This window comes from Micromonospora sp. NPDC049903 (genome assembly GCF_044460945.1).
GTDB lineage: Bacteria > Actinomycetota > Actinomycetes > Mycobacteriales > Micromonosporaceae > Micromonospora.
On record NZ_JBITKL010000011.1, the window covers coordinates 123849 to 177830 of the forward strand.

Below are 53982 nucleotides of genomic sequence, written 5' to 3' on the forward strand. Positions count from 1 at the left end.
GATGGGGGTGGGGGGGGGGGGCCCCGGGGGGGGTGGGTGGCTGTCCGCGAACAGCCTTGGTGGCGCCACCACCCCGCGTCGTGGCCCGGGACGTGCCCCGCCCCGGGCCACCGGCGCCAGGGGCGCGGGCGTCCCGGACACGGAGGGCGGTGAGCCCTGCTCCCGCCTGCCGGCCGCCCGAGGTGCGGCAACGCACGCCGTGACAGCCTGCGTTTCCCCGTGCCGCTTCCACCACTGACGCTCGACACCCGACACGTCGATACCGATTCGACATCTGCCGGTGGCCGTGGATGCCTTTGGGTATCGGGCGGTGTCCGCTACGGTGTCACTGCCACAATAGTTGTCGGGTGCAGCTCAGTAGAGCACAGCGTCGCGACGTTCAGCAACTATCGTGGTCGACCCCTGTCGGGTCGCGACGATCGTCGCAGGTGGATCGGAAGGTGGTCATGGCCGACGTTGGTAGCGCCGACGGGCCGACCTCGTTCGCCGCCCGGTTGCGGCACCTGTTCGAGACGCGACTCAAGCCCGGCACCGACAAGGCGTTCTCGCCGGACGAGGTGGCCAAGGCGACCGGTCTGTCCACCAGCTACGTCAACTACCTGCTCCGGGGGGAGCGCGACAACCCGTCGCGTTCGGCCATCCAGCAACTGGCCAACTTCTTCCGGGTGGAGCCGAACTACTTCTTCGACCGGGTGGCCGACGCCGAGTCCGTCGGCGATCCGGATCTGGAGACGATCACCGTGCTCGCCCGCCGGATGCCACCCGGCGCGCCCCGGGCCAGCCTGCGGGCCATCGTCGAGCAGGTCGCCGCGCTGGAGGCGCAGAGCAAGGCACGCCGGGACCGCTCCGACCCGTAGCGCGTCCCGGGGTCACCGCAGGGCGAGGAACGCCGGCGCGGCGACCAGCACACCCACGACGGTGCCGACGATCACCTGGGCGACGGTGTGATCCCGCAGCCGGACGCGCGACCAGCCGACCAGCGCGACCACCGGCGCGGTGGCGAGGAATGCGGCACCGAACACGATCACGAGCACCGCGGCGGAACCGGCGGCCACCGCGGCGTGGATGCTGAGCTTCCAGACCAGGTTCACGGCGGTCACCGCCACCCCGAGCAGGAACATCACCACGACGATCGCGGTGACCGGACGCGGCGCACCGAGACCGATCATCAGCGACAGTCCCACGAGTACGGAGAGCAGGCCGTACAGCAGGGGCGTCCGGCGTTGTTCGCGCACCCGGATGTGGTGGTCGGTCAGTCGCCCACGACGGACGTCCCACCAGATCAGGGCGTTGGGGATCGCCGAGCAGAACAGCGCGCCGACCAGCGCCCACCCGAGGCCCTCGGCGAGGGGCGACACGCTCGTCACTCCGATCACGACGGGCATGGCCGCGGCCAGCAGTGCCGGTGCGAACACCTCGGTCACCACACGCGCGGACCGCAACGCCGGTCGACCGGCCCTGACCTCCCTGGTGTCGTGCACGTCCCGCATTCTGCCTCGTCCGGTCGCAGCATCCGGGCAGGGGCGCGCGCCGCGCGGGGATCCCACGATCGACGCCGGTTGGCTATGCTGCCCCCTTGCGCCGCCACTATTGTGGCGCAGCGCGAGGCTCGATGGACCGGACGTCGGATCAGGACGAGGACGGGCGACAGGCACGGGATCGTCTCGGTGGGGGCTCGCACGGGGGAGACGCAGCGACGATGTGGCGGCAGAGACGGCAGGTCCAGAAGCTGATCCGCCAACTGGTGGTCGATCTGCCGGCTCCGCTGACGCTCTCCGGGATGATCTCCGCCTTGGCCGACGCCCGCCGCCGGGACATCCAGGTCCTCGCCATGACGATGGGTGAGCAGGCCGGGCCGTGCGGGCTGTGGGTGGCGACCGCGGAGACGGATTACGTGCTCTACAGCCGAGACTCGTCCCCGGTCCTCCAGACCCAGACGATCCTGCACGAGTTGATGCACATCGCCCTGCGGCACCGCGGGAAGGTGGTGCTGCCGCACACCGTGCCGGAGCCGGCCGGTCCGGCGGACGTCCAGGCGCTGCTGGCCCGCTCGTCGTCGACGTTCCACGACCGTCAGGAGCACGACGCCGAGCTGCTGGCCACCTACCTCGGCGCACAGATGGCCGCCGTCGGCCGGGTCGGCGGCTTCGACGATCTCGCGGACGAGACGGCGGCGGTGATGTACCGCATCGCCGCCACGCTGACCGACTAGCCGGAGGTACGCATGCTGGTGGCGGCGGGCCACGTCGCGGCGCTGGTGGTCGCCGTCGCGGCGTTCGTCGTGAAGCTGGGCGCGCTCCGACGGGACCCGTCGAACCCGAGGGTCCTGGCCAGCCTGGGGATCTGCCTGGGCTGCGGCGTCGCCGTCACCGCCGGGTGGGCCCCGGTGCACAGCGGGATCGACGGACTGTCCGGGGTGCCGAACCTGGCCAAGCCCGTCGAGCACGGGGCGGCGCTGATCACCGCCACCGCGATCCAGTTCCTCTTCCTGCATCTGGGAGATCCGCAGCGGGCGCGTCGGTCCATGCGGCGGCGATGGCTCTTCTTCGCGGTGGTGGCCACCGTGATGGTCACGATGTTCTGGGCGGCGGACTTCCCCGAGTCCGAACCGATGCACTTCGCCGAGCGCTACGGCGACATGCCGCAGGTCATCGTCTACATGCTCGCGTTCCTCGCGTACCTGGGCGTCTCCGTGGTGGACATCCTGCGCATGTCGCTGGGCTACGCGCGCTTCGCCGGTACCCGGCTGAAGGTCGTGATGCGGCTGCTGAGCGCCGGAGCGTTCTTCGGCGCCGCCTTCGTGGCGCACAAGGCGTTGTTCCTCGCGTGGAAACTGGCCGGTACCACGCCTGCCTGGTCCGAACCGCTCGCATCACAGTCGCTTGTCACGCTGTCGGTCGTCCTGATCTGTTCGAGCTTCGTGCTGTCCACGGTCTGGAAGACCGTCGACGGCCTGCGCGCATGGCCCCGCAGGAGGGCGTTGTACCGCGACCTGCATCCGCTGTGGCACCTGCTCTATCGGGCCGTCCCGAGCGTCGCGCTGCATCCGCCCCGGCGTCCGGAGCGCGACCCCTGGTGGGTGTGGGGTGTCGGGCAACGGCTGTACCGGCGGTGCGTGGAGATCGGTGACGGCCTCCAGGCGGTCGGCCCGCCGGATCCGCGAGTGGTGGCGCGGGCCCGGCGGCGCGCGGCGGAGGCCGGTGGGGACGAGGCCCGGGTGACCGCCGTCGGGGAGGCCGCCGGGATCCTGGACGCCGTCCGGCGGTACGCCCAGGGACAGGTGGCCGGCAGCACGGTGGAGCCCGGCGTGGAACCGCCGTCGGGAGACATCGCGCACGCCGACGTGGAAGCCGACGCGCGGCGTCTCGCGCCGATCTCGACCGCGCTGAACGAGCGCCTGGCCCGCGACACCGCCCCGGACAGTCGCGGTACGCGTGCGATCTAGGACTGGCGTCGACCCGTGTGGTGATGAGAGCGTATGTGCCGCAACCAGATGACTTGTCCGGGCGGGCGCGTGCGCGGGAAGCGGCAGGAGACCACCATGTCCGAGAAGGGCACCAATCAGCCACGCCTGCGTATCGGTGGCTGGATCTCTCCGCCCGACGTGGACGCCGGCTCGACAGCGAGGGCCCGATCCGGTGACGGGCTGCACTACGGGCCCGGTGAACCGCCGCGACGCAGCGCTGCGTCCCCGGCCCTGCCCCGCATCGTGGTGTCCGCCCATGCCCGGCTGACCCGTACCTCTGCCGAGGGCGGCACCGGACCCGGTCCGGTGCGTAGCGGCGACGAGCGTGCCGCCGACCTGCTCCCGCCGTTCGGAGGCCCGCACCGCCGGGACCAGGCCGGGGCCGCCGACGTCCGGCGCAAGCTGCTGCTCTGTGGGGTCGCCGTGGTCGCCGTGAGCACCATCGTCGGCGCGACGGCACTGTACGACGGGTCCGCACCCGATCCGGTACGCGGCGAGTTCGCTGCGGCGGTGCCCCGGCCGGACCAGCCCGTCGACGGACCGCCGATCGGCACGACTGCCCCCGAGGTCGACGGGCCGTCGGGAGCCCCGCCCGCGTCGCCGGGCGCCACCCCGACCACCGACGGCGGCGGTGCCAGCGTGTCCCGCCGGGCCACTGCGGCCCCCACGTCCGCGCCTCCCGTTTCCGCCGTGCCGCCGCCGGTGGCGAGTGATCCCGCGCGTCCCTCGTCGACGCCGACGGCTCCGGCCGGCACCGCCCTGACTCCGGGAGCCCGCGTCGGCCTGGAGGTGGCCGCGCTGCCGGGCCGCCGGGTTCGGCACGCCGGTTTCCAGGCCCGCGTCGACGCCGTGGACGCGGGCAGCAGCGCCAGCACGAAGGCCGATGCCGCGTTCGTCGTCCGGACCGGCCTCGCCGGGGCCTGTCTCTCCTTCGAATCGGTCAACTTTCCCGGTCACTACCTGCGACACCACGAGTTCCGGGTGTTCCTGCACCGCGCCGACGGCAGCGACCTGTTCCGTGCCGATTCGACGTTCTGCCAGGTCACCGGCATCAGCGGTACGCAGACGTCGCTGCGCTCCTACAACTACCCGAACCGGTACCTGCGCCACGACGGTCAGCGGCAGATGCAGATGTCCCCGATCGACGGTGGTGCCTCCTCGTCGTCGGCCACGTTCGTCGTCCGCCCGGCCCTGTGACCTCCCGGGTGGACCCGGCTCCGCGCCGGTAGCAGCCGCCTCCGGCATCCCGACCGCCGACAGCGCCACCCTCGCGCCTTCCCGCTGACCAGGGTGGCGGAGGTCCGTCGTGCCCGGTCGACGGGACCGGCGGATCGGAGCGGCACCCCCCGGGCCGCCCCGATCCGCCGACCGGTGACCGGCCCGGGCCGTATGACCAGGACGGTCGGTGGCACGGTGGCCGGCCGGGTGGGGCCGGGCGAACGGTGCGGGAGGCATCACGGCCGTCTCGGGTGCCGTGGCCGCCCGCCCGCGTTCTGCCGATGAGCGTGCCCGTCCGGGCGTCCCAGGCGACAGGGGCCGATGTCCCGACGGCCGGGACATCGGCCCGATGTCCGCCGTCGACGCGCAGCCCGACCCGGTCCCTGGCGATCCACCCGTCGGCATTCGAGGAACGCGAACCCGGTCCTGCTACTGCTCGGCGACGATTTATTGCAAGATAGTGGCAACAGCAAGGATCTCGCAGAAAGACGTGGAGGATCTTCCTGATGGCGGTCTACACTCTGCCCGACATGCCCTACGACTACGGCGCGCTGGAGCCGGCAATGTCGGGGCAGATCCTGGAGTTGCACCACAGCAAGCACCACGCCGCGTACGTCAAGGGGGCCAACGACGGACTGGAGCAGCTCGCCGAGGCCCGTGCCAAGGGCGACTTCGGCACGCTGGTCGGCCTGGAGAAGACGTACGCGTTCAACCTGTCGGGACACGTCCTGCACACGATCTTCTGGGGCAACCTGTCGCCGGACGGCGGTGACCGCCCCGACGGTGAGCTGGCGGCGGCGATCGACGAGCACTTCGGCTCGTTCGAGGCGTTCGCCGGCCAGTTGTCAGCGGCGACCAAGAGTGTCCAGGGCTCCGGCTGGGGCGTACTGGCCTGGGAGCCGCTCGGGCAGCGGCTGATCGTGGAGCAGGTCTACGACCACCACGGCAACGTCGGACAGGGCACCACGCCACTGCTGGTCTTCGACGCCTGGGAGCACGCCTACTACCTGCAGTACCGCAACGTGCGGCCGGACTACGTGGACCGGCTGTGGAACCTGGTGAACTGGTCGGACGTGGTCGCCCGGTTCGACGCCGCCCGCGCCGCGACGCCGAAGATCTGAGCGGCGTGACCGGCCATACCCCGGCCGCGGCGGAACTGGTGCAACGCGCCGCCGGGGTGATCGCCGCCAAACACCGTGGTGACCTCGCCGGTGCCGAGGAACTACTCGCCGCCTTCGACTCCGAGCAGGCCAGGACGCTCGGCTTCTATCTGCTGGCCGACCTCGGTCTCGGACTGCTGCGGACGCAGAACGGCCAATCCCTCGACGACCTCGTCCGGGAACTGTCGCTGCTCGTCGCCGCTACCGCCGGACGGCCCGAGACCTGACCGGCGGAAACGCCACCGGCGGCCCTGTCCCACGGGTACGGGACAGGGCCGCCGGGGTGCTCACCACGGCGGGCCCACTGCGGGCCCGTCGGGTGCGTGGTGGTGGGTCAGCGTTGCAGGGTGAGCAGTCCGGGGCGGTAGGGCAGGAGGCCGTAGTCGCCGCCGGAGTTGGGGGAGCGGCCCTGGTAGAGGAACTGGAGGTTGCAGGCGTTCACGGTCATGGTCTGGTCGGCGTTGGTGCGGATGAGTTCGCCGTGGCTGATGTCGTTGGTCCAGGTGGCGCCGCTGTTGGCCTTACCGGCGAAGGGGTTGCTCTCGGTGGCCGCCTGGGGGGTCCAGGTGCCGCCGAGGCTGGTGGCGGTGAAGGAGCGGAAGTAGCGTCCCTGGGAGCCGATGGCCTCGACGAGCATGAGGTAGCGGTTCTCGCCTTCGAGCTTGTAGACCTGCACGCCTTCGAACAGGTTGTTGGTGGTGTCGGTCATGATCGTGGTGTAGTTGGAGCCGAAGCTGCCGGGGAAGTTCCCGATGGGCATGCTGGCCCGGTAGATGCGGCCGTTGTCGCCGGCGAAGAAGAGGTACATGTTCTGGCTGTCGCCGATGAGTGCCTGGTCGATCGGCCCGGTCCCGGAGTTGGAGATGGATCCGGTGAACAGGGTCTGCGCCGGTCCCCAGCTGTTCACGTTGGTGGGGTTGGTGGACGTGCGGTAGGAGAACGCGGGGCCGCCCCACTGGTAGGCCAGGACCCAGACGTTGCGGGGTGCGAAGTAGAACAGTGACGGGGCGACGGCGGAGAACGGCATGGCGTTCTGGCTGGCCGAGCCCATCTGGTTCCAGTTGGAGAACAGGCCGAAGTTCATCGACCCCCAACTGGTGCCGGTGTCGTGCGTGGTGGCGTAGACGAGCTGCTGACCGTTGTACGGGGCGTGGGTGAAGTCCTTCAACGACACCCACCCCGACCGCGGCTGCGCCAACGCACCGGTCGAGGACCACCGGTACGACGACGGCAGACCACACGTACCCGACGGTGGCGGCGTGGTGGGCGTGGTTCCGCCGTCGACGCGGACGAGCTGCCACTGCTGGTTGGCGCCGCCCCAGTCGTCGTACTGCACGATGTTGCCGCCGTCGGCGGTCGAGGCGCCCTGCACCTCCACCGCCTTGTTGCTGTTGCGGTTGATCAGACGGACGTGCCCGCCGTCGGAGTCGGCCAACCGGAACTGCTGGTTGGTGCCGTTGCCGTCGGTCCACTGCACGATGTTCCCGCCGTTGGCGGTGGAGAAGTTGTAGACGTCCAGCACCTTGCCCGAGTGCCGGGACTTCAACCGGTAGTAGCCGCCGCCGGAGTCGACGAACTGCCACTGCTGCTGGTTGCCGTTGTTCCGGGTCCACTGGGTGATCCGCGCACCGTCGCTCGTGGCCAGGTTGTACACGTCCAGGGCCTTGCCGCTGTTGCGGTTCACCAACACGTACCACGCGTTGGTGTCGACCGTGGCCGCAGCGGCGGGCGTCGCCAGCACCGCAGCAGCGGCACCACTGACCATCACCGCTGCCACGCCGGCAGCGATGACCCGCGGCAACCACCGACGCCGCCGCGACGGCGGTGCGATCGATGGAGATCTACCGAAGGCAGACATGATCCTCCTTCAATGACCAACAGATGAACGGTCCGCCCGGAGTCGGGCGCACCGTGACGCACAGGTCGAACGCGATCGCGGTATGGCAGCGCTAACATGATCGCCGCTGTCCCTGGGCGCGCCCGATCCCAGATCCGGCGTAGCGGGCTCGCCCGGTAAGCCGCAGGCGCCGTCCTTAGGCATCGACTGTGAGCGATAACATGCCGTTCGTCAAGTCGTAACGTTCCCGACCCGGAAACCCGCGCCGGAGCTGCCGTGCCGACGATCAGCGGTGGACGGGCGCGCCGCGCGGGTCGACGGGATGAGCCTCCGGCGTTCCCGTCATCACGATCTCGGAGAGTCGACCCGCCGTGTCAGCTGTCGAACCAGACGACGAGTCGTACGTGGTCGTCGCCGTGTCGTTCGGCGAGCCCCCGCATGCCGGCCAGCAGCGCGCGCAGCTGCGGGTTGCGGCGCAGCACGTCGCCGGTGCGCAGGCGTTCCACCCGCCAGACCCGGTCGGAGGTGCGCCACTGGGTGCCCTCGGGGTAGCTGCTGCCGCGCGGGTCGGCGTGTTCGCCGGCCACCGCGTGCCAGGCGCGCCCGTGATGGCTCGCCTTGCCGACCAGGACCTCTCCGGCGCTCGTCGGCCGGTACTCGTGAATCCGGTCGTCCACCCGGGGCGCACTCGCCGTCCAGTCGATCCGGGCCACCTCTGCCCACGTCACCCATGTGCAATCGTGGACCGGCTCGACGGTGCGGAGTCGACGCAACTCCGGGCTGGCGTCCTCCGGCAGGCCGCGGCCGGGTGCGACCGGCGTGAAGCCGGCGTAGTTGCGTACCCCGAACAGCAGGCCGAAGGCGTCGTAGTCACGAGGTAGGTCGTCGGTGAGCACATCGGCCAACGACCATGGCGAACCCGCGCCTCCCGGCCGGACCTCGACGCCGCCGTCGATGTCGGTGCCCACCGTCTGCTCGCCTCCTGCGCACACGCCCGCCTCGGTGGCGGACACCGCCGCGACGCGCAGTGGCCGGAGGTCGGCACAACGGTGGCTATCATAATGGCCCGGCGGCGAGCCGATGTGCCTCGCGTCGCCGACACGGCCGCGGGTGGGCCGCGAGGGTGCCACGCCGGCCCGAGGCCCGGACGAAGGGGAGTGGCGATGGCGATCAAATCGATTCCGGGCGCTGCCCGCAACACCAGGCAACGGGCCGAGGTCGTCGGGCTGCTCGACGAGTTGACCGAGTTCCGCAGCGCCCAGGGCTTGCACGCCCAGTTGCGGGACCAGAAGGCGTCGGTCGGCCTGACCACCGTCTATCGCACTCTCCAGGCGTTGGTGGACGCGGGCGAGGTCGACACGGTGCGCCTGCCCTCCGGTGAGCAGTTGTACCGCCGGTGCAGCCGGACCCACCACCACCACCTCGTCTGTCGCGAATGCGGTCGCACGGTGGAGGTCGTCGGCCCGGCGGTGGAGGAGTGGGCCGAAGGTGTGGCGGCCCAGCACGGGTTCACCGACCTCAACCACACGCTCGAGATCGTGGGTGTCTGCGCCGACTGCGCGGCCCGGTAGCGCGGATCCTCTCCGGGGGCTGACCGAGGTGGCTCGCCGGACTCCATGGTGGCTTTCCGTGTTCGGGCATTGACGGGCGGTCACCGGCATGGTGTGCTCACTCTAACGAAAGCGAAAACCGTGATCGTTAACTGAGGAGGAGCATGTCTCTCACCGTGCCGCCCGACCTGTTGCGGGCCGCCGAGTCCGGTCCCGTCGGAGACGAGGAGTTCGTGGCCTGCGTACGGGAGTCGTTGCCGTACGCCTGGCAGACCGTCAGCCGGGTGGCGGCGGACCTGGCCACCTCCGGCGAGGAGTTCGCCGACAACGTGCTCCCGCCGCCCAGCGAGGCGGAGCGGGGGCAGTTGCTGCGGGCGCTGGCCAGCGACGCCATCCGGTCCAGCCTGGAGCGTCACTTCGGCGTCAAGCTGGCCTTCCAGAACTGCCACCGGGTCGCGGCCTTCCGGCCGTCGGCGGTCGACTCGGACACCTACCGCCGGTTCGTCTCCACCCGGGGCCAGTTGCTCAACCAGTCGCCCGAGCTGCGTGACTGCTGAGTTCCTCCGCACCCGGCGAGCGGAACGGGGCGTACACGCGCACCTGTTCCTGCTCGCCGGGCAGCGGCCCGGTGACACCCATGCCGAGGCGCTCGCCGACGCCCACCGGTACGGCCGCGCGGCGGAGGCCACCGGCTTCGACGGAGTGTGGATGGCCGAGCACCACTTCATCCCCTACGGCGTCTGTCCCTCTGCGGTCGCCTTCGCCGCGCATCTGCTCGGCGCCACCCGGCGCATCGCGGTCGGCACCGCCGCCTGCGTGCTGTCCAACCGGCATCCGGTGGCGCTCGGGGAGGAGGCGGTGCTGCTGCACGAGCTCTCCGGCGGCCGGTTCCGGCTGGGGGTGGGCCGGGGCGGTCCCTGGGTCGACCTGGAGGTCTTCGGCACCGGCCTGGACCGGTTCCGGCACGGCTTCGGCGACTCGGTGGAGCTGCTGCTGCGGTGGCTGTCCGGGGAGCCGACCGTGGCCGGCAACGCGCGCTTCCCGTTCCGGCCCGTGCCGGTGGTGCCGCGACCTCGCAGCCCGGTGCCGCTCTGGGTGGCCGCGACCACCCCGGGCACGGTCGACCTCGCCGCCCGGTACGGCCTTCCGCTCCTGCTCGGCCTGCACGCCGACCTGGCCGAGAAGGCGGAACTGGTGGCCCGCCACGCGCGGGTGGCCACCGCGCACGGGCACGATCCCGCCGGCATCCACCACGCCAGCGCCCATCTCGCCCAGGTGGCGGCGACCGACGACGCGGCGGCGCGGGCCGTACGCGCCGGTCTCCCCGCGCTGCTGGCCGGCACCCGGGAGTACGTCCGCCTGGACGGTGCGGCGGGTGGGCGTCGTGACCCGGAGCGCTATGTGGACCATCTGATCGACATCCACCCGGTCGGCTCGCCCCGTCGCTGCCGGGAGATGGTGGCCCGGGCGGCAGCCCTGCCGGGCGTACGGCATCTGCTGTTCATGGTGGAGGCCGCCGGTGGCCGGGACGCCACGCTCGACACCATCCACCGGCTCGCCGTGGACGTCCTCGACCTGCCCGCCGCGCAGACCGAGCCGGAGGCGGCGTGAGCTGCCGGTGGTAGCGCCCCGTGACCGAGCCGGCCATTCGCTGACCTGTTTCTGACGCAATCAGCGGGTTATCCGCGGTGAGTGCCGCACCACCCGTTACCATCGCGCTCATGGAAACGGTTTCCGTTGGCATCAAGGGGTGGTCGCGGTGAAGGTAGCGTTCGTCGGCAAGGGCGGCAGTGGGAAGACGACGCTCACCGCGCTCTACGCCCGCCACCTCGCCGCCACCGGCCGGCCGGTGCTGGCGATCGACGCCGACATCAACCAGCACCTCGCGGTCGCCCTCGGCGGGCCGGAGCACGCCGCCACGCCGGTGCCGCTCGGTGCGCACCTGCCGGCGATCAAGGAGTACCTGCGGGGCGACAACCCCCGCATCGGCTCCGCCGCCGAGATGGTGAAGACCACCCCGCCGGGTCGAGGGTCGCGTCTGCTCCGGGTGGACGAGGAGAACCCGATCTACGCGACCTGCGTGACGCCCGTCGGCGCGGTGCGGCTGGCGGTGACCGGCGAGTTCACCGCCGAGGACCTGGGGGTGGCCTGCTACCACTCCAAGGTCGGTGCGGTGGAACTGCTGCTCAACCACATGCTCGACGGCCCCGGCGAGTACGTGGTGGTGGACATGACCGCCGGTGCCGACTCGTTCGCCTCGGGGCTGTTCACCCGCTTCGACCGCACCGTGCTGGTCTGTGAGCCGACCGTACGCGGGGTCGGTGTCTACCAGCAGTACGCCGGCTACGCGCGGGACTACGGGGTGGCCCTGTCCGTGATCGGCAACAAGGTCGAGGACGCAGCCGACGTGGAGTTCCTCCGCGAGCACGTCGGCGACGACCTGCTGACCTGGGTGGGACGCTCGGCGTACGTGCGCCGGGCCGAACGTGGCGTCCTCGGACCGCTGGACGAGGTGGAGGCGGAGAACCGGGCCGCGCTGGGCCGGCTGGCCGAGGTCGTCGACGCCACCGTCCAGGACCGGGCGACGTTCACCCGCTGGGCCCACGAGTTCCACCGGCGCAATGCGGTGGCCTGGGCCAACGACCGTACCGGCGTGGACCTCACCACGCAGATCGACCCGGACTTCCAGATGGGCCCCGCGACGGTCCCCGCCTGAGCGCGCGGCAGCGGACCCGGCCGGGCTCGACGGGTCCGGCCGTACCCGGGTCCGGACGCGGTCCGCGCGAGCACTGCCACCCGGGCAATGCTCGCGCGGACCGGTGACGGCCGGTCAGGCGTCGGTCATCGGGCGTGCCGGGCGTACTTGGCGCGGAACTTCTCCACCCGACCCTCGGTGTCGACCAGGCGCTGTCGGCCGGTCCAGAACGGGTGGCTGGCCGACGAGATCTGCACGTCCAGGACGGGGTAGGTGTTGCCGTCGGTCCACTCGACGGTCTGGTCGCTGGTGGCGGTGGACCGGGTGAGGAAGGCGAAGTCGGCGGCCCGGTCGCGGTAGACCACGGGCCGGTAGGCGGGGTGGATGTCGCGCTTCATGCGGGTTCTCCTCGGTACGGATCGGTGATCGGGAAACATCCGGCGAACGGGTCGGGGTAACCGCGCCAGACGTCCTCGCCGTCGGCGAGTTCGGCGTCGGTGAGCAGGCATTCGGTGAGGGTGTGCCGCAGCACGCTCGGGTCGAGGTCCAGACCGACGAAGACCAGGTGCTGATTGCGGTCGCCGTAGTAGGGATCCCAGTCGAGGGCGGCGGCGAGCCTGCGATGGTCGGAGACCTCGTCCCAGTGCGCGTCCGGCAGGCAGGTCAGCCAGCGCCCGAACGAGCCGAGGCCGAGTCCGCCGCCGGCGAAGTCCCAGGCGATGACCGTCTCGGGCTGGCTGGCCAGCCAGAGGTGCCCCCGGGAGCGGATCACGTCGGCGTTGACCTCCTCCAGCACCGCGTGCAGGCGCTCGGCGTGGAACGGCCGGCGGGCCCGGAACACGACCGAGACGATCCCCTGGTCGGGGTGGGGTTCGTGGACACCGAGCAGGTGCCCTTCCAGGCCACGGACCAGCACGCCAGGAGTCTCCGGTCGGTGCCGGTCGGTCCGGCGCAGCCGCCGGGCCAGGGCGTGCGCGTCGACCAGGTCGTCGTCGACGCGGATCTGGATCGCCCACGGCGCGATGCGTGCCAGCAGCGTCGCGAGGCGGTACGTGTCGTAGCCGCCGTCGGGAGAGTGTCCCCACAGGACGTGGGTGTCGGCGTACTCGATCTGCCGGACGACGACGTCGGCGAGTGCCCGGTCGTCGTCGGCGGCGGCGTGGATGTCCAGGGTCTTCAGGTCGTCGGTGCTGGCCAGGCCGTCGAGCAGGTGTTCGGCGTCGACGACGGTGACGTAGGAGTCGACGTGCAGCAGGTCGGTCAGCGGCGTGCCGTCGACGAGGCAGTGGGCGCAGGCGGCGGCGACCGCCTCCGGCTCGACCACCTCCGGCAGCATCAACACCAGGTCCCGGTGCGGATGGGTGCCGGCCAGCCGGGCGAGGGTGGGCAGGACATCGTCCCGCAGCGTGCAGGAGACGCAGCCGTGGGCCAGCGTGATCCGCTCGTCCTCCAGCATCCCCGAGCGGTCGCGGACCACCCGGTGCACGACACCGGCCCGTACGTCGCCCAGGTCGTGCCGGACCAGCAGTAGCGCCGGGTCCGCAGTGAGCAGGGTGCGGGCGACGGCGTAGGTCGCGGCCGGCCAGAAGCCACTGAGCACGGTCAGCGAGGGTGGTCCGGCTCGCTGGACGGCGGCCGGGCCGGTCGACGCGACGGATGACGTGGACATCACAGGCCTCTCGACGTAGTTGAAAACGGTTGTCATTATAGGCACGTGATCGTTCCCGAGACGAAGCCCGTCGCGCCGCCTTCTCGGCGTGGACCCCGGACGTGTCGGGGGCGGTCCTGTCGTTCCCATCTGTGAAGGAGCAGGCCATGTCGCGACGCTGCGACGTCACCGGGGCGGAGCCGAGCTTCGGCAACGCCGTGTCCCACTCCCATCGGCGGACCCGCCGCCGGTGGAACCCGAATCTGCAGAACCACCGATTCTGGCTGCCCTCGGAGCGCCGCTGGATCCGGCTGACGCTGACCGCCAGGGCGCTGCGGACCGTGGACCGCGACGGCATCGAGAACGTCGTCGCGCGACTGCGCGGCAAGGGGGTGACGGTCTGATGGCCCGGCAGACCGACGTCCGGCCGATCGTCCGGCTGCGCAGCACGGCCGGCACCGGCTACACCTACGTGACCAGGAAGAACCGCCGCAACGACCCCGACCGCCTGGTGCTGCGCAAGTACGACCCGATCGTGCGCCGGCACGTCGAGTTCCGCGAGGCACGCTGATGGCCCGCACCGCCCTGGTCGGTCGCCAGGAACGCCGGGTGGAACTCGTGGCCCGGTACGCCGGGCACCGCGCCGCCCTCAAACGGGCCATCGCACACCCGGGGGCCGACCCGGCCGACCGGGACGACGCGGTACGCCGACTCGCCCGGCTGCCCCGCGACTCCAGCCCGGTCCGGCTGCGCAACCGCGACATGATCGACGGTCGCCCCCGAGGTGTTCTCGCCCGGTTCGGGCTCTCCCGGGTCCGGTTCCGCGAGATGGCCCTGCGCGGCGAGTTGCCCGGCGTCCGCAAGGCGTCCCGCTGAGACGCGACACCGAGGGGCCCAGTGCCGCCACCGGCGGGTGAACCCCGATTGTCCCGCCCGGCGTTTGGTGCCGACGTCGGGCGGGCGCGGGTTGTCGGAGGGGCGTGTGACGATCCTCGCCGTGACCGAATGGATCTACAACGAGCGTCCGGCGGGCGTACGGTTCCTGACCGAGCGGATCGGGGCGCCGGGGCGCGACGAGATCGAGGCCGAGATCTGGGCCTGGATCGTGCGCGGTGACACCGACGCCGACGAGTTCGTGGACTTCTTCGACCAGGACGGGCAGCGTCACGGCACCACCGACGAGGAGTTACGCGCGGCGTACGAGACGGCGCTGGCGGCGCGGCGGGAGCAGCAACGCGGCTGGGGCGAGGTGAGCGGCAACCTCACCCGCGCCTTCGCCGAACTCAACCGGCGCGGAGTGGTGGCCAGGGAGAACTTCAGCTGCTGCGGCACCTGCGCGGCGGGCGAGATCCACGACGAGCGGGACGACTCCCGGCACTGGCACGGCTACCTCTGGTATCACCAGCAGGACACCGAGTCGCTTGTCGACAGCGAGGACGGCCAGGTCTGGCTTGGCTACGGCGCCTATCCGCCGGTGGACTTCGACGAGGCCGCCTACGCCGCCCTCTCCGAGGCCGAGCAGCAGGCCGGCTACCAGGCCGACCTGGAGCGCCTCCTGGACGACCTCGTCTTCCCGGTGCTGCGCGAGCATGGCCTGCGGGTGGAGTGGAACCGCAAGCAGTCCCAGCGGATCCGCGTCACCGGCGCCCAGTGGTACGCGTCGGTGCTCTGACCCGACACCTCCCGGCGGCCCCGGTGGGGCGCGCCGGGAGGCATTGGTCGATCTGCCGCCTGGCCCGCCTGCCGGAGTTCGCCGCCGGGGCCACGGTCTCAGGACGGCTCGGTCGCTGACGCGTCGCCTCCCGGAGAGGCCGCCCGGTCGAGGATGCGGCGCAGGTTGGCGCCGAAGACGCCCGCCCGCTCGGTGGGGGAGAGGTCGTCCAGCCCGACGGGCTCCAGCGTCTGCGCGAACGACACGTGGTCCAGGCTGGGCGGGAAGTCCGAGCCCCAGTACAGTCGCCGGCTGCCGAAACGCTCCAGGAGCAACTCGACGTGGGGCCGGGCCGCCGCGTGCGGCCAGGCGTGCGGCGGCTCGCTGACCGCGTACAGGCCGGAGACCTTCACCCCGACGTGCGGCAGCCGGGCGAGGTCGAGCAGCGGTGCGAGGGCCTCGGCGGTCTGTTGCGGGGTCGGCGGCACGGGTCGGCTGCCGGGCAGCCCGAGGTGGCTGAACAACACCGGGCACCCGTCGAGGGCGGCGAGCGCGGGGCCGAGTCGCAGGGTGGCGGCCGGGGTCGCGTTGAGGCTGAGCACCGCACCGGCCCTGGCGAGGTCGGTGGCACAGCCGGTCACCCAGTCGGCGAAGCGGTCGGCGGCCTCGGCGTCCGCCAGGTAGGCGGCCAATCCGACGAAGCCCGCCGCCCACCAGCGCGTCAACTGCCCGTCCGCCGGTCCACCTGGTGGAACGTAGGCGACCGGCGCGATCCAGGGATGCCGGGCGGCCAGCCCCGCCAGGTAGTCGTTGTTCCCGGCGAAGCGCGGCTCGCCCTCGTACCCGACCACGAGGGCCCGATCGATGCCGTGCACACGGCGGATGTCCTGATATACGGCGATCTCCTGGCCGCCCGCCGGGGAGCGTCCGTACCGGCCCGGGTAGCCGTCGGCGAACAGGTGCAGATGGGCGTCAGCGCGGTCCATGGTCACGGACGATAACCCAAATTCTGGCCGGTTATTGACGCGGCCACCCCCCTGACTTAAGTTCTTGTCTCAATTAGGTCCGGATTGCAGGTCGTGAGCGAGGGGTGGGCCGAGTGGCGCGGGGACACGACGGGGTTGATGAGCTGGTACGGCTGAGGCGTCAGCTCCATCGCCACCCCGAGCTGCGGTTTACTGAACACCGCACGGCCGGGACGTTGGCCGAGAAGCTTCAGCCGTTCGGGCGGTTGCGGACCGGTATCGCCGGTACCGGGCTGCTCCTCGAACTCGATGGTCACCTCCCGGGACCGTCGGTCCTTCTTCGGGCCGATATGGATGCCTATCCCGTGCAGGACGCCAAGACCGAGCCGTACGCGTCCACGACGGCCGGGGTCTGTCACGCCTGCGGACACGACGTGCACATGACCGTCGCCTACGGCACCGCCGCCCGGCTCGCCGCCGATCCGCCGGCCCGGGGCTCGGTGACCGTGCTGTTCCAACCGGCCGAGGAGATCCCGTTCGGCGAGACCTCCGGAGCCGCCGCCGTCCTCGTCGACGAGGCACTGCGCGGCCGGCGCTTCGACGCCGTACTCGGACTGCACTGCTGGCCCGACCTGCCGGTCGGCACACTCGGCGTGGACCGCACCACCGCCATGGCGGCCAAGGACGCGTTCCGCGTTGAGGTTCTCGGCCGGGCCGCGCACGCCGCCACCCCGGCGTTGGGCCGCGACGCCATCCTCGGGCTCAGCGGCATGGTGAACATGCTGCACGCCGCCGTGGCCCGGTCGCGCAACGCCGACGAACTGGTGGCCTTCAACATCGGCACCATCTCCGGCGGTGCCAGCCAGAGCCAGGTCGCCGGCTACGCGGAGGCCACCGGCACCCTGCGCACCCTCGACGAGGGCGTCCGCGACCGGCTCAAGACGGTCATCGAGCGGGTCGCCCGCCAGCAGGCCGCCGCGCTCGACCTCGGCGTCCGCTTCACCTGGGCCAACGAGATGCCGCCGGTGCGCAACGCGGCCGAACTCGTCGCGCTCGCCCACACCGAGCTGCCCGGCCTGATGCAGGTGACGGACCTCGCGGTGCCGCCGCTGACCACCGATGACTTCGCGCTGCTCGGCGCGCTCGGCCCCAGCCTGTACGTCAAACTCGGCGTCACCGGCGAGCGCGGGGGCGCGCCCCTGCACTCCGGCTCGTTCGACGTCGACGAGCGGTGCCTCGACGTCGGCGTGACCGCCTTCGAACGGCTCACCCGAGCGGTGCTGGACGGCCGACTCACCGCAGGCCCGAACGGCAGCGCCGCGGCGAGCGTACCGGCGCCCGCCGGGCCGGACGCGACCGTCGCGGCGGTGACGGCATGAACCGCGTCGTCAGGTGCGTTGCCCCGACGCCCGTCCAGGACACACCGCCTGGTGGAGGCGCGGCATGACCGCCGCGCCGGAGGTCGCCGTCGTCGGTGCGGGCGCGTTCGGGCTGCGGCACGTCGCCGCGTACCGGTCGCTCGGCGTACCGGTGACCGCGCTGGTCGACCCGGACCCCGAGGTGCGGGACCGGGCCGCCACCGCGTACCGCGTGGCCCGGACCTTCGGCACCGTCGATGACCTGCTCGCCGCCGGCGCCCCGCAGGCGGCCTCGGTCTGCGTGCCCGGACCCGCCCACCGGGCGGTCGCGGTCGCCCTGCTCGCCGCCGGGGTGCCGGTCCTGGTCGAGAAGCCGCTCGCGGCCACGGTCGCCGACGCCGCCGCGATCGTCGCGGCGGCCCGTACCCACCGGGTCCTCTGCCAGCCCGGACACATCCTGCGCCACAGCGCCCCGCACCGGGCGCTGTACGACGCGGTCCGCGCCGGCCGGCTCGGCCAGGTGCTGGCCGTCTCCTCCCGCCGGGACCGGCCGCGCGCGCTCAGCCGGCTCTTCCCCGACGAGCACCCGGCCCTGCTCACCGCCGTGCACGACGTCGACCTGGCCATCTGGTACGCCCAGTCGCCGGTGGTCGAGGTTCGTGCGACCGCCCGGACCCGACCAGGTCCGGCCTCGCCGGTCCTGGTGTGGGCGGAGCTTCGGCACGCCAACGACGTCGTGTCGTCGATCCGCAACAGCTACCTGCTGCCCGACACCACGCCCAACCACACCTCGGACCTGGTCGAGGTGTACGGCACCGACGGGGTCGCCCACGTCGACCTCGGCCACCCCACGCTGCTCGTCCAGGCCGAGCAGACCGAGGCGCCGGACTGGCTGCTCTCGCCGGTCGACGGCGGCGGTGCGCTCGCCGCCGAACTGCGCCACTTCGTCGGTCAGGTGACCGGCACCGAGTCGTCGGCGGTCGTCCCGCTCGCCGACGGACTGCACGTGGTGCAGGTCGCCACGGCCATGGCCGACAGCGCCGCCGCCGGTGGCGAACCCCGTCGGATCTCCCTCGAACCCCTCTCCTGACAGGAGCTTGCGCCGATGTTTCGTCGTAGATTGACCGGCGTCCTCGCCGCCGGTGTGGCCACCGCCGCGATGCTGGCCGGATGCGGGGGCGGTGGCGACGCCGCCGACGGCCCAGTCACCCTCAAGGTGCTCACCTGGGAGCCGGGCGGCTCCGAGTACTGGCAGCAGGTGAAGACCACCTTCGAGGCCAGCCACCAGAACATCAAGCTGGACCTGCAGTCGGTCCCGTTCGACAAGTACCCCGAGGTGCAGGGGCCGTACATCACCTCGCAGTCCGGGCCGGACGTGATGGCCAACAACGCCGGGCTGGAGCTGTTCGACCGGCGGGGCGCGTACGTGCCGCTGGGCGACCGGGCCGCCGAGATCAACAAGGACCTGGTCACCTACAGCGGCGCCTGCGAGGGCTTCGACACCAGCAAGGCCTGCTTCGGCGTGCCCTTCTCCTACCAGGGCAACGTCCTGTACTTCAACAAGGACGTGCTGCGCGGCGCCGGGCTGGACCCGGACAACCCGCCGGCCACCTGGGACGAGTTCGGCGCCGCCTGCGAGGCGATCAAGAACTCCGGCAAGACCTGCCTGGCCCTGGGTCTGTCCGGCACCTTCCCGGCGTACTGGGACTTCCCGGAGATCGCCCGCAACTACCTGACCGAGGACGACATCCGCGGCCTGCTCGCCGGCACGCTGTCCTGGAAGGACCCGAAGCTGGTCCAGGTCCTGGAGAAGCTCGCCGAGATCACCACCAAGGGCTGGACGAACAAGAACGCCCCGTCGATCACGATGCTGCCCGACGGTGCGGACATCTTCCAGCGCGGTGACGCCGCCTTCGCCGGCACCATCATCTCCGACGCGGTGAACTGGGAGGCGTTCGGCAAGGCCCTCGGCGACGACAAGCTCGGCGTCACCCGGTGGCCGGTGATCAACCCGTCCGCGCCGCTGGCCGGCAAGTTCTCCGGCATCGAGGGCGCCGTCTACGGCGTGACGCAGTGGAGCGAGAAGAAGGAAGCCGGCCTGGAGTTCATCACCTGGCTGGCCGGCAAGGAGAACGGCGAGCTGTGGGTGAAGCACGCCAAGGGTCAGCCGCTGAACAAGAACGTCGACCCGGCGTTGCTGCCCTCGTCGCCGGCCTTCAAGAAGATCCAGGAGTTCGTGGCCGAGCCGACCCTGCACGCCGGTGTCATGCTCTCCGGCCCGGAGGCCGACGCGCTGGCCCGAGGCTGGCAGCAGATCACCCTCGGTCAGCTCACCGTCGACAAGTGGGCCGACCAGATGCAGCAGGCGCTGGAGCGCAGCCCGACGAAGAAGCAGGGCAACTAGTCGCACCGGGTGGGGTGGCCGGGCGCCACCCCACCCGCCAGCCTCCGGGGAGGACAGCCCGATGAGCATCTCCACCGCGTCGGCCGCCGATTCGGCCGTCGCGAAGAACCCACCCCCGCCGGTACGCCGCAACCGGCGACCTCGGCACGCCCGGGAATGGTGGCTCGGCGCCCTGCTGGTGCTGCCGGGGATGGCCCTGGCGGTCACCTTCAAACTGGTGCCGCTGATCCGGGGCGTCATCACCAGCTTCGAATCCTCCAGCGGGTTCGGCGACAGCTCGTTCGCCGGCTGGGACAACTACACCCGGATGTTCGACGACCCGGTGGTGCTGGCCAGCTTCCGCAACGCCCTGCTGGTGGTGGCCACCCTGCCGGTCTGGATCGTGCTGCCGCTCGTACTCGCGGTGCTGATTCACCAACGGGCGCCGGGCTGGAAGTTCTTCCGGGCCGTCTACTTCGTCCCGTACACCATCGCGCCCATTGTGGTCGGCATCATGTTCCGGCAGATCCTCAGCCCGGACGGACCGATCAACGCCCTGCTGCGCGCCGTCGGGCTGGGACCGCTGGCCATCGAATGGCTCAACGGGCAGAACAGCGCGCTCTTCTCCCTGGTCGCGGTGGCGCTGTGGAGCTTCTTCGGCCTCGGCGTGATGACCTACCTGGCCGGACTCGCCACCATTCCCGAGGAGGTGCTGGAGGCCGCGTACCTCGACGGGGCCAACTTCTGGCGGCGACTCTTCTCGGTCGTGGTGCCGATGCTGCGTCCCACCGTGGCGTACTGGAGCGTGCTCTGCGCCTCCGGCGTGCTGATCTGGCTGTTCCCGCTGATCTACGCGTTGACCCAGGGCGGCCCCGGCAACGCCACCATGCTCCCCGAGTACCTGGTCTTCCTCACCACCTTCCAGTTCCTCGACCGGGGGTACGGCTCGGCCATCGGCATCGCCCTGTTCGTCTTCGTCGCCGTGTTGTCGATCTTCAGCGTGCGGCACATGTTCAAAGAGGGGACCCGGAAGCCGCGATGAACCGGCGACACTCCGCCCAGATCGGGCGCTACCTGTTGGTCTTTGCGTTGGTGGTGGTCGCGGTGGCGGCGCTCTACCCGCTGCTGTTCACCGTGGTCAGCTCGCTCAAGACGCAGACCGGGTTCGCCCGGGACCCGCTCGGGTTGCCGGCCGGGATCACCTTCGAGAACTACGTCGAGGCGTTCAAGCGGATGAACATGCCCCGACTGCTGCTCAACTCCATCATCACCACGGTCGGTGGCCTGGTGCTGTCGGTGCTGGCCGCGATGCTGATCGCGTACACGGTGACCAAGCTGCGTTTCCGGGGCGGCAAGCTGGTCTTCCTGTTCATCATCATCACCCTGACCATCCCCAGCCAGGCGATCATCTACCCGCTCTACCAGACCGTGCTGGACCTGGGCATGTCCGGGGAGTACCAGGGCCTGATCCTGGCGTACGCGGCCTTCGGTCTGCCGCTGGGCACCTACCAGCTCGCCGGCTACTTCCAGCAGGTGCCCGACGAGCTGATCGAGGCGGCCCGGGTCGACGGGGCCGGACACTTCACCATCCTGTTCCGGCTGCTCGCCCCGATCGCCACCCCCGCACTGGCGGCGCTGGCCATCTTCAACTTCGTCTGGATGTGGAACGACCTGCTGCTGCCGCTGGTCATCATGGGCGGCTCGGACTCCAAGACGCTGATGGTCGGCGTCTCCCTGCTCAGCGGCCAGTACGACGTGTCGGTGCCGCTGGTCAGCGCCGGCCTGATCGTGGCCCTGCTCCCGGTCCTCGTCATCTATCTGGTGTTCCAGCGCCAACTCGTCTCCGGTGCGCTCGCCGGCTCCGGCAAGTGAGCACGCCGACCGACCGACCCGACCCGGATACTCCTCAATGTCCGAGCGCGGGTCACCCCGGTCCCGTCCCCGATCCCGGCACCGGATCGGGGGCGGGACCGGCCCGTGGGCCGGGCGTGCAGGTGTGCCACCTGTACCGCCTGCGTCCCGGGGCGGAGGCCGAGTACGAGCGCCGGCACGTCGAGCTGTGGCCGGAGATGGCCGCCCTGCTCGACGAGGCGGGCGTGTACGACTACCACATCTATCGGCACGGTCTGCTGCTGATCTGCGTCCTGCGGACCCGGTGGGGCTTCGACCACGCCGGCCGGGTCACCGGCGCCTCCGAGGTGCAGGCGCGCTGGACGGCGTCGCTGGCACACCTGTTCGCCGAGATCGCCGACGCCGACGGCGAGCCCCTGTGGGCGTACCCCGTCTTCCAGCACCCCGGCCGTCGGATGTAAGGAGGGGTCCCCTGCTATGCACGAGGCGTTAGCAGGGGACCCCTCCTTACATCTAGACGGCGTACGCGATGGAGCCGTCGGCGCGGTGGGGGATGCGGGTGAGCGGGCGGCCGGTCAGGTCCAGCGGGGTCTCGTCGGTGAGGTCCAGGGTGACGCCGAGACCGGGCTCTTCGGGGATGGGCAGGAAGCCGCCCTCACGACGGACGCAGGCCCGCGCCGGACCGTCGGCGAGAGTGTCGTCGAGCGGGGAGTACTCCTGCGTCACGAAGTTCGGGATCGCCGTGTCCAGGTGCACCGAGGCCATGGTGAGCAGCGGCCCGAGGCAGTTGTGGCTGACCACCGCCGCGTGGTACGACTCGGCCAGCGCGGCGATCTTGCGGGCGTGGCTGATGCCGCCGGCCAGGCCGAGGTCGGGCCGGACGTACTGGGCCCCGCCCTGTGCCAGCAGCTCCTTGAACTCCCAGATGGTGTGCAGCCGCTCGCCGTTGGCCATCGGCACCCCGAGCGCGCGGCGGCTCAGCTCGGCCTGGCTGCTGACGCTGTCGATCTGGATCGGGTCCTCGACCATCAGCGGGTGCAGTCGGCCGATCGCCGGGACGACCGCCTCGGCCTGCAACGGGGTGAGCTTGCGGTGCAGCTCGATGAGCAGGTCGACGTCGGGGCCGACCGCGTCGCGGACGGCGGCGGTGGTGGCCTCGGTGTCGGTGACCAGTCGGGCCAGCGACAGGTCGCCGTAGTCCGCCGGCAGCGGGTCGAACTTCACCGCGGTGAACCCGTCGGCGACCGCCGCCGTGGCCTGTGCGGCGAGGTCCTGCGCGCCGGTGCCGGGCAGCAGCAGGTGCAGCCGGATCCGGTCCCGGACCCGACCGCCGAGCAACTGCCAGACCGGTACGCCGAGTCGCTTGCCGAGCAGGTCCCAGAGCGCCAGGTCGATGGCGGAGACGGCGGCGGTGAGCACCGATCCCCGGAACGGTCCCATCCGGTACAGGTGGTGCCAGTGGTGCTCGATCCGGCTCGGGTCGGCGCCGAGCAGGTGTGGGCGGAACGCCTCCACGACCGCGTGGACCGCTCCCGGATACCCCCAGCAGGCGGACTGTCCGACGCCGACCAGTCCGGTCGAGGTGTGCACCGCGACGAAGTGCGCGTCGCCCCGCACCACCGACTCGACTGCGGTGATCTCCATGCTGCCCCCAAATTAGAGCCCTATAACGGCCACAAACTTGCTCATGCACTCTTCCATAGCATGATGTCCCTGGTCTAGGCTCCAATCCGAACGAGCCGGAATAGGGCTCTAATTCATCTATGGGGGTGTGATGGGTCTGCCGGACGACTACCGGGCGATGGCCCGGATCCGCCGGTTCGAGGAGCGGCTGGCCGCCCTCAAGGACGACGGCGAGATCCCGGGCTCGATCCACCTGTGCAACGGTCAGGAGGCGATCCCGGTCGGTGCCGCCCGCGCGCTGCGCGACGGTGACCACGTGACCGCGACCTACCGAGGGCACGGCTGGGCGCTGGCCCGGGGCGTGGACATGACCGGGCTGTTCGCCGAGATGATGGGTCGTGACTCGGCGGTCAACGGCGGCCGGGCCGCCTCGCCGTACCTCTCCGACCCCGGACGCTGGTTCATGGGGGAGAACTCCATCGTCGGCGCCGGCGTACCGATCGCCACCGGTGCCGCGCTCACCGCGCAACGCACCGGCAGCGGCGCGGTCTCGGTGGTCAGCATCGGTGACGGCGCGATGAACCAGGGCAACGTGCACGAGGCGATCAACCTCGCCGCCGTACTCGACCTGCCGCTGGTCCTGGTGGTGGAGAACAACGTCTACTCGGAGATGTCCCGCATCGAGGACATGGTCCGCATCCGACAGCTCGCCGAGCGCGCCGCCGGGTACGGGATCCCCGGCCGGGTCGTCGACGGCAACGACCCGGACGCGGTCGCCGAGGCCGTCACCGAGGCGGTCACCCGCGCCCGGGAGGGCTCCGGCCCGTCCATCGTGGAGGCCATGACCGAGCGCCTGGTCGGCCACTACAGCGGCGACGTGCAGCACTACCGCCCGGCCGGCGAGATCGCCGCCGCCCGCGAACGCGAGCCGCTGGTCCGGATCCGGGCCGCCGCCGACGCCGAGCTGACCGCCCGGCTCGACGCCATCGACGCGGAGGTGGCCGCCGAGGTGGAGGCCGCCGTCGTCGCCGCCCGCGAGGTGCCGTTCCCCGACCCGGCGACCGTCAAGGAGTACGTCTATGTCTGAGTCGCTGCGGTACATCCAGGCCGTCAACGCGGCGCTGACCTGGGCGCTGGACAGCCGGTCCGACACCGTCTACTTCGGTGAGGACGTCGCCCTGCCCGGCGGCCCGTTCGGTGCCACCAAGGGACTGCACAAGCGGTTCGGCAGCGACCGGATCTTCGACACCCCGATCTCCGAGACCGGCTTCCTGGGCATGGCGCTCGGCGCGGCCATGACCGGCCTGCGCCCGATCGCCGAGATCATGTACGCCGACTTCTCCTTCGTGGCGATGGACCAGATCGTCAACCAGATCGCCACCATCCGCTACTCCAGCGCCGGCCGGTGGAAGGCCCCGCTGGTGATCCGGATGCAGCAGGGGTACTCACCCGGTGCCTGTGCTCAGCACTCGCACTCGGTGGAGGCGTACTTCGCGCACACCCCCGGCCTGCGGGTGGCACTGCCGTCCACTCCGGACGACGCGTACCAGATGCTGCGCACTGCGGTGGTCAGCGACGACCCGGTGGTGGTCGCGGAGGCCCGGATGCTCTACCCGACCCGGGGTCCGGTCCGCACCGACGCGCCGGTCGAGCCGATCGGCGGCGCCCGTGTGGTCCGCGACGGCCGGGACGCCACCGTGGTGGCCTGGTCCCGGATGGTCCCGGCGGCCCTCGCCGCCGCCGACCAGCTCGCCGCCGAGGGGATCGAGACCGAGGTGATCGATCTGCGGTGGCTCAACCCGCTGGACTTCGACACCGTCGGCGCGTCGGTCGCGCGCACCGGCCGTCTGGTCGTCGCCCACGAGGCGAACCTGACCGGCGGATTCGGTGCGGAGATCGCCGCCCGGGCCGCGTCCGAGTGCTTCGCCGACCTGAAGGCCCCGGTGGCCCGGGTGGCCGCCCCGGACGTGCCGATGCCGGCCGCCCCGGCGCTGCAGAAGGCCGTGGTGCCCGAGGCGGAACACGTCGCCGAGGCGGTTCGCGGAACGGTCCGCCGGTGACCGGCGTCGCCCCGGCGACCGGCCTGCTCACCGGCCGCCGGGTGGTCGTCGTCGGCGGTGCCTCCGGCATCGGGCTCGCCACGGTCCGGGCGGCCGCCACGGCCGGCGCGGCCGTCGCGGTGCTCGACGCCGACGCCGACGGCGCCGCCGGTGCCGCCGCGCAGGCCCGAGCCGCCGGGGCGACCGCCGTGGCGCATGTCGTGGACGTGACCCGGGAGGCGCAGGTCGCCTCGGTGTTCGACGCGGTCGCCGACGACCTCGGCGGCATCGACGCGGTGCTGCACGTCGCCGGGATCATGCGTGGGCAGGGCACCGACGTCACCGACCTGCCGCTGGAGCTGTGGCAGCGGGTGATCGAGGTCAACCTCACCGGGCCGTTCCTGGTCGCCAAGCACGCCGTGCGACACCTTGCCGACGACCACGGGGTGCTCGTCCTGGTCGGTTCCAAGGCGGGCGTGCTGACCGGATCCGGCTCGGTACCCTACGGCGCGAGCAAGGGAGGACTGCACGGCCTGGCACTGACGCTGGCCCGGCACCTCGGTCCACGCGGGATCCGGGTGCACACCCTCTGTCCCGGCGACATCGACACACCGCTGATGCGGCGGTCGCTGGACGAGGCACGGGCCAACGGCACGGACGGTGCCCAGGTCTCCCGGATCGAGGCGGCCCTGGGCCGTCCCGAGGACGTGGCGTCGGTGCTGACGCTGTTGGCGGCACCGGCCAGCGCCGGCATCGCCGGCACCGTCTACACCGGCTGAGCAGCCCGAGGCGACGGCGAGGCGACGACGTGGAGGCGGCAGCGTGATCGGGATCATCGGCCCGGAGGACTCGATCCGGCTCGTGCAGGAGGTGGCGGCCGGGGAGGGCCGCGCGGAGGAGGTGACCACCCGCGCGTACACCGACCCGGAGCAGGCACCTCACCTGGCCCGTGAGCTGGACGACCTCTGCCAGGTGCTGCTGTTCACCGGGCGCATCCCGTACGCCTTCGCCGCGGCGGCCGGTGGGCTGCGTGCCGAGATCGACTACATCCGGCACGCCGGGATCGACCTGTACCGCACGCTGTCCCGGATGCTGCTGGCCGGCGGCGGGCGACTGCCCCGGGTCAGTGTGGACACCATCGAGGCGGACACCGTCCGGGAGACGTACCACGACATCGAACTGACCCCGCCCACCGACATCCTGCCGATCGCCGACTCGTCGGGCCTGCTCTTCTCCGGGCTGGCCGAGATCACCGCCTACCACCGCGAGCGGTACGAGTCCGGCGCCGTCGAGGCGTGCCTGACCTGCCTCGGCGCGGTGCACCGGGAACTGCGCGAGCGCGGGGTGCCGGTCTGGCGCGTCGAGCACACCCGGGCCTCGGTCCGTGACGCGCTGCGCCGGGCCTGGCTCGCCGCCGAGGTACGCCAGTCCCGGGCCACCCAGATCGCGGTGATGATGATCGAGGTGGCCGAGTCGGCGAGCCGCCCGCAGGACCCGTACCAGGCGGAACGGCAGCGCCTGCGGCTGCGCGAGGCACTGCTGGAGCACGCCGAGCGGATGCGCGGGCGACTCAACACCATCGACGACCGGACGCTGGTCATCACCACCACCCGGGGCACCGTGGAGAGCGCCATCGCCCGGCACCGCGCCGGGCACGCCTCCCTGCTCAGCCTGCGCGGCGTCGACGGGGACCACACCGTCGGCTTCGGCGCCGGCACCACCATCGCCGCCGCCGAGGCCAACGCCCGCCAGGCTCTCGCCCTGGGGCGGGGTGGCGAGACGCACGTGGTCTTCCCGGACGGGGAGATCTATTCCACCCGGGAGAGCGCGGTCAAGCAGCGGCTGCGCGAGACCGCCCCCGGCGTGCTGCGGGTCTCCGAGCAGCTGCGCCTCGGGCCGCTGTCCACCCGGCGGCTGCTGGAGGCGCTGCACCAGATGGACCCCAACCAGGTGACCGCGCGGGGTCTGGCCGACGCGTACGGGGTGGAGACCCGCTCGGCCCGCCGGCTGCTCAAGTCACTGCGCGCGGCCGGCTTCGCCGAGGAGGTCGGCGTGCACGTCAGCACCGGAGCCGGCCGGCCGCAGAGCGTCTACCGGGTGGCCCTGCAACGCCTGGTCGGGGCGATCGGGGCGAACGAGTGATCTTCGAACCGACCTTCCTGGTCACCGCCGCCTTCGCCGCCGACGCGGTCCGCCGCCGCGAGCCGCACCGGGCGGCCCACCTGGCACACGTACGCGGACTGCTCGCCGACGGCACCGCCCTGCTCGCCGGGGCCCGCGCCGACCTGAGCGCCTCCGTCCTCGTGCTGCGGGCACCCGACGCGGCGGCTGCCCGCGCCCTCGTCGAACACGATCCGTACTGGCGGCACCGGGTGTGGACGGCTCTCGACGTCGTCGACTACCTGGCCGCCACTCCGCAGTCCCTCGGGAGGTCATGATGTCGTACCGCCAGATTCCCGGCGTCCGGGTGCACGGCGCCGAGCACGCGCCGTTCGCGGCCACCCTGCTGGCCGAGTCGCTGGGGGAGGGGCCGGAGCCGGTACGGTTCGTCCCCGACCCGACGCTGCCCGACGGCGGCTTCCGGGTCGAGGTGCCGGCCACCGGGGAGATCCGCGTCGTCGGCGATCCCTTCGCCGGCCTGGTCTACGCCGTCCGGGACCTGCTGGCCCGGGCCACCCCGGCCGGGCTGCCCGTCGGATCGCACCACAGCGCACCCGGGCTGCCGCTGCGGACGCTGTGGACCTGGGACCACTCCACTAACTGGGACCTGCGCCAGCTCGGCCAGCAGGAGATCGGCGCACTCAACCCGTACGCCAAGGGCGCCGACGCCTTCGGTGCCGACTACCGGCGGCTGGTGGACTTCTGCAGCGCCGAACGCATCGGCGGGATCGTGGTCTACGGGCTGCTGCGCGACGCCCACGGCGGCGTCGAGGCGGCCCGCGACCTGTGCGAGTACGCCAACGCCCGGGGCGTACGCATCATCGCCGGGGTGGGGATCAACGCCTACGGCGGCATCTACTTCGACGGCCGGCACCGGTACAACCTCGCCACCTGGCTGCGCCAGCGCCCCGATCTCGCGGCCGAACTGCCGAAGAAGGTCGGCTTCGACATCGACGAGTTCGGTGACCTGCACTTCCCGGCCAGCGAGTACATGATGGCCGCCTGCCCGTCGCAGCCGGAGAACCTGGCCTGGCACCGCGACGCCATCGACTGGTTGCTGGACACCCTGCCGGTCGGCGGGATCAACTTCGAGACCGGCGACTACGGCAGCTGCGCCTGCGCGCGGTGCGTCGACCGTACCGGTGGTGAGCGCACCTCCTGGTCGTACGAGGCGATGCGGTCGGTGTACCCGACCCTGCTGGACACCGCCCGCCGACCCGGTCCGGCCGGGGTGCCGTTGCGCCACCTGGTCGAGGTGTACTGGGACAACATCTTCGACCTCGACGCGCAAGGGCCGCTGGCCGACCTGCCCGACGACGTGGCGTACCAGTACTGCGTCAACCGGGGCTTCTGGTATGACAACCGGGACCGGCTGACCGCCGAGCACGTGGCGGCACTGCCGCACAGCACCAACGTGCTGCGCACGCACGCGGGGTCGCAGTGGAACCGGCAGCGGCACTCGTGGGTGCCGGAGATGTACACCGACATGGCCACCCGGACCGCCGCCGCCGGCATGCGCGGGTTGACCATCTTCGCCGAGGCGTCCGCGTACCACCCGACCAACGAGATCAGCTACCTGGCGTACGCCAGGTTCTCCTGGAATCCGACGCTGGCCTGGGACGACTTCTGGCGTGACGAGGTCACGCCCCGGTTCGGCGGGTCGGCCGAGGCGGAGGCGTTCCGCGACGGCGCGGCACTGCTGGACGACCCGGCGGCCGAGGCTGAGGCGTTGCGCAAGGTGGGCGGCGACGCCCTGTCGATGGTCGCCGCCACCAGCGGTGACGTGCAGCGCCGCTGGCTGTGGCTGGCCGAGCGGACCGCCCGGCACGCCCACTCGATCGGCTGAGCCCGACGGAGCGTGGCGGACTTGACAGGCAAGTCTCTGCTTGCCTATAACTGTGCGAGTGGACGCGGAACCGGATCTGTTCAAGGCCCTGGGTGACGCGACGCGACGCATCATCCTGGACGAGTTGGTCGACCGGGATGGCCAGACCCTGTTCGAGATCTGCGGCTGGCTGACCATGAAGCACGGTCTGACCTCGTCACGTCAGGCCATCTCGCAACACCTCGCGGTGCTCGAACAGGCCGGGCTGGTGCACGTCCGGCGACAGGGCCGGTACAAGTTCCACCACATCGACACCGGCCCGCTGCGCGCGATCGCCGAGCGGTGGCCCACCGACTGAGAGGAAGCAACCGTGCTTCGCATCAACATCACCAGCGTGGTGGTCGACGACCAGGCGAAGGCGCTCGCCTTCTACACCGAGAAGCTGGGCTTCGTGAAGAAGACCGACGTGCCGGCCGGTGCGGCGCGCTGGCTCACCGTGGTGTCCGCGGCCGACCCGGACGGCGTGGAGCTGCTGCTGGAGCCGGAGGGCCACCCGGCGGCCCGACCCTTCAAGGAGGCGCTGGTCGCCGACGGCATCCCGTACACCCAGTTCGCCGTCGAGGACGTCCACGCCGAGGTCGAACGCCTCAAGGGGCTGGGGGTGCGGTTCGTCCAGGAGGCGACCGACCTGGGCCCGGTGATCACCGCCGTGCTCGACGACACCTGCGGCAACCTGATCCAGATCGCCGCGATGAAGTAGCGCGAACGCGGCGGCTCCGGCCCGGGACAGGTCCCGAGCCGGAGCCGATGCCGCAGTGGGCGGTGTTACCGGATCAGCCGAAGTTCACGTCGCTGCACCACATGTACGCCTGGTCGAGGTGGGATGCCTGCCAGATGACGAACACGATGTGGTGTCCGGTGTATCCGGACGTCGAGACGTTGAAGCTGATGTTCTGAGCCGGGGCGTAGCGCCCGGTCTGCGTGATGAAGTCCAGGTTCCCCCAGCCGAGGGTCTGAGTGGCGGGGTTGAACCCGTTCTTGCTGACGTACACCCGGAAGTAGTCGGCGCCGTGGCTCGCCTGGTCGTACAGCTGGACCGTGAAGTTGTTGCTGACGTTGGTCCTCTTCCACGCCCCGGGCTGGTTCAGGCTGTTGTTCCGGGACAGACCGTTGCTGCACAGCTGCCCGTCGGGAGTGCGAGCCTGGAAGTTGCCGCCCAGCCCGTCCCGCAGCGCGCTCATCCAGTTCCACATGGTGTCCGGGTTGGATTGGAACGCCTGCCAGCACATGGGGTCCTGCTGCTGCATTGCCGGGTTCGTGTGGTTGCTGCCCCAGGTTTGCCAGCACTGGTACGCCCGGGACGCCGGGTTGATGATGGTGCCGTGGGCCTGCGCGGCACCGACCCAGGGGATCATCCCGGCCATCATGGCGAGCAGCAGTACGAGCGCCCGAAGCGGCTGGCGGGCAGCGGACCGGACTCGCGAGCCGGACTGGTCGGGCTTGTGTGAACGCACGTTACGTCCTCCGTTCGGCGATCGGATCGACATGGGAGCGCTTCCAAGGCCCAGCATTACACCGATGTTTCCGATTATCAACGATGGTCGATGAATGATCGATGTGGACGGACTGGATGCGGTTGGTCCGAGTCGCCCACAATCGCAGCTCAGCGGGGCTTTCGGGCGGGGCCCGTCGACGGCCCAAATTTCATTTCCGGAAGTCGATGCGTGTCCATTTCGTCCGGATTGGCCGGCCGTGACCGGCCAGCCTCACCCGGCGTACGCGGCGAGCAGCGACAGCCGCTCGGCGGCGGCACTGCCCGGGGCGGCGGTGTAGGCGATCAGGATCGGCCCCCTGCGCCCCGGCGGCGTGTAGGCGTCCCAGTCCAGGCGCAACTCGCCGACCTGGGGATGTGCGAAGACCTTGCTGCCGTGGACCGATTCGCGGACGTCGTGACGGGCCCAGAGCCGGCCGAACTCCTCGCTGCGGATGGTCAACGTGCCGACGATCTCCTGTGCGCGCGGGTGCTCCGGATCGGCGGCCACCGCCGCCCGCAGGAAGCCGAGGTAGTCCAGCACCGTCTCGCGCCACCCGGCGCACCGGTCTCGCGCCTCGGCGTGGGTGAACATGTCGATCAGCACGTTGCCCGGGCCGATCCCCGGATACAACGCGGTGGCCATCCTGTTCCAGGCGAGCAAGTCCAGGTGACGGCTGATCACCACGGCCGGGGTGTGCAGGCTGTGCAGCAGCCGATGGATGCTGTCCGGGACCGTCTCCCGGGTGCGCCGACGGGGCGTCGGCGGCCGCTGCGCCCGACGCGCGAGGGCGTGCAGGTGGCGGGTCTCCTCGGCGTTGAGAGCGAGCGCACGGGCGATGCCGGTCAACACGTCGTCGGAGGGGCGCACGTCCCGTCCCTGCTCCAGGCGCTGGTAGTAGTCGGTGCTCACCCCGGCGAGCAGAGCCAGCTCCTCGCGGCGCAGGCCCGTGACCCGGCGGCGCGGCCCGGGCGTCAGACCGAGGTCCTCCGGACGTAGCCGGGACCGGCGGTTGCGCAGGAAGTCCGCCAACTCGCGGGTGTAGGCCGTGGTGGTCACCACCCGAGTCTGCCGCGCCGGTGCGACCGCAGGGTAGGTCCCTCGGTCCCAGGTTGGCGAGGTCTCTCCGACGGGCCGCACCGCCTCCTAGCGTCGACGGACATGTCGAACTGGACCGAAGCACAGATTCCCGACCAGCAGGGACGCCGAGCGGTGGTGACCGGGGCGAACTCGGGTGTGGGGCGGGTCACCGCCCTGGAACTGGCCCGCCACGGAGCGTCGGTGGTGCTCGCGGTGCGCAACGTCGCGGCCGGTGAGCAGACCGCCGCCGACATCCGACGCCGGGTTCCGGGGGCCGACGTCGAGGTGCGGCGGTTGGACCTGGCCTCACTCGACTCCGTCCGCGCCTTCGCCACCGCCCTGACCGGCCCGCTCGACCTGCTGGTCAACAACGCCGGGGTGGCACTGACCGGACCACGCCCCGCCCTCACGGCGGACGGATTCGACATGCAGATGGGGACGAACGCGCTCGGCCCGTACGCGCTGACCGGCCTCCTGCTCGACCGGTTGACCGCCGGACGGCAGCCTCGGGTGGTCACCGTCTCGTCGATCGTGCACCGGCGGCGCGGCCTGGACCTGGCCGACCTGAACTCCGAGAAGTCCTACCACGGCCCGACGGCGTACTCGATGTCCAAGCTGGTCGCCACCATCCTCGGCCTGGAGCTGGACCGCCGTCTGCGGGCCGCCGGATCACCGGTGATCAGCGTGCTCGCCCACCCCGGGATGACCGCCACCAATCTCACCCCGCGCGCGCTGGCCGACCGCACCGTGTTCCTCCGCGCCGTCGGGCGGCTCAGCGCGCTGCTGATCAGCCGAGTCGAGGCCGGCGCCAGACCACAGCTCTACGCGGCCACCGCGATCGGCGTACGTGGTGGGCAGTTCTTCGGGCCGCGCGGTCTCCAGGAGATCCGGGGACCGGTCACCGAGGTACGGGCGAGCGCACCGGCACAGGACCCGGACAACGGGCGGCGGATGTGGGCGGAGGCCGCTGGGCTGACCGGCGTCCGATACCTGTGAGCCGGTCGCGAATGGAGGAAGGTCGCACTTTCGTCGTACCGCGCTGCTTCGCGGATCCGACGAAGCACTGACGATTCGGCGACCGATTCCCGCGAAGCTGGACCTCCCCATCACGACGGAGGAACTGTCATGCGAAAAGTCGGCCTCATCATCGCCGCCGTCATCGTCGTCCTGTGCGGTGGCATCGGGTGGACCGTCTACCAGGCGATCGCGCTGGGCAAGGAGGTGCTCGGGGCCGGCGTCACGCGGGAGCAGTTCGATGCACAGCAGGTGGGAACGGCCGAATCGGATGTCCGCGCCGCGCTGCCCGAGCCGCTGAGCGGGATGCGCGACAAGGACCTCTATCCCGACGACCCGGGACGGCAGGGCATTCCGGTCGACGCCTCGTGTGCCTATTTCACCGTGGCGCCGTTGGGCGATCCCGGCCCGGAGTTGTGGCGATTCTGCTTCGTCGACGGGGTGTTGAAGGAGAAGCGGGGCATCACCATTCCGGAATGAACGGGACACCGAGAGTAAGTCACCGCCCGGGTGTGCAGCACCCGGGCGGTTTCTCGTACCGGGTGCGGGTCAACGAAAGTGTGAGGTGTGTTTCCGTCGTCCGCCAGACGCCGACCCGGAGCGGCTGTCGCAACACTGTGGAGCATGACAGCGATCGTGGCTCTGTGCATCGGTGTGGTCGGCGTGGTGATGCTCGTCGTCGCACAGGTTCTGCGTCGGCGGGTGTCGAGGATGACCGATCGTGGCACGCCGGAACTCAGGGCGCTGCACGCGGAGGTTCGGGACACCCTCGATCGAGCCGGTTGGGTGGCGTCGGTCAGGATCTACCGCAGGCGGACCGGGGCCGGGCTGCTGGAGGCGTACCAGGCGGTCGACCGGATCGCCCACGACGAGAGCCGAGGGCGAGGTCCGACCCGATGAGCGTGGGCAGTCACACGTGGCGGTGGGTGGCCCGGTGGCGGGAGCGGGCCGGCCTGACCGGGGTGTGGCGGTGGGTCTACGAGATCAGCCTGGTGCTGCTGGTGACCGTGGCGGCGACGTTCCCGGCGGCCACCGCCGACTGGTACCCACTGATGCCGTGGCTGGTCGGGGTGACCACGCCGATCCTGATGGTGCTGCGGTTGACCAACCCGCTGCCGGCCTACGTCGCCGCGGCCCTGGTCGGTCTGGGCACCGGTGGGCAGAGCAGCCTGCTGCTGGTGGTGCTGAGCGCGTCGCTCGGCTACCGGGTCGCCCGGTGGTGGCAGGTCGCGGCCGGGCTGTCCCTGGCCTGGGCCTGCTACGTGGGATCCGTCGGTTGGACGGATCCGCTGGACGTGGAACTGGTGGTGGCCTACTCGGCGTTGTTCGTGCTGTGGGCGGCGCTGCCGGCGGGGGGCGCGCGGTTGGTCCGTCGACGGCGGGTGCTGCTGGCCGCCATGCACCACCGCAACGTGCAACTGCACAGCCAGCAGAGCGAGGTGGCCCGCCAGGCGCAGACGCGGGAACGGGCCCGCATCGCGCGGGACCTGCACGATTCGCTGGGACACAAGCTCACGCTGATCTCGCTGTACGCCGGGATGCTGCGCGCCGCCGACGACGACGGGCGATCCGAGGCCGCCGACCTGGTCCGCCAGACGTCCTCGGCGGCGATGACCGAGCTGCGACAGATCCTGGGCATCCTGGGACAGGACGACAGCCAGTCCGCGGTACGTCCGCTGACCGGCCTGGACGAGCTGGCCACGCAGGCACGTGCCTCCGGTGCCGAGGTGGAGATCGTCCGCGAGGGGGAGCCGCGACCGCTGGCGGCGCTGACCGAGCACGCCGCGTACCGGGTGATCCAGGAGGGGCTGACCAACGCGCTGCGCCACGCCCAGGGCGGCGCGATCGTGCTGTCGCTGCGGTACGAGCCGGACGCGCTGGTGGCCGGTGTGACCAACACCGTGGGGCAGCGGGTGGTGCGGGCCACCTCCGGGCAGGGGCTGCTCGGACTGACCGAACGCGTCCGGGTCGCGGGCGGCATGCTCTATCACGGGGCGACCCCGGACGGCGGGTTCCGGTTGGCGGCCACGTTGCCGTACCCGGGCGACGAACGCCCCGCTCCCACCGTCGAGCACCGGCCGCCGCCCGCCGCCGAACCGGAGGCGGACTTCGCGGCGCTGATGGACCGCGACCGCCGCCGTTCCCGGCTCGTCCTCGCCGCGACCGCGCTGTCTGTCGCCGGTTGCCTGGTGCTCTGCGCGGCCGGGATCTGGGTGATGATGGCGCTCGTCATCGTCGACCGCGACACCTACGACGCGGTCCGGGTCGGCCAGCCGGAGACCGAGGTACGCGAACGGCTGCCGGATCCCGACGCGGCGGTGACCGGAGCGGTCGGCGGTCGGGACGTACCCGGGGCCGTCTGCCTCGACTACCAGGCGTCTATCCTGGACCGGCACGATACCGACGCCGAACTCGGCCAGACCCTGTACCGGTTCTGCTTCCGCGACGGGGTGCTCGTCGACAAGCAGACCTTCCAGGAGCAGCCGTCATGACCCCACGACGACGGCGGAGGTCGAAGCGATGACCGTCTCCCTGCGGGTCCTGCTGGCCGACGACGACTCGCTGATCCGTACCGCGATCCAGACCATCCTGCATCCGGCCGCCGACATCGACTTGGTCGCACAGGTCGGTGACGGGCGGGCCGCCGTCGAACAGGCCGTGCGGCAGCGGCCGGACGTGGCGCTGCTGGACATCCAGATGCCGGTCCTCGACGGCCTGGCCGCGCTCCGGGAGATCCGGCACTTGGCGCCGGCCGTCCAGGTGGTGATGCTGACGACCTTCGGTCAGGACGAGTACGTGGCGCAGGCGCTGGCCGCCGGGGCGGCCGGTTTCCTGCTCAAGGAGTCGGCCGCCGAGGAACTCGCGTACGCGATCCACGCCGCCGCGACCGGCAACGCCTACCTGTCCCCGAAGATCACCCGTCAGGTGCTCGACCGGCTGCCCGCCGCGACCGTCCGGCCCGAGGAGGACCTGGTCAAGGTGGGCATGCTCAGCAGCCGGGAACGGGAGGTCCTGGTCCTGCTGGCTCAGGGGCTGTCGAACGCCGAGATCAGCCAGCGACTGTTCGTCTCCGAGGGCACCGTCAAGACGCACGTCTACCGGGTGTTCGCCAAGCTCGGCTGTGACAACCGGGTGCAGGCGGCGATGCTGGCACAACGCGCCGGGCTGTTGGAGCCGCAGGCGGACTCGACACGCTGACCGGAACCCGGTCCGCTGCCTCCGTGCGGGCGTGGAGTCGACGCTCCGGGGTGGGTCACTGCGCCCAGGGCAGCGGCACCTTGTCGTCGCTGTCCGGCAGCATGGCCTTGCCGCCCACCTTCATGGCGACCAGCGCCTGGGCCGGGCCACCGACGGTCTTGAGCTGACGCATGACACCGCCCGGAAGGACGAGCGCCTGGCCGGCCTTGACGAGCTTGGTCTCGTCGCCCACGGTGACCTCGAAGGTGCCGGAGATCGGCATCCACACCTGCTCGGCGTCGATGCCGTGCACCGGCGTGGCCGCGTCCTCGCCGACCTCGACCCGCCAGGTGCTCACCTCCGCGCTGCCCTGGCTCGGGCCGGCGAGGCCGAACATCCGGCCGGCGGGGGTGGTGGTCGTACGGGCTTCCGTCTCACTGACGACGTTCATCGGCGGCCTCCGAGTAAATTAGCTTTACTTGAGTAGCGTCAGTAAAGTCCTGCCTGCGGTCTGTGTCAAGCTTCTTTGCATGGCTGACCCCGACCCGCTCGAGCGAACTCCGCTGACCTTCCTGTTGGGCATGGCGTTCCAACTCGTCCTCACCGAGTTCGTCACCACGCTCGACGCGATCGGCTACGACGACCTTCGTCCCATCCACGGATTCGTCTTCCAGTTGTTGCAGGGGTCGGGTGCCACGAGCACGGAGCTGGCCGGGCAACTCGGTGTGACCAAGCAGGCGGCCGGGCAGATCGTCGACTACCTCGAAGGTGCCGGTTACGTCGAGCGCCGCCCGTACCCGCTCGGTGGTCGTCGCAAGCTCGTCGTCCTCACCGACAAGGGCCGCGAGCACATGCGTACCGCGGGGCGCACCCTGACCGAGATCGAGTCCCGGCTGGCCGTCAGCCTGGACGATGAGGGGCTGACCGCGTTGCGTCAGGAACTCGCCCGGGTGATCCGCAGCATCGCCGGTGACGACCTCCCGCCGCTGCGGCCCGTCTGGTAGCCGTCGGCGGCCGATTCGTAGTCACCCGGATGAATCGCCGGGCGCGTGCCCCCACAACCTTCCGACCGGGCGGTAGGATGACGGGACATTGACGGGGTACCGAAGGCGGAGGCCACAGATGGCTCGTGCGACGTCCAGCCGGCCGGCGACGACCCGACGTCGGCAGCGTTGGCCCGACGGCTACGACCCGGAGAACACCCGTCGATCCCTGATCACGAGCGCCCTCGAACTCTTCGAGCGCCGGGGCTTCGACCGCACGTCGGTGCAGGAGATCGCCGACCAGGCGCGGCTCACCAAGGGCGCCTTCTATCACCACTTCGAGAGCAAGGACGACCTGCTGCGGCACATCCAGGAGGAGTACCTGGAGGCGCAGCTCGCCGCGATCGAGCGGATCGAGAGCGGCAGCGACGACCCGAAGGTGCGGGTCGCGGAGCTGATCCGGCTCAGCCTGACCAGCGTGGCCGAGTACCGCGCCCACGTCACCATCTTCTATCAGGAGCGGCGCTACCTCACCGGTGACCTGTTCGCCGAGGTGACCCGCAAGCGCGACCGGTTGGAGTCGGCGTTCGCCGGCATGATCCAGGACGGCGTCGCACGCGGTGTGTTCCGGGCCGACGTCGACTCCCGGATCGTCACCTTCGGGCTCGTCGGGATGTGCGCCTGGGCCTACCAGTGGCTCAACGTCGGCGGCAAGCTCAGTGTCGACGACGTGGCGCGCCAGTTCAGCGCCATGGTGCTGGAGGGGCTGGTCTGAGTCGGCCCGGCCCGGAGCCGCCGAGCGGCTACCGGGCCGTCACGATTCAGCCGTTGAGCAGTTGGCGGGCCATCACGATGCGCTGGACCTGGTTGGTGCCCTCGTAGATCTGGGTGATCTTGGCGTCGCGCATCATCCGCTCGACCGGGTAGTCCCGGGTGTAGCCGTACCCGCCGAGCAACTGCACCGCGTCGGTGGTGATCTCCATGGCGGCGTCCGAGGCGAAGCACTTCGCCGCCGCACCGAAGTACGTCAGGTCGGCGTCACCGCGCTCGGACCTGCCGGCCGCGGCGTACGTGAGCTGCCGGGCCGCCTCCAGCTTCATGCCCATGTCGGCGAGCATGAACTGCACACCCTGGAACTCGGCGATGGCCTTGCCGAACTGCTTGCGCTCGGCCACGTACCCCTTGGCGTAGTCCAGCGCGCCCTGCGCGATGCCGAGCGCCTGCGCCGCGATGGTGACCCGGGTGTGGTCCAACGTCTTCATCGCGGTGGCGAAGCCGGTGCCCGGCGCGCCGATGATGCGGTCGGCGGGGATGCGGACGTTGTCCAGGTAGACCTCGCGGGTCGGCGATCCCTTGATGCCCAGTTTCTTCTCCGGCGCACCGAAGCTGACCCCGGGGTCGGAGCGTTCCACCAGGAACGCGGAGATGCCCCGCGAGCGGGCGTCCGGGTCGGTCACCGCGAAGACGGTGTAGTACTCGCTCAGGCCGGCGTTGGTGATCCAGCGCTTCACGCCGTTGAGGACCCAGGTGTCGTCGTCGCGCTCGGCGCGGGTGCGCATCCCGGCCGCGTCGCTGCCGGCCTCCGGCTCGGACAGGCAGTACGAGAACATCGCCTCACCGGCGGCGACCGGGGGCAGGTAGCGGCGCTTGAGATCGTCGTCGGCGGCGAGCAGCAACGGCATGGTGCCGAGCTTGTTGCCGGCCGGGATCAGCGACGAGGTGGCGCAGGCCCGGGCGACCTCCTCGATCACGATCGCGGTGGCCAGCGCGTCGGCACCGGCGCCGCCGTACTCGACGGGGATGTGCGGGGCGTGGAAGTCGGCCGCGCGCAGGGCGTCGTAGGAGGCCTGCGGGAACTCGGCGTTCTCGTCGGCGGCGGCGGCGTGCGGGGCGACCCGGTGGTCGCAGACCGCCCGGACGGCCTCGCGAACGGCCTCGTGCTCCTCGGGCAGTTGGTACGCGGAAAACGCCACGGAGAACCTCCTCGTCCTGAACCCTGGCGGGAGCATACCATCCGGTCGGTATGCTTCATCTCCCGTCGTCCCACGAATGGAGCCGCCCGATGCGTACCGCCTCCCGCACCATCGCGCCCACCCCGGCCGACCTGCTCGACCTCGTCGGCCGGGAGCTGGGTGCCAGTGAGCCGCAGGTGGTCACCCAGGACGAGGTCGACCGCTTCGCCGACGTGACGAAGGACCACCAGTGGATCCACGTCGACGTGGAGCGGGCCCGCTCCGGTCCGTTCGGCACGACGATCGTGCACGGGTTCCTCACCCTGGCCCTCGTCCCGCGTCTGCTCGCGGACATCCTGGAGGTCAAGACGTTCTCGATGGGCGTCAACTACGGGCTGGACCGGGTCCGGTTCGTCAAGCCGCTGCCGCCGGGCGTGCCGATCCAGGGCACCGCGACGCTGCTCGCCGCCGAGCCGATCGCCGGGGTGCAGGGCGGCGTCCAGGCCAAGGCGTCGGTGGTGGTGGAGTTCGCCGAGGACTCCACCACCTGCTGCGTGGCGGAGATCCTCTTCCGCTACCTGCCGTGACGGCGGTGACCGCCGGGCAGACCGGCGGTCACGTCCCCGGCGTCTCGGCGGGTCACTGCCCCGGCGTGCTCGACGGTGCGACGAACCGTCCCCGGTAGAACGACAGCGCCGGGACGCTCGTCGGCTTCAGGTGTACGTGGTCCACGTCGAGCAGGATGATCACGTGGTCGCCGCTGGTGATCGCCGTGTCGCGACGCCCGGCCAGGACCGCCGGCGTGCCCGGCAGGAGCGGTACCCCGTCCGGCCCGGGCACCCAGGACACGCCGTCGAGCTTGTCCGCCCCGGACAGCCCGGAGGTGGCGAACCGGCGGGCCACGTCCTCCTGGTCCTGGCTGAGGATGTGGATCGCGATCCGGGCCGAGTCCATCAGCACCGGGAAGCTCGACGAGGAGCTGGTGACGCAGAACAGCACCTTGGGAGGCCGCAGCGAGACCGAGGTGAAGGAGTTCACGGTCAGTGCGGCGACGGTGCCGTCACCGGTCACCGCGGTCACCGCCGTGACGCCGGTGGGGAAGTGTCCGCACACCTGGCGGAACTCGGCGGAGTCGAACAGGGGCTCGGCCGTCATCGGGTCACCGCCGGGTCGGAGGAGGGATGGTGTGGGCGTAGTCCGCCTTCGAGCTGGATCAGGCAGAGGGTGTGTCCGCCGGGATCCTTCACCAGGTGCAGGCGTCCGTGCGGGCTGTCGACCGGGCCCACGGTGGGCGTGCCGCCCAGCCCGACGACCTGGCGCAGCGCCTCGTCCAGGGAGGCGACCGCGAAGTAGGTGATCCACTTCGACGGGATCAGGTTCGGCCAGTCGTTGTCGAGGGCGAGCACGCCGGCGACCGGCACGTCGTCGAGCATCAGCAGGCTGTACGGGCGGGCGGTGGGGGAGTCGCCGTGCCGTTGGGTGGTGTAGCCGAACAGCGACCGGTAGTAGGCCACCGCGCGGTCCGGCTCCCCGGTGTCCAGCTCGTTCCAGCAGAGCGCGCCGACCGAGTTCAGCATCTGCACACCGGCCCGGGACTCGCCCTGATAGAGGCCGAACGCGGCGCCGAACGGGTCGATGACGGCGGCACCGGTCCCGGCGGCGGGCAGGTAGCGCGGCGGGGTCACCAACTCGCCGCCGAGCTCGACCGCCTGCGCTGCGGACCGGTGGATGTCGTGGACCGCGAAGTAGGCGATCCAGCCCCGGGGCCGGCCGCCGTGCAGGGCGGTGGCGTCGGAGATGCCGGCCACGTCGCGGCCGTCCAGGCTGCACATCCGGTACGTGGTGGTGCCCAGCCGCTCGGTCCGCACGGTCCAGCCGAACAGCGTGCGGTAGAACTCCTCGGCCTGCTCCGGGTGCGGGGTGCACAGCTCCACCCAGACGGCCTCGCCGGGCCGGAACGGTTGACTCATCCGGATGCCTCCCGGGTGCTCAGCCCCGCCACGATGGTGCCGGCGGAGATCTCGTAGGCCCGGTCTGGTCTGCCGGTCTCCAGGCTCGACTCGACGACCTGGACGACCGCGCGCACCGTCCGGGCCGGCACGGTGCGCAGCGCGTCGACGAGGGCGTCCACCGCACGGTCGACGTCGTCGTCGGGTACCACCTGCGCGACCAGGCCCCAGGTGAGCAGGTCCCGGGCGGTGGCCGTCGCGGCGCCGGTCAGCAGGTGGTAGGCGTGCGGCCGGGGCACGGACCGGGCGATGGTGTGGCCGACTCCGGCGGGGGCGAAGCCGAACCGGGCCTCCGGGAGGGAGAGCCGGACGCCCTCGCCGGCGACCGGCAGGTGGATCGCGCTGAGCAGGCCGGCACCGAATCCGACGACCTGCCCCCGGACGGCGGCGACCACGGGCACAGGGAGTCGCCGGACGCGGTGCAGGGCGGCGTCGCTGTCCCGCAGGCCGTCCGCGACCGTCGCGGCGGTCGCGTCGCGGAGTCGTCCGAACGCCGAGGTGTCCCAGCCGCCGCAGAAGTGCCGGCCGGCCATGTCGAGGTGGATGACGGCGCACGCCTCGTCGGCCGCCGCGGTCTCCAGGGTGTCCACGAGATCGCGGAGCGTCGTGTCGTCGAGACAGTTGCCCCGGGCGCTGTTGTCGAACCGCACCCGGGCGACGTGGCCGTCGCGGTCGTGGGTGAGTGTGGGAGTCACCCTCGGCATAATACGTACCGGTCGGTATGAAGGCAATGTCCGGGCCTGACCTGCCCATGTGACGTGATTGTCATGAACGAGATACCGGCTCGACCCGTTGACTTGATACCGGCTGGTCGGTACTTTGTGGCGAACGTCACCGCCGCGTCACGCGGGGGTACGACGGGTCCATCCCCTGTGAAGGACAGCCATGATGATCATGAAATCCTCGCACTCACGGCGCACAGTGGCGCTCGCTACGGCACTGACGCTCGCCGGCATCGGCCTGACCGCCTGCGGCGACTCCGACTCGTCGGACTCCGGCGCGTCGGACTCGACGCCCATCCGGGCGCTGCTCGCGGCCCAACCGGCCACCCTCGATCCCATCGTCGGCGCACGGTCCGGTCAGATCGTCTGGGCCACCATGCTCGAGACGCTGATCGGCACCGACGACAACCTCGGCCCGGCCGACACCAGCCTGCTCACCAGCTGGACCCGCACCGACGCGACCACCTGGACCTTCACCGTCCGGCCCGACGTCAGCTTCAGCAACGGCGAGAAGGCCGACGCGGCGGCGGTCGCGAACACCATCACCCTCACCCGGGACAGCGAGGCGTCACAGCTGAAGTCCTACTTCGGCAACGTCACCTCGATCGAGGCCCCGGACGCCGGCACGGTCGTGCTGAAGACCAAGGCCCCGCAGTACAACATCCCGGACCTGCTCACCACGGTCTACCTCGTGCCCCCGAAGTACTACGAGGAGAAGGGCTCGGACGGCTTCGCCGCCGCCCCGGTCGGCACCGGCCCGTACGTGTGGGCGGGCGGCAACGCCGGGCGTGACATGTCGGTGACGCCCAACCCCGAGTACTGGGGAACGGCGCCCAGCAACCAGGGCATCACCTTCACCTGGGCCAACGAGGCCGCCCAGCGGCTCGCCCTGATCCAGAGCAAGAGCGTCGACATCGCCTTCGACCTCCCGCCGGCCCAGGCGTCCGCCGCCAAGGCGGCCAACGTCGAGGTGGTCAGCACCGAGACCGCCATGAAGATCATCGCCTTCCTGGACTCGACCAAGGCCCCGTTCGACAAGCCCGAGCTGCGGGAGGCGGCGGCGCTGTCCATCGACCGCGACGCGATCGTGCGCGGCATCTTCGACGGCCAGGCGGTCGCCGACGCCGGACTGCTCAACGTCCGGCCCGGCGAGCAGCCGGCGCAGAGCGTCACCCCGAACCTGGACCGGGCCAAGCAACTGGTCGGCTCCGGCGGCCCGACCGTGCAGATCACCTACCCGGCCGCGCAGTACACCAACATCGAGGAGGTCGCGCAGGCCGTGGGCGGCAGCCTGGAGCAGGCCGGCTTCAAGGTCAACTACGAACCGCTCGACTACGGCACGCTCGTCAAGCGCGTCATCGGCCGCCAGGTGCCCGGCATCGCGATCTTCGCCGGGGTGCCGAACGTGGCCGTGCCGGACTTCTTCGCCAGCGGCTTCATGAAGACCCAGTCGATCACCGGCAACTGCCCCGACCCGCGCTTCGACGAGATGGCCCAGGACGCGCTGGAGCAGGACGACGCCGACCAGGCGGCCCCGATCTACGAGCAGCTCAACACCATGGGCGTCGTGGAGAAGCACTGCTACGTGCCGCTGTACCGGCAGGTGTTCAACTACGCGACCGCTCCCGGCGTCACCGGCGTCGAGTTCGGTCCCCTGAACACCGTGGACTTCACGAAGACGACCCGCTGACGATGTCGGAGGCAGTGGAGACGGGGATGCCGGGCGACACCCGGCATCCCCGCACCCCGGAGGCGGACGTGCCCGTACTGGCGGTCGACGACCTGGTCGTCGAGCACCGCAACCGCAGTACGGGGGAGGTGTTCCGCGCGGTGGACCAGGTGTCGTTGCGCATCGCGGCCGGAGAGAGCGTCGCCGTCGTCGGCGAGTCCGGCTCCGGCAAGACGACGCTGGCGATGGCCGCGACCGGGCTCGGGCCACGCGGCTCGGGCGACATCCGGCTGCTCGGCCACTCGCTCGCCTCGATCGGGCGCGGGCAGCTGCGCCGGCTGCGCCCCGAGGTGCAGGTGGTCTTCCAGGACCCGCACGGCTCCCTCGACCCCCGCCAGTCCGTCCGCTCCGGGCTGCGGGAACTGCGTACCCTGCAACCCCGCCGCACGTCCTGGATCACCGACGCCGACCTGCTCGGCCGGGTCCGGCTCGCGCCGGAGATCCTCGACCGGTTCCCGCACCAGCTCTCCGGCGGCCAGGCCCAGCGGGTCTGCATCGCCCGCGCGCTGCTGATGCGTCCCCGGCTCATCGTCGCCGACGAACCGACCTCCGGGCTCGACGTCTCCGTCCAGGCCGACGTGCTGGCCCTGCTCCGGGAGATCCGGACGACCACCGGTGCCGCGCTGCTGATGATCAGCCACGACCTGGCCGTGGTCCGCGCCGTCTGCGACACCGTGCACGTCATGTTCCGTGGTCAGGTGGTCGAGGCGGGACCCTGCGAGACGGTCTTCGTGACACCGCGACACGACTACACGCGCGAACTGCTCGCCGCGATGCCCGGCGCGCGATGGAGGAACCGCCGATGAAGGCCAGCACCGTACGCCGGATCGGCGTCCGCCTCGCGTCGCTGTTCGCGTCGCTGCTCATCGCGCTCAGCCTGGCGTTCGCCCTCGGTCGGCTCTCCGGCGACCCGACCACGATGATCCTCGGGCCGATGGCGCCGCCCGAGCAACGCGAGGCGCTGCGCGCCGAACTCGGGCTCGACCAACCGCTCGTGGTGCAGTACCTCAACTACCTCAAGGGCGTCTTCACCGGCGACCTCGGGCAGTCGCTGCAGTTCTACCAGGCCAACACCGCCATGATCGCCGATCGGCTGCCGTACACCCTGCAACTGGTCGCCGCCGGCATGGCCCTCGCCATGCTCGTCGGCATCCCGCTGGGCGTGCTCGCGGCCACCCGGGAAGGCACCTGGTGGGACCGGGCCGCCTCCACGCTGGCCCTGCTCGGCCAGTCCGTGCCGGTCTTCTGGTTCGGCATGATGCTGGTGGTGCTCTTCGCGGTGAACCTCGGCTGGCTACCCGCCGGGCAGTCCGGCAGCCTCCGGCACCTGGTGCTGCCCGCCCTCACCATGTCGGTCTACCCGATGGCACACATCGCCCGGCTGACCCGGGCCTCGATGAGCGAGGCGCTGGCCGAGCCGTACGTCGATGCCGCGCGGGCCCGGGGCATCGCCGGGCACCGGGTGGTCTGGCGGCACGCGTTCAAGAACGCCATGATGCCGATCCTGACCATCGTCGTCCTGCAGACCGGCATCCTGCTCTCCGGCGCGGTCGCCGTCGAGTACGTCTACTCCTGGCCCGGCCTCGGGCAACTCGCGTTGCAGGCCATCCAGTTCCGTGACTTCCCGCTGGTGCAGGCGATCGTGGTGTTCGGCGCCCTGGTCTTCGTCCTGCTCAACCTGCTCGTCGACGTCCTCCACTCGATCGTCGACCCGAGGGTGAGGTGAGTGCCGTGAGCCAACTCGAACTCGACCCGGTCACCGCGCCGGTGCCGCCGGCACGCACCGCCCGACGCGCGCGTACCTCGGTGTTCTGGCTGTCCCTGCCGCTGGCCGTGGTCGCCGTCCTGGTGTTCGTCCTGCCGCTGACCGGGCTGCTGCCCGAACGCGGGCAGAACCTGGACGCGACCCGCCAGCCGCCCGGCTTCCTCGACGGCGGGAGCTGGGCACACCCGCTCGGCACCGACAAGCTCGGCCAGGACCTGCTGACCCAGTTCGTCTCCGCCGGCCAGCTCACCATCATGATCGGCCTGGTCGGCGCGCTGGTCGCCATCGGCCCCGGCACGCTGCTGGGCGTGCTGGCCGGCTACTTCCGGGGCTGGGTCGACCGGGTCATCTCGATCCTCATCGACGCCCAGCTCGCCCTGCCGTTCATCCTGGTGGCCCTCGCGATCATCTCGAATCGGGGCAGCTCGCTGCCGGTGCTGTTCCTGGTGCTGGCGCTCACCGGCTGGGCGGTCTGCGCCCGGGTCACCCGATCGGCCACCCTGGCCGTACGGGAACGCCAGTTCGTGATCGGGCTGCGCGCCGCCGGTGCCTCGGAGGCCCGGATCGTCTTCCGGCACGTCCTGCCCAACCTCGCCGGGACCGTCGTCGCGCTCGCCACGCTCCAGGTCGGCACCGCGATCCTGATCGAGAGCGCGTTGAGCTTCCTCGGCCTGGGGGTCGGACCCGCGCGGGCGAGCTGGGGCTCGATGCTCGCCTCCGGTCAGGACGAGCTGAGCCAGGCCTGGTGGCTCGCGTTCTTCCCCGGCCTCGCCATCACCCTGCTGGTGTTGCTGGTCAACCTGCTCGGCGACGCGCTGCTCACCCACCACGACCCACGGAAGAGGCGCCGATGACCGACCTGCTGACCATCAGCGGTCTCTCCGTCACCGCCCGGCTCGCCACCGACGACCTGCGGCTGCTCGACGCCGTCGACCTCGAGGTCCGGGGCGGCCAGATCGTCGGTGTGGTCGGTGAGTCCGGCAGCGGCAAGACCACCCTGGCCCGCTGCGTCGTCGGGCTGCTGGAACGCAACGTCCGGGTCGAGCAGGGCTCCGTCACGCTCGCCGGTGACGTGGTGGTGGCCCCCGGGGTGGACCGCACCGGACGGGTCCGGGGCAGCGCCGTGGGCATGGTGTTCCAGGACGCGTCGCGCTCGCTGAACCCGCTGATGAAGGTCCGTGTCCACCTCGCCGAGGTGCTGCGTCGACACGTTCCCGGCATCACCCGGGCCGAGATCGAACGCCGCTCGGTGCAGGTGCTGGAACAGATGCGGATCACCGACCCCACCCGGGTGCTGGACAGCTATCCCCACCAGCTCTCCGGCGGGTTGAAGCAGCGCGTCGCCATCGGCCTCGCCGTGGTCACCCGCCCCTCGCTGGTGATCGCCGACGAGTGCACCACCGCCCTCGACGTCACCACCCAGACCAAGGTCGTCGAGCTGTTCCGCACCCTGGTCGACGAACTCGGCATCGGCCTGCTGTTCGTCACCCACGACCTGATGCTCGCCAGCGACCTGTGCGACCGCATCGCGGTGATGAGCGGGGGACGGGTCGTCGAGCAGGGAGACGCCGAACGCGTACTGGACCGGCCGGAGCAGGACTACACACGGCGACTGCTCGCCGCCATCCCCTCGTGGAGCTGAAGGAGAACCCGGCACCCATGCACGAGCAGCACGGCATCGACGCGTACGCGGCATACGTTCCGGCGTACGCGCTCGACGACAACAGGATCGACGCGACCGGGCCGCCCCGCACCGGCGGGCCGGTACGCGGCGTCGCCGCCTTCGACGAGGACAGCATCACCATGGCCGTCGAGGCGCTGCGGCACATCGCCGCCGGCGCCCCGACCGACCGGCACCTGCTGCTGGCCACCACCAGCGCGCCCTACCAGGGGAAGACCTCCGCCACCGTGGTGCACGAGGCGGTCGGCCTGGACCCCGGGATCAGCGCGGTGGACCTGCACGGGCACCGGTCCGGCGCGGTCGCGCTCGACACGGTCCTGCGGACCGGCGCGGTGGCCGCCCTCGCCGACGTACGGACCACCCGCCCGGGCGCGCCCGACGAACTGGCCCAGGGCGACGCCGCCGCCGCGTACGTCGGCGGCGGCACCCGCGCCGCCGTCCTGCTCGCCCGCGCCGGCCGCACCGTGGAGCTGCTGGAACGGTGGCGGCTGCCGGGGGAGCGCCACGACCGGGTCTGGGACGAGCGGTTCACCGCGGAGATCCTCGCCGAGGCGGGACTCGACGTGGCCCGACGGGCCCTGGCCGAGGCGGGCCGCGACGGCGTCGACCACGTGGTCGTGTCGTCGTCCAACGCCCGGTGCGCGGCGGTGCTGCGGCGCGCGCTCGGCGGCGCGGGTCAGGACGCGGCGGTCGAGCGGCTCACCGGCTTCACCGGCGCCGCCCACCCGGGCCTGCTGCTCGCCGCGACCCTGGACGAGGCGGAACCCGGCCAGCACATCCTGCTGCTGTCGGTCACCGAGGGCGCCGACGCGTTCGTCCTGCGGGTGGGCGACCAGGTCCGCGCGGCGCGCGGCGGGCAGTCCGTCCGGGCCCAGCTCGACGCGCGGCACCGCCTCGGCTACGGCCGCTACCTGCGCTGGCGGGGACTGCTGGACGTGCAGGGCCCGGCCCGGCCGGCGGCACCGGCACCGGCGGCCCCGCCGATGCACCGCCGCGCCGGCTGGAAGTACCGGTTGGAGGGCAGCCGCTGCACCGCCTGCGACACGGTCACCACACCGCCCAGCCGCGTCTGCGCCCGCTGCGGCGTCGTCGCCGCCTCGGCGGAGCCCACCACCACGGTCTCCCTGCGCGACCGCACCGCCCAGGTCGTCTCGTCGACCCGCGACCACCTGACGACCATGCCGGAACCGGAGGTGGCGATCGTCGTGGCCGACGTGGCCGGCGGTGGTCGGCTCAGCGCGTACGCGACCGACGTCGACCCTGCCGACGTGGTCGTCGGGATGTCGATGACGCCCACCTTCCGGCGACTGTGGACCACCGACGCGATCCACAACTACTTCTGGAAACTCCGCCCGAGGAAGGACACCCTCGATGGCCAGTAGGCGATTGGCCCACGACGTCGCGATCGTCGCGATGGGCTGCACCCCGTTCCGGGACCACTGGCACTCCTCCGCCGACGACCTGCTGGTCGACGCGGTCCGCGAGTGCGTGGCGTCCCAGCCCCGCCTGACCCTCGACGACGTCGACGCGTTCTGGGTCGGCACCCAGGGCTCCGGCATGTCCGGGCAGACGCTGGCCCGCCCGTTGCGGCTGGTCGGCAAGCCCGTCACCCGAGTGGAGAACTACTGCGCCACCGGCTCGGAGGCGTTGCGCAACGCCGCGTTCGCGGTGGCCTCCGGCGCGTACGACATGGTGATGGCGACCGGTGTGGAGAAGCTGAAGGACTCGTCGTACTCCGGCCTGTCGGCGGTCTTCCCACCGGCCGACGGCACCGACGTGGACTGGACCGCGCCGGCCGGGTTCTCCCTGCTCGCGCCCGCCTACCAGCGCGCGTACGGGGTCGACGCCCGGGACATGCGCAGCGCCCTGACGAAGGTCGCGACGAAGAACCACGCCAACGGCGCGTTGAACGAGCGCGCCCAGTTCCGCAAGGCGGTCTCCGCCGAGGCCGTGGAGCGTTCGCCCCGGATCGCCGGGGACCTCGGCGTGCTGGACTGCTCCGGCGTCTCCGACGGCGCGGCGGCGGCCGTGCTGGTGCGCGCCGAGGACGCCTACCGGTACACCGACAAGCCGATCTTCCTGCGCGGGATGGGGTTCGTCGCCGGCTCCGGTGCCGGGCTGGCCGCCGACGGCTACGACTTCACCACCTTCCCCGAGGTGGTCGAGGCGGCGCGGCAGGCGTACGAGCAGGCGGGGATCACCGACCCGGCAACCGAGATCTCGCTGGCCGAGGTGCACGACTGTTTCACGCCCACGGAGGTGGTGTTGATGGAGGACCTGGGATTCTCGGCGCGGGGCAAGGGCTGGCGGGACATCCTCGACGGCCGGTACGACCTCGGCGGCGCGCTGCCGGTCAACACCGACGGCGGGCTGAAGTCGTTCGGCCACCCGATCGGCGCCACCGGGCTGCGGATGGTCTTCGAGTGCTTCACCCAACTACGCGGTGAGGCCGGTGCGCGGCAGGTGCCCGACGCCCGGGTGGCGGTCGCCCAGAACCTCGGCGGCCAGCCGGGTTCCTGCGTGGCGTTCGTCGCGGTCCTGGGGAGCGAGCGATGAGCCGGGTCAGCCTGGACGGCCGGGTGGTCATCGTCACCGGCGCGGGCAACGGCATCGGTCGGGCGCACGCCCACACGCTCGCCGCACGCGGCGCCCGGGTGGTCGTCAACGACCTCGGCGGCGCGGTCGACGGCTCGGGCTCCTCCGGTGCCGCGCAGGCGGTCGTCGACGAGATCCAGGCGGCCGGTGGCACCGCCGTCGCGTCCACCGACTCGGTGGCCACCGCGGCCGGCGGCGCCGACCTGGTCGGCCGCGCCATCGACGCGTACGGGCGGGTGGACGCCGTCATCCACAACGCCGGCATCCTGCGTGACCGGACCCTGGCCAAGATGGCCGAGGAGGACGTCAGCGCCGTCCTGGACGTGCACCTGGCCGGCGCGTTCCATGTGCTGCGGTCCGCCTGGCCGCACCTGATCGGGCAGGGCTACGGCCGGATCGTGCTGACCAGCTCGTCGTCCGGGCTGTTCGGCAACTTCGGGCAGGCCAACTACGGCGCGGCCAAGGCGGGTCTGATCGGCCTGATGAACGTCCTCGCGTTGGAGGGCGCCCGCCGGGGCGTCCTGGTCAACGCCATCGCCCCCACCGCCGCGACCCGGATGACCGAGAACCTGCTCGGCGACCTGACCGACCGGTTCGACCCGCAGCACGTCGCGGCGGTGGCCACCTTCCTCGCCTCCGAACAGTGCCAGCTCAACCGGCACATCCTCACCGTCGGCGGCGGCCGGGTCGGGCGGATCTTCCTGGGCGTCACGCCCGGCTGGTACGGCGGCGTCGCACCGGCCTCGCCCGACGACATCCTCGACTCGATCGACGACATCTGCCGGCTGGACGACTTCATCGTGCCGGACAGCGGCGCCGACGAGGTCGCCCTGATCCAGCAGGCCCTGTCCGGCCCGTCGGACCGTACGGAAGGCGAGTGACATGCCGGTCAGCGAAGTGCACCACGTGGCGGTGACGGTCTCCGACGTCGACCGGGCCGCCGACTTCTACGAGCAGGCGCTCGGTTACCGCCGGACGCTGCGTACCGACGTCGGCGGGCCGGGCATCGAGGTGTCGCTGGGGCTGCCCGCCGGCACCACCGGTCGGGTGCAGTACCTCCAGGGGCCGAGCCAGATCGGTCAGCTCGAACTCATCGAGTGGAACGGCACCCCGACCCGGACCGCGACCGGCGGGCACCTGGAACTGGGCCCCTTCCTGCTCAGCTTCGCGGTGCCGGTGGACGAGATGGAGGAGCTGCACGCCCGGCTCGTCGCGCTCGGCGCCGAGTGTCTGACCCCGCCGAACCGGGTGCTGCTGGAGAACTACGGGTACATCACCGCGTTCGCGGCCCGCGACCTCGACGGCAACCTGTTGGAGTTCGTGTCGCTGCCGTCGCGGGAGGAGATCCTCGCCCGGCGGCGGGAGGCGGACGGCTGATGGCCGGCAGCAACTTCTCGCTGACGCTGCGCCGGCAGGCCCTGCGCCGGGCCGACCGGGAGGCCCTGGTCGACGGCGCGGCCCGCTGGACGTACGCCGAACTGGACGCCGACGTCGACCGGCACGCGGCGGCGTTGCTCGCGGCCGGGCTGCGCCCCGGTGAACTGGTCGGCGTGCTGGGGCGCAACACCGCCACGTACGTCCTCGAACTGCTCGCGTTGAGCCGGATCGGCGCGGTCTCAGTGCCGCTGAACTGGCGGCTGCACCCGAACGAGCAGGCGTACGTCATCGACCAGGCCGGCATCACCGCGCTGCTCTACGACGACGACTTCGCCGACGACGCGGGTCGGCTGCTGGCCGGTACCGGCCTGCGGACCGCCGTGGCCAACGGCGACCGGGTGGTCGGCGACGCCCGTCGGCTGGCCGCGCTGTTGGCCGGGCAACCGGCGGGCGTCCGGGTCCCGGACGCGGCCAAGGAGCCCGGCGACGTGCACCGCCTGCTCTACACCTCGGGCACCACGGCCCGCCCCAAGGGCGTCATCCACACCTACGGCAACCTGACCGCCAACCACCTCGCCCAACTGCTCGAACTGGAACTCACCCCGCAGGACCGGATCCTGGTCTCCGCGCCGCTGTTCCACGTCAGCGGTCTGGAGGCACCCGGCCTGGCCACCTTCGTGGCGGGCGCGACGATGGTGTTGACGCCGACGTTCAAGGCGGCCGACATCGCCCGCGTCGCCGCCGAGGAACGCGTCACCGGCATGGTCCTCGCCGCCCAGATCCTCTTCGGCATGCTCGACCTTCCCGAGCCGCCGGACCTGCGGTCCCTGCGCTACCTGCTGTTCGCCGGGGTGGCGCCGAGCGTGCGGCAGGAGGTGAAACGGCGTCTGCCGCACGTGCGGCTGGTCGACACGTTCGGCATGACCGAGCTGTGCAACGGCGCCTGCTACCTCGACGCCGCCCACGAGCAGAGCAAGCTCGGCGCGCTCGGCGCACCGTTTCCGGGCGTCCGGATCGAGATCGTCGACGAGCGGTTCCAGCCGGTGCCCCCGGGGGTGGAGGGGGAGATCGTGGTCCGGGGCGAGAAGGTCTCGCCCGGCTACTGGAACGACGACGAGGCCAACCGGCGGACCCGCCGCGACGGCTGGTTCCTCACCGGCGACGTGGGCCGGATCGACGCCGACGGCTACCTGTGGTTCGTCGACCGGCGCGCCGATCTGATCAAGTCCGGTGGGGAGAACATCGCCAGCGCCGAGATCGAGCGGGTCTTGGCGCAGCATCCGGACGTCGCCGAGGTCGCCGTCATCGGCGTACCGGACCCGACGTGGGACGAGGTGCCGAAGGCGTTCGTCATCCTGCGCGACGGCGCCATCGTCTCCGGCGAGGACCTGCGCGAGCACTGCCGGGCCGAGCTGGCCCGGTACAAGGTCCCCAAGTACGTGGACGTCGTCACCACGCTGCCGCGCAACGACTCCGGCAAGGTGCTCAAGAAGGGGCTGCGCGAGATCGAGGCGGCCCGGTGAGCACCGCCAACCTGGCCGCCATGCTGGGCCGCAACGCGCGGCGCTTCGGCGACGACGACGCGCTGGTCTTCGAGGGGCGACGGTGGACCCACCGGCAGCTCGACCAGGACGTCAACGCCCTCGCGGCCGGTCTCGCCGCCGAGGGGCTGGGCCGGGACGACCGGATCGGGATCGTGGCGAACAACGTGCCCGAGTTCCTCATCCTGTCGCTGGCGGCGGCGAAGCTCGGCGCGGTCTTCGTGCCGCTGAACTACCGGCTGACCCCCGGCGAGATCGAACGGCTGCTCGGGCACGCCAACGTGTGCGCGGTCGCGACCGTCCCCGAGTTCGCCGGGCTGACCGACCTGGCCACCGCCCGCCTGCCGGAGGTGCGCCGGTTCGCGCTGGAACCGATCGGCGACGGCTGGACCGACCTGCGGGTGTTGATCGAGGCCCACCGTGGTGCCCGGGTGCCCGACGCCGACCTCGATCCGGACGCCCTGCAACGGATCGTCTACACCTCCGGCACCACCAGCCTGCCCAAGGGCGTGCTGCTCACCCACGGCAACGTGAACATGAACATGCACGCCCAGATCGTCGAACTCGGGCTGCGGGCGGGCGACCGGATCCTCAACTTCGCGCCGCTCTACCACGTCGGCGGCACCGACCTGCCCGGGTACGGCATCTGGCACGTCGGCGGCTGCATGGTCCTCCAGCGACGTTTCGCCCCGGCGGCCGTGTTGGAGGCGATCGGCACCGAGCGGATCACCGGGATGGTGATGGCCGCGACGATGCTCGACATGCTCCGGCGCGAGAGCGAGAACGCGGCGGACGCCGACCTGTCCTCGGTGCGGTGGGTGATCTACTCCCAGGTGAGCGCGGCCCTGTACGCGGTGGCGCGCACCCTGTTCCCGAACGCGCGGCTGATCGAGGGGTACGGGCTCACCGAGACGTGCAGCGGGTTGACCTATCTGGACGCCGCCCACGCGCAGAGCAAGCAGGGCTCGGTCGGCATCCCCGCGCCGTGGGTCCAGGTGCGGGTGGTCGACGCGAACGGCGACGACGTGCCGGTGGGGGAGAACGGCGAGGTGATCGCGCGCGGGCCGAAGGTGAGCCCCGGCTATCTCGACGACCCGGAGGCGACCCGCGCCGCCTTCCGCGACGGCTGGTTCCACACCGGCGACGTCGGCTGCTTCGACGCCGACGGCTACCTCTACATCCGGGACCGCCTCAAGGACATGATCCGCAGCGGCGGGGAGAACATGTCCAGCGCCGAGATCGAGAACGTCCTGGCCGGCCATCCGCTGGTCCTGGCCGTCTCGGTGGTGGCGGCACCGCACCCGGTGTGGATGGAGGTGCCGGTGGCCTTCGTGGTGGGTCGTCCGGGGCTGGACGCCGAGGAGTTGATCGCGTACGCCCGGGAGCGGCTCGGCGG

62 protein-coding genes (1 of these 62 cut by a window edge) are annotated in these 53982 nt (G+C 71.5%); 47 read left to right on the top strand and 15 right to left on the bottom strand.

The window, feature by feature from the left end; genetic code table 11:
- Window positions 1–446: 446 nt before the first annotated feature.
- Window positions 447–857: a helix-turn-helix domain-containing protein gene (locus tag ACIBO1_RS18775; protein ID WP_396748087.1), complete on the top strand. Its 411-nt coding sequence runs from the start codon at window positions 447–449 to the stop codon at window positions 855–857.
- Window positions 858–869: 12 nt separating this feature from the next.
- Here ACIBO1_RS18775 and ACIBO1_RS18780 read toward each other — a convergent pair whose 3' ends face one another.
- Window positions 870–1385, bottom strand: a complete 516-nt coding sequence (locus ACIBO1_RS18780) for a phosphoesterase PA-phosphatase (RefSeq protein WP_396748246.1) — start codon at window positions 1383–1385, stop codon at window positions 870–872.
- A gap of 314 nt (window positions 1386–1699) precedes the next feature.
- On the opposite strand from ACIBO1_RS18780, the gene ACIBO1_RS18785 reads away from it, so the two are divergent.
- The 5 genes from ACIBO1_RS18785 (at window position 1700) to ACIBO1_RS18805 (ending at window position 6071) form a co-directional block, all read left to right on the top strand.
- Entirely contained in the window at window positions 1700–2212 is a 513-nt protein-coding gene (locus tag ACIBO1_RS18785) for an ImmA/IrrE family metallo-endopeptidase (RefSeq protein WP_396748089.1), read from the top strand.
- A gap of 12 nt (window positions 2213–2224) precedes the next feature.
- Window positions 2225–3445: an MAB_1171c family putative transporter gene (locus ACIBO1_RS18790; RefSeq protein WP_396748091.1), complete on the top strand. Its 1221-nt coding sequence runs from the start codon at window positions 2225–2227 to the stop codon at window positions 3443–3445.
- Window positions 3446–3541: 96 nt separating this feature from the next.
- Complete coding sequence (locus ACIBO1_RS18795; RefSeq protein WP_396748093.1) at window positions 3542–4663, top strand: AbfB domain-containing protein; 1122 nt, start codon at window positions 3542–3544, stop codon at window positions 4661–4663.
- Between the two features lie 527 nt (window positions 4664–5190).
- Window positions 5191–5805: a superoxide dismutase gene (locus ACIBO1_RS18800; protein WP_396748094.1), complete on the top strand. Its 615-nt coding sequence runs from the start codon at window positions 5191–5193 to the stop codon at window positions 5803–5805.
- A gap of 5 nt (window positions 5806–5810) precedes the next feature.
- The gene (locus ACIBO1_RS18805) at window positions 5811–6071 is read left to right on the top strand and encodes a superoxide dismutase (protein ID WP_396748096.1); all 261 of its coding nucleotides are present in this window, start codon (window positions 5811–5813) and stop codon (window positions 6069–6071) included.
- A 107-nt stretch (window positions 6072–6178) separates the two neighbouring features.
- On the opposite strand, the gene ACIBO1_RS18810 is transcribed toward ACIBO1_RS18805, so the two are convergent.
- The gene (locus ACIBO1_RS18810; RefSeq protein WP_396748098.1) at window positions 6179–7702 is read right to left on the bottom strand and encodes a non-reducing end alpha-L-arabinofuranosidase family hydrolase; all 1524 of its coding nucleotides are present in this window, start codon (window positions 7700–7702) and stop codon (window positions 6179–6181) included.
- 353 nt (window positions 7703–8055) lie between these two features.
- Window positions 8056–8649: a hypothetical protein gene (locus tag ACIBO1_RS18815; RefSeq protein WP_396748099.1), complete on the bottom strand. Its 594-nt coding sequence runs from the start codon at window positions 8647–8649 to the stop codon at window positions 8056–8058.
- Between the two features lie 195 nt (window positions 8650–8844).
- Between ACIBO1_RS18815 and ACIBO1_RS18820 the strand changes: the two genes are divergently transcribed.
- From ACIBO1_RS18820 to ACIBO1_RS18835, 4 genes are all read left to right on the top strand, one after another.
- Window positions 8845–9252 carry a transcriptional repressor gene (locus tag ACIBO1_RS18820; RefSeq protein WP_350699876.1) on the top strand — a complete coding sequence of 136 codons (408 nt, stop codon included), beginning with the start codon at window positions 8845–8847 and terminating at the stop codon, window positions 9250–9252.
- A gap of 143 nt (window positions 9253–9395) precedes the next feature.
- Window positions 9396–9788, top strand: coding sequence for an SCO5389 family protein (locus ACIBO1_RS18825; protein ID WP_350699877.1), 393 nt, complete (start codon window positions 9396–9398; stop codon window positions 9786–9788).
- Window positions 9778–10842 (top strand): LLM class flavin-dependent oxidoreductase, encoded by a 1065-nt coding sequence (locus ACIBO1_RS18830; RefSeq protein ID WP_396748101.1) that lies wholly within the window; start codon window positions 9778–9780, stop codon window positions 10840–10842. Before ACIBO1_RS18825 ends, ACIBO1_RS18830 begins: the two co-directional genes overlap by 11 nt.
- Window positions 10843–10990: 148 nt before the next feature.
- Entirely contained in the window at window positions 10991–11947 is a 957-nt protein-coding gene (locus ACIBO1_RS18835; protein ID WP_396748103.1) for an ATP-binding protein, read from the top strand.
- 125 nt (window positions 11948–12072) lie between these two features.
- On the opposite strand, the gene ACIBO1_RS18840 is transcribed toward ACIBO1_RS18835, so the two are convergent.
- Both ACIBO1_RS18840 and ACIBO1_RS18845 read right to left on the bottom strand, forming a co-directional pair.
- Window positions 12073–12324, bottom strand: coding sequence for a type B 50S ribosomal protein L31 (locus ACIBO1_RS18840; protein ID WP_396748105.1), 252 nt, complete (start codon window positions 12322–12324; stop codon window positions 12073–12075).
- A complete protein-coding gene (locus ACIBO1_RS18845; RefSeq protein ID WP_396748107.1) occupies window positions 12321–13595 on the bottom strand; it encodes a CobW family GTP-binding protein in 1275 nt (424 codons plus the stop codon). The genes ACIBO1_RS18840 and ACIBO1_RS18845 overlap by 4 nt, the downstream gene beginning before the upstream one ends.
- A 146-nt stretch (window positions 13596–13741) precedes the next feature.
- Here ACIBO1_RS18845 and rpmB point away from each other — a divergent pair, with 146 nt between their 5' ends.
- The 4 genes from rpmB to ACIBO1_RS18865 all read left to right on the top strand — a co-directional run bounded on the left by rpmB (window position 13742) and on the right by ACIBO1_RS18865 (window position 15246).
- Window positions 13742–13978, top strand: a complete 237-nt coding sequence (rpmB, locus tag ACIBO1_RS18850; protein ID WP_396748109.1) for a 50S ribosomal protein L28 — start codon at window positions 13742–13744, stop codon at window positions 13976–13978.
- Window positions 13978–14145 carry a 50S ribosomal protein L33 gene (gene rpmG / locus ACIBO1_RS18855; protein WP_095565727.1) on the top strand — a complete coding sequence of 56 codons (168 nt, stop codon included), beginning with the start codon at window positions 13978–13980 and terminating at the stop codon, window positions 14143–14145. Before rpmB ends, rpmG begins: the two co-directional genes overlap by 1 nt.
- A complete protein-coding gene (rpsN, locus tag ACIBO1_RS18860) occupies window positions 14145–14450 on the top strand; it encodes a 30S ribosomal protein S14 (protein WP_396748111.1) in 306 nt (101 codons plus the stop codon). The genes rpmG and rpsN overlap by 1 nt, the downstream gene beginning before the upstream one ends.
- Before the next feature lie 121 nt (window positions 14451–14571).
- A complete protein-coding gene (locus ACIBO1_RS18865) occupies window positions 14572–15246 on the top strand; it encodes a DUF6891 domain-containing protein (RefSeq protein WP_396748113.1) in 675 nt (224 codons plus the stop codon).
- Window positions 15247–15344: 98 nt separating this feature from the next.
- Here ACIBO1_RS18865 and ACIBO1_RS18870 read toward each other — a convergent pair whose 3' ends face one another.
- Entirely contained in the window at window positions 15345–16211 is an 867-nt protein-coding gene (locus tag ACIBO1_RS18870; RefSeq protein WP_396748115.1) for an amidohydrolase family protein, read from the bottom strand.
- 56 nt (window positions 16212–16267) lie between these two features.
- Window positions 16268–16507 carry a hypothetical protein gene (locus tag ACIBO1_RS18875; protein WP_396748250.1) on the bottom strand — a complete coding sequence of 80 codons (240 nt, stop codon included), beginning with the start codon at window positions 16505–16507 and terminating at the stop codon, window positions 16268–16270.
- Between ACIBO1_RS18875 and ACIBO1_RS18880 the strand changes: the two genes are divergently transcribed.
- From ACIBO1_RS18880 to ACIBO1_RS18905, 6 genes are all read left to right on the top strand, one after another.
- A complete protein-coding gene (locus ACIBO1_RS18880; protein WP_396748248.1) occupies window positions 16394–17569 on the top strand; it encodes a M20 family metallopeptidase in 1176 nt (391 codons plus the stop codon). The two genes, ACIBO1_RS18875 and ACIBO1_RS18880, sit on opposite strands and share 114 nt — an antisense overlap.
- Window positions 17570–17633: 64 nt before the next feature.
- Window positions 17634–18638, top strand: a complete 1005-nt coding sequence (locus tag ACIBO1_RS18885) for a Gfo/Idh/MocA family protein (RefSeq protein ID WP_396748117.1) — start codon at window positions 17634–17636, stop codon at window positions 18636–18638.
- A 15-nt stretch (window positions 18639–18653) separates the two neighbouring features.
- The gene (locus ACIBO1_RS18890; protein ID WP_396748119.1) at window positions 18654–19952 is read left to right on the top strand and encodes an ABC transporter substrate-binding protein; all 1299 of its coding nucleotides are present in this window, start codon (window positions 18654–18656) and stop codon (window positions 19950–19952) included.
- A gap of 61 nt (window positions 19953–20013) precedes the next feature.
- Window positions 20014–20973, top strand: coding sequence for a carbohydrate ABC transporter permease (locus ACIBO1_RS18895; protein ID WP_396748121.1), 960 nt, complete (start codon window positions 20014–20016; stop codon window positions 20971–20973).
- Window positions 20970–21803, top strand: coding sequence for a carbohydrate ABC transporter permease (locus ACIBO1_RS18900; RefSeq protein WP_396748123.1), 834 nt, complete (start codon window positions 20970–20972; stop codon window positions 21801–21803). The genes ACIBO1_RS18895 and ACIBO1_RS18900 overlap by 4 nt, the downstream gene beginning before the upstream one ends.
- Before the next feature lie 122 nt (window positions 21804–21925).
- Window positions 21926–22243, top strand: a complete 318-nt coding sequence (locus ACIBO1_RS18905) for an L-rhamnose mutarotase (RefSeq protein ID WP_350699894.1) — start codon at window positions 21926–21928, stop codon at window positions 22241–22243.
- A gap of 52 nt (window positions 22244–22295) precedes the next feature.
- On the opposite strand, the gene ACIBO1_RS18910 is transcribed toward ACIBO1_RS18905, so the two are convergent.
- Window positions 22296–23426, bottom strand: a complete 1131-nt coding sequence (locus tag ACIBO1_RS18910) for a mandelate racemase/muconate lactonizing enzyme family protein (RefSeq protein ID WP_396748125.1) — start codon at window positions 23424–23426, stop codon at window positions 22296–22298.
- A 130-nt stretch (window positions 23427–23556) separates the two neighbouring features.
- Here ACIBO1_RS18910 and ACIBO1_RS18915 point away from each other — a divergent pair, with 130 nt between their 5' ends.
- From ACIBO1_RS18915 to ACIBO1_RS18950, 8 genes are read left to right on the top strand one after another with little or no spacing between them, the layout of a single operon-like run.
- Window positions 23557–24492, top strand: a complete 936-nt coding sequence (locus ACIBO1_RS18915; protein ID WP_396748127.1) for a thiamine pyrophosphate-dependent dehydrogenase E1 component subunit alpha — start codon at window positions 23557–23559, stop codon at window positions 24490–24492.
- Window positions 24485–25465 carry an alpha-ketoacid dehydrogenase subunit beta gene (locus tag ACIBO1_RS18920; RefSeq protein WP_396748129.1) on the top strand — a complete coding sequence of 327 codons (981 nt, stop codon included), beginning with the start codon at window positions 24485–24487 and terminating at the stop codon, window positions 25463–25465. The genes ACIBO1_RS18915 and ACIBO1_RS18920 overlap by 8 nt, the downstream gene beginning before the upstream one ends.
- Window positions 25462–26223: an SDR family NAD(P)-dependent oxidoreductase gene (locus tag ACIBO1_RS18925; protein ID WP_396748131.1), complete on the top strand. Its 762-nt coding sequence runs from the start codon at window positions 25462–25464 to the stop codon at window positions 26221–26223. Before ACIBO1_RS18920 ends, ACIBO1_RS18925 begins: the two co-directional genes overlap by 4 nt.
- Before the next feature lie 43 nt (window positions 26224–26266).
- A complete protein-coding gene (locus tag ACIBO1_RS18930) occupies window positions 26267–27586 on the top strand; it encodes a hypothetical protein (protein WP_396748133.1) in 1320 nt (439 codons plus the stop codon).
- Window positions 27583–27882, top strand: a complete 300-nt coding sequence (locus ACIBO1_RS18935; RefSeq protein WP_396748135.1) for a YciI family protein — start codon at window positions 27583–27585, stop codon at window positions 27880–27882. The genes ACIBO1_RS18930 and ACIBO1_RS18935 overlap by 4 nt, the downstream gene beginning before the upstream one ends.
- Window positions 27879–29450 (top strand): hypothetical protein, encoded by a 1572-nt coding sequence (locus ACIBO1_RS18940; RefSeq protein WP_396748137.1) that lies wholly within the window; start codon window positions 27879–27881, stop codon window positions 29448–29450. Before ACIBO1_RS18935 ends, ACIBO1_RS18940 begins: the two co-directional genes overlap by 4 nt.
- Window positions 29451–29508: 58 nt before the next feature.
- Complete coding sequence (locus ACIBO1_RS18945) at window positions 29509–29787, top strand: ArsR/SmtB family transcription factor (RefSeq protein ID WP_396748139.1); 279 nt, start codon at window positions 29509–29511, stop codon at window positions 29785–29787.
- A 12-nt stretch (window positions 29788–29799) separates the two neighbouring features.
- A complete protein-coding gene (locus ACIBO1_RS18950) occupies window positions 29800–30189 on the top strand; it encodes a VOC family protein (RefSeq protein WP_396748141.1) in 390 nt (129 codons plus the stop codon).
- Between the two features lie 73 nt (window positions 30190–30262).
- On the opposite strand, the gene ACIBO1_RS18955 is transcribed toward ACIBO1_RS18950, so the two are convergent.
- Window positions 30263–30943, bottom strand: a complete 681-nt coding sequence (locus tag ACIBO1_RS18955; RefSeq protein ID WP_396748143.1) for a lytic polysaccharide monooxygenase — start codon at window positions 30941–30943, stop codon at window positions 30263–30265.
- Window positions 30944–31195: 252 nt separating this feature from the next.
- The gene (locus ACIBO1_RS18960; RefSeq protein ID WP_396748145.1) at window positions 31196–32020 is read right to left on the bottom strand and encodes a helix-turn-helix domain-containing protein; all 825 of its coding nucleotides are present in this window, start codon (window positions 32018–32020) and stop codon (window positions 31196–31198) included.
- Between the two features lie 102 nt (window positions 32021–32122).
- On the opposite strand from ACIBO1_RS18960, the gene ACIBO1_RS18965 reads away from it, so the two are divergent.
- The 5 genes from ACIBO1_RS18965 to ACIBO1_RS18985 all read left to right on the top strand — a co-directional run bounded on the left by ACIBO1_RS18965 (window position 32123) and on the right by ACIBO1_RS18985 (window position 36253).
- Entirely contained in the window at window positions 32123–33037 is a 915-nt protein-coding gene (locus tag ACIBO1_RS18965) for an oxidoreductase (RefSeq protein ID WP_396748147.1), read from the top strand.
- Window positions 33038–33166: 129 nt separating this feature from the next.
- Window positions 33167–33535: a hypothetical protein gene (locus ACIBO1_RS18970; protein ID WP_396748148.1), complete on the top strand. Its 369-nt coding sequence runs from the start codon at window positions 33167–33169 to the stop codon at window positions 33533–33535.
- Between the two features lie 144 nt (window positions 33536–33679).
- Entirely contained in the window at window positions 33680–33955 is a 276-nt protein-coding gene (locus tag ACIBO1_RS18975; RefSeq protein ID WP_396748150.1) for a hypothetical protein, read from the top strand.
- The gene (locus ACIBO1_RS18980; RefSeq protein WP_396748152.1) at window positions 33952–35547 is read left to right on the top strand and encodes a sensor histidine kinase; all 1596 of its coding nucleotides are present in this window, start codon (window positions 33952–33954) and stop codon (window positions 35545–35547) included. The genes ACIBO1_RS18975 and ACIBO1_RS18980 overlap by 4 nt, the downstream gene beginning before the upstream one ends.
- Window positions 35548–35575: 28 nt before the next feature.
- Entirely contained in the window at window positions 35576–36253 is a 678-nt protein-coding gene (locus tag ACIBO1_RS18985; protein WP_396748154.1) for a response regulator transcription factor, read from the top strand.
- A gap of 55 nt (window positions 36254–36308) precedes the next feature.
- On the opposite strand, the gene ACIBO1_RS18990 is transcribed toward ACIBO1_RS18985, so the two are convergent.
- Window positions 36309–36683 (bottom strand): cupin domain-containing protein, encoded by a 375-nt coding sequence (locus ACIBO1_RS18990; RefSeq protein WP_396748156.1) that lies wholly within the window; start codon window positions 36681–36683, stop codon window positions 36309–36311.
- A 79-nt stretch (window positions 36684–36762) separates the two neighbouring features.
- Between ACIBO1_RS18990 and ACIBO1_RS18995 the strand changes: the two genes are divergently transcribed.
- Together ACIBO1_RS18995 and ACIBO1_RS19000 are read left to right on the top strand one after the other, a co-directional pair.
- A complete protein-coding gene (locus tag ACIBO1_RS18995) occupies window positions 36763–37236 on the top strand; it encodes a MarR family winged helix-turn-helix transcriptional regulator (protein WP_396748158.1) in 474 nt (157 codons plus the stop codon).
- Window positions 37237–37354: 118 nt separating this feature from the next.
- Complete coding sequence (locus tag ACIBO1_RS19000; RefSeq protein ID WP_396748159.1) at window positions 37355–37990, top strand: TetR family transcriptional regulator; 636 nt, start codon at window positions 37355–37357, stop codon at window positions 37988–37990.
- A gap of 46 nt (window positions 37991–38036) precedes the next feature.
- Here ACIBO1_RS19000 and ACIBO1_RS19005 read toward each other — a convergent pair whose 3' ends face one another.
- On the bottom strand, window positions 38037–39188 hold the full coding sequence (locus tag ACIBO1_RS19005; protein ID WP_396748161.1) for an acyl-CoA dehydrogenase family protein: 1152 nt from the start codon (window positions 39186–39188) through the stop codon (window positions 38037–38039).
- Window positions 39189–39277: 89 nt separating this feature from the next.
- On the opposite strand from ACIBO1_RS19005, the gene ACIBO1_RS19010 reads away from it, so the two are divergent.
- On the top strand, window positions 39278–39754 hold the full coding sequence (locus tag ACIBO1_RS19010) for a MaoC family dehydratase (RefSeq protein WP_396748163.1): 477 nt from the start codon (window positions 39278–39280) through the stop codon (window positions 39752–39754).
- 52 nt (window positions 39755–39806) lie between these two features.
- On the opposite strand, the gene ACIBO1_RS19015 is transcribed toward ACIBO1_RS19010, so the two are convergent.
- Genes ACIBO1_RS19015 through ACIBO1_RS19025 form a run of 3 tightly spaced genes read right to left on the bottom strand, consistent with a single transcriptional unit; the run spans window position 39807 to window position 41871 of the window.
- Complete coding sequence (locus ACIBO1_RS19015; RefSeq protein WP_396748165.1) at window positions 39807–40322, bottom strand: flavin reductase family protein; 516 nt, start codon at window positions 40320–40322, stop codon at window positions 39807–39809.
- The gene (locus ACIBO1_RS19020) at window positions 40319–41137 is read right to left on the bottom strand and encodes a VOC family protein (protein WP_396748167.1); all 819 of its coding nucleotides are present in this window, start codon (window positions 41135–41137) and stop codon (window positions 40319–40321) included. The genes ACIBO1_RS19015 and ACIBO1_RS19020 overlap by 4 nt, the downstream gene beginning before the upstream one ends.
- Window positions 41134–41871 carry an enoyl-CoA hydratase/isomerase family protein gene (locus tag ACIBO1_RS19025; protein ID WP_396748169.1) on the bottom strand — a complete coding sequence of 246 codons (738 nt, stop codon included), beginning with the start codon at window positions 41869–41871 and terminating at the stop codon, window positions 41134–41136. The genes ACIBO1_RS19020 and ACIBO1_RS19025 overlap by 4 nt, the downstream gene beginning before the upstream one ends.
- Before the next feature lie 190 nt (window positions 41872–42061).
- On the opposite strand from ACIBO1_RS19025, the gene ACIBO1_RS19030 reads away from it, so the two are divergent.
- The 11 genes in view from ACIBO1_RS19030 to ACIBO1_RS19080 are tightly spaced (at most 5 nt apart) and all read left to right on the top strand, a layout consistent with a single transcriptional unit that may run on beyond the window.
- Window positions 42062–43588, top strand: a complete 1527-nt coding sequence (locus tag ACIBO1_RS19030; RefSeq protein ID WP_396748171.1) for an ABC transporter substrate-binding protein — start codon at window positions 42062–42064, stop codon at window positions 43586–43588.
- Window positions 43589–43590: 2 nt separating this feature from the next.
- Window positions 43591–44433: an ATP-binding cassette domain-containing protein gene (locus ACIBO1_RS19035; RefSeq protein WP_350697099.1), complete on the top strand. Its 843-nt coding sequence runs from the start codon at window positions 43591–43593 to the stop codon at window positions 44431–44433.
- The gene (locus tag ACIBO1_RS19040) at window positions 44430–45353 is read left to right on the top strand and encodes an ABC transporter permease (RefSeq protein WP_396748173.1); all 924 of its coding nucleotides are present in this window, start codon (window positions 44430–44432) and stop codon (window positions 45351–45353) included. The genes ACIBO1_RS19035 and ACIBO1_RS19040 overlap by 4 nt, the downstream gene beginning before the upstream one ends.
- A 5-nt stretch (window positions 45354–45358) precedes the next feature.
- Window positions 45359–46246, top strand: coding sequence for an ABC transporter permease (locus ACIBO1_RS19045; RefSeq protein WP_396748175.1), 888 nt, complete (start codon window positions 45359–45361; stop codon window positions 46244–46246).
- Complete coding sequence (locus ACIBO1_RS19050) at window positions 46243–47034, top strand: ABC transporter ATP-binding protein (RefSeq protein ID WP_396748177.1); 792 nt, start codon at window positions 46243–46245, stop codon at window positions 47032–47034. The genes ACIBO1_RS19045 and ACIBO1_RS19050 overlap by 4 nt, the downstream gene beginning before the upstream one ends.
- Window positions 47025–48455 (top strand): zinc ribbon domain-containing protein, encoded by a 1431-nt coding sequence (locus tag ACIBO1_RS19055; protein WP_396748179.1) that lies wholly within the window; start codon window positions 47025–47027, stop codon window positions 48453–48455. The genes ACIBO1_RS19050 and ACIBO1_RS19055 overlap by 10 nt, the downstream gene beginning before the upstream one ends.
- Window positions 48445–49629: an acetyl-CoA acetyltransferase gene (locus ACIBO1_RS19060; RefSeq protein ID WP_396748181.1), complete on the top strand. Its 1185-nt coding sequence runs from the start codon at window positions 48445–48447 to the stop codon at window positions 49627–49629. The genes ACIBO1_RS19055 and ACIBO1_RS19060 overlap by 11 nt, the downstream gene beginning before the upstream one ends.
- Window positions 49626–50549 (top strand): SDR family NAD(P)-dependent oxidoreductase, encoded by a 924-nt coding sequence (locus ACIBO1_RS19065; RefSeq protein WP_396748183.1) that lies wholly within the window; start codon window positions 49626–49628, stop codon window positions 50547–50549. Before ACIBO1_RS19060 ends, ACIBO1_RS19065 begins: the two co-directional genes overlap by 4 nt.
- 1 nt (window position 50550) lies before the next feature.
- Window positions 50551–51045 (top strand): VOC family protein, encoded by a 495-nt coding sequence (locus ACIBO1_RS19070; protein WP_396748185.1) that lies wholly within the window; start codon window positions 50551–50553, stop codon window positions 51043–51045.
- On the top strand, window positions 51045–52568 hold the full coding sequence (locus ACIBO1_RS19075; RefSeq protein ID WP_396748187.1) for a class I adenylate-forming enzyme family protein: 1524 nt from the start codon (window positions 51045–51047) through the stop codon (window positions 52566–52568). The genes ACIBO1_RS19070 and ACIBO1_RS19075 overlap by 1 nt, the downstream gene beginning before the upstream one ends.
- Window positions 52565–53982 carry the 5' portion of a class I adenylate-forming enzyme family protein gene (locus ACIBO1_RS19080; RefSeq protein WP_396748189.1) on the top strand. The gene runs 139 nt beyond the window's last position, so 1418 of the gene's 1557 nt are visible here — the first part of the coding sequence; the start codon lies at window positions 52565–52567; the stop codon falls past the right edge of the window. Before ACIBO1_RS19075 ends, ACIBO1_RS19080 begins: the two co-directional genes overlap by 4 nt.

What these genes read in the sequence shown, in the direction of transcription:
- ACIBO1_RS18775 (WP_396748087.1), top strand. Translation starts at nt 447, where the DNA reads ATGGCCGACGTTGGTAGCGCCGACGGGCCGACCTCGTTCGCCGCCCGG.
- ACIBO1_RS18780 (WP_396748246.1), bottom strand. Translation starts at nt 1,385, where the DNA reads ATGCCCGTCGTGATCGGAGTGACGAGCGTGTCGCCCCTCGCCGAGGGC.
- ACIBO1_RS18785 (WP_396748089.1), top strand. Translation starts at nt 1,700, where the DNA reads ATGTGGCGGCAGAGACGGCAGGTCCAGAAGCTGATCCGCCAACTGGTG.
- ACIBO1_RS18790 (WP_396748091.1), top strand. Translation starts at nt 2,225, where the DNA reads ATGCTGGTGGCGGCGGGCCACGTCGCGGCGCTGGTGGTCGCCGTCGCG.
- ACIBO1_RS18795 (WP_396748093.1), top strand. Translation starts at nt 3,542, where the DNA reads ATGTCCGAGAAGGGCACCAATCAGCCACGCCTGCGTATCGGTGGCTGG.
- ACIBO1_RS18800 (WP_396748094.1), top strand. Translation starts at nt 5,191, where the DNA reads ATGGCGGTCTACACTCTGCCCGACATGCCCTACGACTACGGCGCGCTG.
- ACIBO1_RS18810 (WP_396748098.1), bottom strand. Translation starts at nt 7,702, where the DNA reads ATGTCTGCCTTCGGTAGATCTCCATCGATCGCACCGCCGTCGCGGCGG.
- ACIBO1_RS18820 (WP_350699876.1), top strand. Translation starts at nt 8,845, where the DNA reads ATGGCGATCAAATCGATTCCGGGCGCTGCCCGCAACACCAGGCAACGG.
- ACIBO1_RS18825 (WP_350699877.1), top strand. Translation starts at nt 9,396, where the DNA reads ATGTCTCTCACCGTGCCGCCCGACCTGTTGCGGGCCGCCGAGTCCGGT.
- ACIBO1_RS18840 (WP_396748105.1), bottom strand. Translation starts at nt 12,324, where the DNA reads ATGAAGCGCGACATCCACCCCGCCTACCGGCCCGTGGTCTACCGCGAC.
- ACIBO1_RS18845 (WP_396748107.1), bottom strand. Translation starts at nt 13,595, where the DNA reads ATGTCCACGTCATCCGTCGCGTCGACCGGCCCGGCCGCCGTCCAGCGA.
- rpmB (WP_396748109.1), top strand. Translation starts at nt 13,742, where the DNA reads ATGTCGCGACGCTGCGACGTCACCGGGGCGGAGCCGAGCTTCGGCAAC.
- rpmG (WP_095565727.1), top strand. Translation starts at nt 13,978, where the DNA reads ATGGCCCGGCAGACCGACGTCCGGCCGATCGTCCGGCTGCGCAGCACG.
- rpsN (WP_396748111.1), top strand. Translation starts at nt 14,145, where the DNA reads ATGGCCCGCACCGCCCTGGTCGGTCGCCAGGAACGCCGGGTGGAACTC.
- ACIBO1_RS18870 (WP_396748115.1), bottom strand. Translation starts at nt 16,211, where the DNA reads ATGGACCGCGCTGACGCCCATCTGCACCTGTTCGCCGACGGCTACCCG.
- ACIBO1_RS18885 (WP_396748117.1), top strand. Translation starts at nt 17,634, where the DNA reads ATGACCGCCGCGCCGGAGGTCGCCGTCGTCGGTGCGGGCGCGTTCGGG.
- ACIBO1_RS18890 (WP_396748119.1), top strand. Translation starts at nt 18,654, where the DNA reads ATGTTTCGTCGTAGATTGACCGGCGTCCTCGCCGCCGGTGTGGCCACC.
- ACIBO1_RS18895 (WP_396748121.1), top strand. Translation starts at nt 20,014, where the DNA reads ATGAGCATCTCCACCGCGTCGGCCGCCGATTCGGCCGTCGCGAAGAAC.
- ACIBO1_RS18900 (WP_396748123.1), top strand. Translation starts at nt 20,970, where the DNA reads ATGAACCGGCGACACTCCGCCCAGATCGGGCGCTACCTGTTGGTCTTT.
- ACIBO1_RS18910 (WP_396748125.1), bottom strand. Translation starts at nt 23,426, where the DNA reads ATGGAGATCACCGCAGTCGAGTCGGTGGTGCGGGGCGACGCGCACTTC.
- ACIBO1_RS18915 (WP_396748127.1), top strand. Translation starts at nt 23,557, where the DNA reads ATGGGTCTGCCGGACGACTACCGGGCGATGGCCCGGATCCGCCGGTTC.
- ACIBO1_RS18920 (WP_396748129.1), top strand. Translation starts at nt 24,485, where the DNA reads ATGTCTGAGTCGCTGCGGTACATCCAGGCCGTCAACGCGGCGCTGACC.
- ACIBO1_RS18940 (WP_396748137.1), top strand. Translation starts at nt 27,879, where the DNA reads ATGATGTCGTACCGCCAGATTCCCGGCGTCCGGGTGCACGGCGCCGAG.
- ACIBO1_RS18965 (WP_396748147.1), top strand. Translation starts at nt 32,123, where the DNA reads ATGTCGAACTGGACCGAAGCACAGATTCCCGACCAGCAGGGACGCCGA.
- ACIBO1_RS18970 (WP_396748148.1), top strand. Translation starts at nt 33,167, where the DNA reads ATGCGAAAAGTCGGCCTCATCATCGCCGCCGTCATCGTCGTCCTGTGC.
- ACIBO1_RS18975 (WP_396748150.1), top strand. Translation starts at nt 33,680, where the DNA reads ATGACAGCGATCGTGGCTCTGTGCATCGGTGTGGTCGGCGTGGTGATG.
- ACIBO1_RS18980 (WP_396748152.1), top strand. Translation starts at nt 33,952, where the DNA reads ATGAGCGTGGGCAGTCACACGTGGCGGTGGGTGGCCCGGTGGCGGGAG.
- ACIBO1_RS18985 (WP_396748154.1), top strand. Translation starts at nt 35,576, where the DNA reads ATGACCGTCTCCCTGCGGGTCCTGCTGGCCGACGACGACTCGCTGATC.
- ACIBO1_RS18990 (WP_396748156.1), bottom strand. Translation starts at nt 36,683, where the DNA reads ATGAACGTCGTCAGTGAGACGGAAGCCCGTACGACCACCACCCCCGCC.
- ACIBO1_RS18995 (WP_396748158.1), top strand. Translation starts at nt 36,763, where the DNA reads ATGGCTGACCCCGACCCGCTCGAGCGAACTCCGCTGACCTTCCTGTTG.
- ACIBO1_RS19000 (WP_396748159.1), top strand. Translation starts at nt 37,355, where the DNA reads ATGGCTCGTGCGACGTCCAGCCGGCCGGCGACGACCCGACGTCGGCAG.
- ACIBO1_RS19010 (WP_396748163.1), top strand. Translation starts at nt 39,278, where the DNA reads ATGCGTACCGCCTCCCGCACCATCGCGCCCACCCCGGCCGACCTGCTC.
- ACIBO1_RS19015 (WP_396748165.1), bottom strand. Translation starts at nt 40,322, where the DNA reads ATGACGGCCGAGCCCCTGTTCGACTCCGCCGAGTTCCGCCAGGTGTGC.
- ACIBO1_RS19020 (WP_396748167.1), bottom strand. Translation starts at nt 41,137, where the DNA reads ATGAGTCAACCGTTCCGGCCCGGCGAGGCCGTCTGGGTGGAGCTGTGC.
- ACIBO1_RS19030 (WP_396748171.1), top strand. Translation starts at nt 42,062, where the DNA reads ATGATGATCATGAAATCCTCGCACTCACGGCGCACAGTGGCGCTCGCT.
- ACIBO1_RS19035 (WP_350697099.1), top strand. Translation starts at nt 43,591, where the DNA reads ATGTCGGAGGCAGTGGAGACGGGGATGCCGGGCGACACCCGGCATCCC.
- ACIBO1_RS19040 (WP_396748173.1), top strand. Translation starts at nt 44,430, where the DNA reads ATGAAGGCCAGCACCGTACGCCGGATCGGCGTCCGCCTCGCGTCGCTG.
- ACIBO1_RS19050 (WP_396748177.1), top strand. Translation starts at nt 46,243, where the DNA reads ATGACCGACCTGCTGACCATCAGCGGTCTCTCCGTCACCGCCCGGCTC.
- ACIBO1_RS19060 (WP_396748181.1), top strand. Translation starts at nt 48,445, where the DNA reads ATGGCCAGTAGGCGATTGGCCCACGACGTCGCGATCGTCGCGATGGGC.
- ACIBO1_RS19065 (WP_396748183.1), top strand. Translation starts at nt 49,626, where the DNA reads ATGAGCCGGGTCAGCCTGGACGGCCGGGTGGTCATCGTCACCGGCGCG.
- ACIBO1_RS19070 (WP_396748185.1), top strand. Translation starts at nt 50,551, where the DNA reads ATGCCGGTCAGCGAAGTGCACCACGTGGCGGTGACGGTCTCCGACGTC.
- ACIBO1_RS19075 (WP_396748187.1), top strand. Translation starts at nt 51,045, where the DNA reads ATGGCCGGCAGCAACTTCTCGCTGACGCTGCGCCGGCAGGCCCTGCGC.